Source organism: Pseudoxanthomonas kaohsiungensis (assembly GCF_010211765.1).
Classification (GTDB): Bacteria; Pseudomonadota; Gammaproteobacteria; order Xanthomonadales; family Xanthomonadaceae; genus Pseudoxanthomonas; species Pseudoxanthomonas kaohsiungensis.
The window spans coordinates 55,943-98,509 of sequence record NZ_PDWO01000016.1; the positions used below are offsets into that span (position 1 = coordinate 55,943).

Annotated in this window: 38 protein-coding genes (1 of these 38 running past the window's edge); 17 read left to right on the forward strand and 21 right to left on the reverse strand. The window is 72.7% G+C overall.

Annotated features, from left to right (window positions below; genetic code table 11):
* On the forward strand, positions 1–1,120 hold the 3' portion of the coding sequence (locus CSC66_RS14755) for an NAD(P)/FAD-dependent oxidoreductase (RefSeq protein ID WP_162378172.1). It extends 170 nt beyond the left edge of the window; 1,120 of the gene's 1,290 nt are visible here — the last part of the coding sequence; its start codon lies beyond the left edge, outside the window; the stop codon is at positions 1,118–1,120.
* 123 nt (positions 1,121–1,243) lie between these two features.
* Entirely contained in the window at positions 1,244–1,870 is a 627-nt protein-coding gene (locus CSC66_RS14760; RefSeq protein WP_162378208.1) for a trimeric intracellular cation channel family protein, read from the forward strand.
* A 167-nt stretch (positions 1,871–2,037) separates the two neighbouring features.
* Here CSC66_RS14760 and rpoH read toward each other — a convergent pair whose 3' ends face one another.
* From rpoH to rhlB, 8 genes are all read right to left on the reverse strand, one after another.
* Positions 2,038–2,916: an RNA polymerase sigma factor RpoH gene (gene rpoH, locus CSC66_RS14765; RefSeq protein ID WP_162378173.1), complete on the reverse strand. Its 879-nt coding sequence runs from the start codon at positions 2,914–2,916 to the stop codon at positions 2,038–2,040.
* Positions 2,917–3,158: 242 nt separating this feature from the next.
* A complete protein-coding gene (locus CSC66_RS14770; RefSeq protein ID WP_162378174.1) occupies positions 3,159–3,872 on the reverse strand; it encodes a pirin family protein in 714 nt (237 codons plus the stop codon).
* The gene (locus CSC66_RS14775; protein WP_162378175.1) at positions 3,869–4,285 is read right to left on the reverse strand and encodes a DoxX family protein; all 417 of its coding nucleotides are present in this window, start codon (positions 4,283–4,285) and stop codon (positions 3,869–3,871) included. The genes CSC66_RS14770 and CSC66_RS14775 overlap by 4 nt, the downstream gene beginning before the upstream one ends.
* A 246-nt stretch (positions 4,286–4,531) precedes the next feature.
* Positions 4,532–5,254: a uracil-DNA glycosylase gene (gene ung / locus CSC66_RS14780; RefSeq protein WP_162378176.1), complete on the reverse strand. Its 723-nt coding sequence runs from the start codon at positions 5,252–5,254 to the stop codon at positions 4,532–4,534.
* A gap of 2 nt (positions 5,255–5,256) precedes the next feature.
* Complete coding sequence (locus CSC66_RS14785; RefSeq protein ID WP_162378177.1) at positions 5,257–6,096, reverse strand: response regulator; 840 nt, start codon at positions 6,094–6,096, stop codon at positions 5,257–5,259.
* Complete coding sequence (gene ftsX / locus CSC66_RS14790) at positions 6,096–7,046, reverse strand: permease-like cell division protein FtsX (RefSeq protein WP_162378178.1); 951 nt, start codon at positions 7,044–7,046, stop codon at positions 6,096–6,098. The genes CSC66_RS14785 and ftsX overlap by 1 nt, the downstream gene beginning before the upstream one ends.
* The gene (gene ftsE / locus CSC66_RS14795) at positions 7,043–7,729 is read right to left on the reverse strand and encodes a cell division ATP-binding protein FtsE (RefSeq protein WP_162378179.1); all 687 of its coding nucleotides are present in this window, start codon (positions 7,727–7,729) and stop codon (positions 7,043–7,045) included. The genes ftsX and ftsE overlap by 4 nt, the downstream gene beginning before the upstream one ends.
* A gap of 196 nt (positions 7,730–7,925) precedes the next feature.
* Complete coding sequence (gene rhlB / locus CSC66_RS14800) at positions 7,926–9,629, reverse strand: ATP-dependent RNA helicase RhlB (RefSeq protein WP_162378180.1); 1,704 nt, start codon at positions 9,627–9,629, stop codon at positions 7,926–7,928.
* A 208-nt stretch (positions 9,630–9,837) separates the two neighbouring features.
* On the opposite strand from rhlB, the gene trxA reads away from it, so the two are divergent.
* The 3 genes from trxA (at position 9,838) to CSC66_RS14815 (ending at position 12,392) form a co-directional block, all read left to right on the forward strand.
* Positions 9,838–10,164, forward strand: coding sequence for a thioredoxin TrxA (trxA, locus tag CSC66_RS14805; protein ID WP_162378181.1), 327 nt, complete (start codon positions 9,838–9,840; stop codon positions 10,162–10,164).
* Between the two features lie 212 nt (positions 10,165–10,376).
* On the forward strand, positions 10,377–12,068 hold the full coding sequence (gene rho, locus CSC66_RS14810; protein ID WP_162378182.1) for a transcription termination factor Rho: 1,692 nt from the start codon (positions 10,377–10,379) through the stop codon (positions 12,066–12,068).
* A gap of 189 nt (positions 12,069–12,257) precedes the next feature.
* Positions 12,258–12,392, forward strand: coding sequence for an entericidin A/B family lipoprotein (locus CSC66_RS14815; RefSeq protein WP_162378183.1), 135 nt, complete (start codon positions 12,258–12,260; stop codon positions 12,390–12,392).
* Between the two features lie 139 nt (positions 12,393–12,531).
* On the opposite strand, the gene CSC66_RS14820 is transcribed toward CSC66_RS14815, so the two are convergent.
* On the reverse strand, positions 12,532–14,532 hold the full coding sequence (locus CSC66_RS14820; protein ID WP_162378184.1) for a winged helix-turn-helix domain-containing protein: 2,001 nt from the start codon (positions 14,530–14,532) through the stop codon (positions 12,532–12,534).
* 176 nt (positions 14,533–14,708) lie between these two features.
* Between CSC66_RS14820 and CSC66_RS14825 the strand changes: the two genes are divergently transcribed.
* A complete protein-coding gene (locus tag CSC66_RS14825) occupies positions 14,709–15,500 on the forward strand; it encodes an NAD-binding protein (RefSeq protein WP_379655924.1) in 792 nt (263 codons plus the stop codon).
* Positions 15,501–15,506: 6 nt separating this feature from the next.
* On the opposite strand, the gene CSC66_RS14830 is transcribed toward CSC66_RS14825, so the two are convergent.
* Positions 15,507–18,797, reverse strand: a complete 3,291-nt coding sequence (locus tag CSC66_RS14830) for an ankyrin repeat domain-containing protein (protein WP_162378185.1) — start codon at positions 18,795–18,797, stop codon at positions 15,507–15,509.
* Entirely contained in the window at positions 18,790–19,062 is a 273-nt protein-coding gene (locus CSC66_RS14835) for a YcgL domain-containing protein (RefSeq protein ID WP_162378186.1), read from the reverse strand. The genes CSC66_RS14830 and CSC66_RS14835 overlap by 8 nt, the downstream gene beginning before the upstream one ends.
* Positions 19,063–19,249: 187 nt before the next feature.
* On the opposite strand from CSC66_RS14835, the gene CSC66_RS14840 reads away from it, so the two are divergent.
* The 4 genes from CSC66_RS14840 (at position 19,250) to CSC66_RS14855 (ending at position 23,325) form a co-directional block, all read left to right on the forward strand.
* Positions 19,250–20,455 carry a beta-ketoacyl-[acyl-carrier-protein] synthase family protein gene (locus tag CSC66_RS14840; RefSeq protein WP_379655925.1) on the forward strand — a complete coding sequence of 402 codons (1,206 nt, stop codon included), beginning with the start codon at positions 19,250–19,252 and terminating at the stop codon, positions 20,453–20,455.
* The gene (locus tag CSC66_RS14845) at positions 20,452–21,216 is read left to right on the forward strand and encodes a beta-ketoacyl synthase chain length factor (RefSeq protein ID WP_162378188.1); all 765 of its coding nucleotides are present in this window, start codon (positions 20,452–20,454) and stop codon (positions 21,214–21,216) included. Before CSC66_RS14840 ends, CSC66_RS14845 begins: the two co-directional genes overlap by 4 nt.
* A complete protein-coding gene (locus CSC66_RS14850; RefSeq protein WP_162378189.1) occupies positions 21,209–21,982 on the forward strand; it encodes a glycosyltransferase family 2 protein in 774 nt (257 codons plus the stop codon). Before CSC66_RS14845 ends, CSC66_RS14850 begins: the two co-directional genes overlap by 8 nt.
* A gap of 92 nt (positions 21,983–22,074) precedes the next feature.
* Positions 22,075–23,325 carry a cation:proton antiporter gene (locus CSC66_RS14855; protein ID WP_162378190.1) on the forward strand — a complete coding sequence of 417 codons (1,251 nt, stop codon included), beginning with the start codon at positions 22,075–22,077 and terminating at the stop codon, positions 23,323–23,325.
* 5 nt (positions 23,326–23,330) lie between these two features.
* Here CSC66_RS14855 and fabG read toward each other — a convergent pair whose 3' ends face one another.
* Genes fabG through CSC66_RS14895 form a run of 8 tightly spaced genes read right to left on the reverse strand, consistent with a single transcriptional unit; the run spans position 23,331 to position 29,816 of the window.
* Complete coding sequence (gene fabG, locus CSC66_RS14860; RefSeq protein WP_162378191.1) at positions 23,331–24,071, reverse strand: 3-oxoacyl-ACP reductase FabG; 741 nt, start codon at positions 24,069–24,071, stop codon at positions 23,331–23,333.
* 34 nt (positions 24,072–24,105) lie between these two features.
* Positions 24,106–24,486, reverse strand: a complete 381-nt coding sequence (locus CSC66_RS14865; protein WP_202935668.1) for an ApeP family dehydratase — start codon at positions 24,484–24,486, stop codon at positions 24,106–24,108.
* Between the two features lie 56 nt (positions 24,487–24,542).
* Entirely contained in the window at positions 24,543–26,894 is a 2,352-nt protein-coding gene (locus CSC66_RS14870) for an MMPL family transporter (protein ID WP_162378193.1), read from the reverse strand.
* On the reverse strand, positions 26,891–27,544 hold the full coding sequence (locus tag CSC66_RS14875) for a LolA-related protein (RefSeq protein ID WP_238394413.1): 654 nt from the start codon (positions 27,542–27,544) through the stop codon (positions 26,891–26,893). Before CSC66_RS14875 ends, CSC66_RS14870 begins: the two co-directional genes overlap by 4 nt.
* Positions 27,541–28,473, reverse strand: a complete 933-nt coding sequence (locus tag CSC66_RS14880) for a lysophospholipid acyltransferase family protein (RefSeq protein ID WP_238394414.1) — start codon at positions 28,471–28,473, stop codon at positions 27,541–27,543. The genes CSC66_RS14875 and CSC66_RS14880 overlap by 4 nt, the downstream gene beginning before the upstream one ends.
* Positions 28,466–28,759, reverse strand: coding sequence for an ApeI family dehydratase (locus tag CSC66_RS14885; RefSeq protein ID WP_162378194.1), 294 nt, complete (start codon positions 28,757–28,759; stop codon positions 28,466–28,468). Before CSC66_RS14885 ends, CSC66_RS14880 begins: the two co-directional genes overlap by 8 nt.
* Positions 28,760–28,815: 56 nt before the next feature.
* Positions 28,816–29,496 (reverse strand): COG4648 family protein, encoded by a 681-nt coding sequence (locus CSC66_RS14890; protein WP_162378211.1) that lies wholly within the window; start codon positions 29,494–29,496, stop codon positions 28,816–28,818.
* 50 nt (positions 29,497–29,546) lie between these two features.
* On the reverse strand, positions 29,547–29,816 hold the full coding sequence (locus CSC66_RS14895; protein WP_162378195.1) for a phosphopantetheine-binding protein: 270 nt from the start codon (positions 29,814–29,816) through the stop codon (positions 29,547–29,549).
* Between the two features lie 142 nt (positions 29,817–29,958).
* Between CSC66_RS14895 and CSC66_RS14900 the strand changes: the two genes are divergently transcribed.
* The 3 genes from CSC66_RS14900 (at position 29,959) to CSC66_RS14910 (ending at position 33,852) form a co-directional block, all read left to right on the forward strand.
* Positions 29,959–31,362, forward strand: coding sequence for an NAD(P)/FAD-dependent oxidoreductase (locus tag CSC66_RS14900; protein ID WP_162378196.1), 1,404 nt, complete (start codon positions 29,959–29,961; stop codon positions 31,360–31,362).
* Positions 31,359–32,390, forward strand: coding sequence for a chorismate transformation FkbO/Hyg5 family protein (locus tag CSC66_RS14905; RefSeq protein ID WP_379655926.1), 1,032 nt, complete (start codon positions 31,359–31,361; stop codon positions 32,388–32,390). Before CSC66_RS14900 ends, CSC66_RS14905 begins: the two co-directional genes overlap by 4 nt.
* 157 nt (positions 32,391–32,547) lie before the next feature.
* Positions 32,548–33,852, forward strand: coding sequence for a serine hydrolase domain-containing protein (locus CSC66_RS14910; protein WP_162378197.1), 1,305 nt, complete (start codon positions 32,548–32,550; stop codon positions 33,850–33,852).
* Between the two features lie 184 nt (positions 33,853–34,036).
* Here the strand turns inward: CSC66_RS14910 and CSC66_RS14915 are convergent, their stop codons facing one another.
* Positions 34,037–35,077 carry a patatin-like phospholipase family protein gene (locus CSC66_RS14915; protein ID WP_162378213.1) on the reverse strand — a complete coding sequence of 347 codons (1,041 nt, stop codon included), beginning with the start codon at positions 35,075–35,077 and terminating at the stop codon, positions 34,037–34,039.
* 95 nt (positions 35,078–35,172) lie between these two features.
* On the reverse strand, positions 35,173–36,558 hold the full coding sequence (locus tag CSC66_RS14920) for an AMP-binding protein (RefSeq protein WP_162378198.1): 1,386 nt from the start codon (positions 36,556–36,558) through the stop codon (positions 35,173–35,175).
* Between the two features lie 200 nt (positions 36,559–36,758).
* Here CSC66_RS14920 and CSC66_RS14925 point away from each other — a divergent pair, with 200 nt between their 5' ends.
* The 4 genes from CSC66_RS14925 (at position 36,759) to hemF (ending at position 41,395) form a co-directional block, all read left to right on the forward strand.
* On the forward strand, positions 36,759–39,179 hold the full coding sequence (locus CSC66_RS14925; protein WP_162378199.1) for a S9 family peptidase: 2,421 nt from the start codon (positions 36,759–36,761) through the stop codon (positions 39,177–39,179).
* A complete protein-coding gene (locus tag CSC66_RS14930) occupies positions 39,176–39,601 on the forward strand; it encodes an NUDIX hydrolase (RefSeq protein ID WP_162378200.1) in 426 nt (141 codons plus the stop codon). The genes CSC66_RS14925 and CSC66_RS14930 overlap by 4 nt, the downstream gene beginning before the upstream one ends.
* A 242-nt stretch (positions 39,602–39,843) precedes the next feature.
* Positions 39,844–40,410 carry a hypothetical protein gene (locus tag CSC66_RS14935; RefSeq protein ID WP_162378201.1) on the forward strand — a complete coding sequence of 189 codons (567 nt, stop codon included), beginning with the start codon at positions 39,844–39,846 and terminating at the stop codon, positions 40,408–40,410.
* A gap of 67 nt (positions 40,411–40,477) precedes the next feature.
* Positions 40,478–41,395, forward strand: a complete 918-nt coding sequence (hemF, locus tag CSC66_RS14940) for an oxygen-dependent coproporphyrinogen oxidase (RefSeq protein ID WP_162378202.1) — start codon at positions 40,478–40,480, stop codon at positions 41,393–41,395.
* Positions 41,396–42,567 lie beyond the last annotated feature (1,172 nt).

Consider the following 42,567-nt stretch of genomic DNA (forward strand, 5'->3'; position numbering starts at 1 on the left):
GGCACCGGACATCGCCGCGCCGCTGCGCCACATCCTGCGCCGGCAGCGCAATGTCGAAGTGCGGCTGGGCGAAGCGACGTCGATCGATCCGGCGCGCAGGCAGGTCGTGCTGGCGGACGGCACCGCGCTGGATTTCGACTACCTGTTGCTGGCCAGCGGCGCGACCCACGCGTACTTCGGCAACGACCACTGGGCCGGGCATGCGCCGGGGCTGAAGTCACTGGATGACGCGCTGCACCTGCGCCGGCGGCTGCTGCTGGCCTTCGAGCGCGCCGAAGCCTGCACCGATCCTGGCGAGCGTGCGGCATGGCTGAGCTTCGCCATCGTCGGTGGCGGCCCGACCGGGGTCGAGCTGGCCGGCACCCTGGCCGAGATCGCCCGGCACACGCTGAAGGACGAGTTCCGCCACATCGATCCGGCGAGCGCGCGCGTACGCCTGGTCGAAGCCGGGCCTCGGGTACTGGCGTCGTTTCCCGAGGAACTCTCGCACCGCGCACGCCGGCAGCTGGAGAAGCTCGGCGTGGAGGTGTCCACCGGCGTACCGGTGACGGCCATCGACGGCGCCGGCTATCGCCTGGGCGATGTGTTCGTGCCCGCGCGAACCGTGGTCTGGGCCGCCGGCGTGGCCGCTTCGCCGCTGGCGCGATCGCTGGGCGTTCCGCTGGACCGCGCCGGCCGCGTGCCGGTCGAACCTGACCTCAGCGTGCCCGGGCAACCGCACGTGTTCGTCGCCGGCGACCTGGCCGCGGTGAAGCAGGCCAACGGCGCTGCGGTCCCGGGCGTGGCGCCGGCGGCCAAGCAGATGGGCCGGCACGTGGCCGTGGCGATCCGCGCGCGCCTGCAGGGCGCGAACGCGCGACCGTTCCGCTACCGGGACTTCGGCAACCTGGCCACGATCGGCCGCATGGCCGCGGTGGTCGACCTGCACGGGTTCAAGCTGTCCGGGCTGCTGGCCTGGTGGTTCTGGCTGGCGGCGCACGTGTTCTTCCTGATCGGCTTCCGCAACCGGCTGGTGGTGCTGCTCAACTGGGCCTGGGCCTACTGGAGCTACCAGCGTGCGGCGCGGATCATCCTCGGCAAGGGTGGGGACGGGGAACGGCCGCCGGCGAAGCCGGAGTAGGCACCGCCGGGCGGACGCGGGGCCACGGAGTACGGCAGCGAGCTGGTGCATCCGCGCCGGACGGGCATGACAATCGCGCGTGCCGCTGCGATCCTTGCCCTCGCCTCCCTGCATGCGGCCGCCGTGTCCACCCTCCTGCTGCTGTTCGACCTGATCGGCACCTTCGTGTTCGCGCTCAGCGGCGGCACGCTCGCCGTGCGCCAGCGGCTGGACCTGTTCGGCGTGCTGGTGCTGTCGTGCGCGGCGGCCGTATCCGGTGGCCTGGCCCGCGACGTGCTGATCGGCGACCAGCCACCGTCCGCGCTTGCCGACTGGCGCTACCTGGCCACCGCGATGCTGGCGGGCGTCGTCACCTTCTACCGGCACGAGTCGATCGAGCGCCTGCGCAATCCGGTGCAGTTGTTCGACGCGGCGGGCCTGGCGCTGTTCGCCGTGCTCGGTACAAGCAAGGCATTGGCCTTCGGGCTCTCTCCCTTCGCCGCGACCCTGCTCGGCATGATGAGCGGCATCGGTGGCGGCATCGCCCGCGACCTGCTGGTCGCACGCACCCCGGTCGTCCTGCAGGCGGAGCTGTATGCGGTGGCCGCGCTCCTGGGCAGTGGCGTGGTCGCGCTGGCGCACGTCACCGGGCTTCCGCCGTACCCGGCGATGGCAGCCGGTGCGCTGGCCTGCTTCGGCCTGCGCTACATGGCGATCCGCCACGGCTGGCACCTGCCGGTGGCTCGGGTGCCGGAAGACCCGCCGGGCTGAATGACCGCGGCGCCATGGGCCGACCCGCCTCCGCCTGGGTGCGTGCGGGGCAGCGTTCCCGTATGCCCACCTTGCCACGGACAACCCGACCATCGTTGGGAAGTGACCGGAAAGCAAACGGCCCGGACTTGTGCCCGGGCCGTTGCGGTAGCACTGGACGTCCTTGGTCAGGCCGCCAGCAGCGCCCGCATCTTCTTCATCGCGTTCGCCTCGATCTGGCGGATGCGTTCGGCCGACACGCCGTACTCGTCGGCCAGTTCCTGCAGCGTGACCTTGCTGTCGGCGTCCAGCCAGCGGCGGGCGATGATGTCGCGCGAGCGCGCGTCCAGGCCGGCCAGGCCCTCGCGCAACATTTCGAGCTGGTGGTCCTCGCTGTCGGCGCGCTCATACGCCTGCGAAGGATCCTCGTCCTGCGCCATCAGGTAGGCGGCCGGCGACGGCGGGGCGTGTTCGTCGTCCTCGTCGGCCGGGGCGTCGAAGCCGATATCGCGACCGGACAGGCGCGACTCCATCTCCAGCACTTCGCGTTCGGAAACGTTGAGGTCCCTGGCCACCGCGGTGACTTCGGCCGCGTTCATCCAGCCCAGGCGGGTCTTGGCCTTGCGCAGGTTGAAGAACAGCTTGCGCTGGGCCTTGGTGGTGGCGACCTTGACGATGCGCCAGTTCTTGAGGATGAACTCGTGCATCTCGGCACGGATCCAGTGCACCGCGAAGCTGACCAGGCGCACGCCCATGTCCGGGTCGAAGCGCTTGACCGCCTTCATCAGGCCGATGTTGCCTTCCTGGATCAGGTCGCCCAGCTGCAGGCCGTAGCCGCTGTAGCCACGGGCGACGTGCACGACGAAGCGCAGGTGCGAGTGGACCAGTTCGCGGGCGGCGTCCAGGTCTTCCTCGTCGCGGAAGCGACGGGCCAGGTCCTGCTCCTCATCGACGGTCAGCACCGGGATCTGGTGCACCGCGCCGATATAGGCCTCGAGCGACCCCAGCGGGCTGGGAATCGGCAGGTTGCTGGTGACGAGACTGGTCGAGCGGAGGGTCTGGGTCATGGCGGCCATATTAGCAATCGGGTGATTGGACTGCTAACGCCGGAGATGGTTCCCAGCATTGCATCCATGCAACAGCACGGCGGATTCTATCCAGCAAAATCAATGACTTGCTGGCACGCAACTGAACGCCAGCCAAGGGCGGGCGAGGCATCGCGCACCACGCCCTCCCAATCGGTGTGAGGGCCCGGCGGCGCCTTTCAAGGGGGCCATGACCTTTGGGCCATGGCCCCCGATCCAGGGGCTCAGTGGCGGGCCAGCTCGGGCAGGTCGAACACCAGCACCTCGGCGCCTTGCCCGCGCTCGATCCGGACGTCCGGCTCGTCGCGGTACAGCAGGGCGTCGCCGGCGCCCAGGTCGCGGCCGTTGACCGTGGCCGTGCCCCGGACCAGGTGGACGTACGCCAGCCGACCGGGCGCGATCGCCAGCTCCGCCGACCCGTCGCCGTCGAACAGGCCGGCGTACATGCGCGCGTCCTGGTGGATCGTCACCGAGCCGTCGGCGCCGTCGGGGCTGACCACCAGCCGCAGGCGACCGCGCTTCTCGCTGTCGTCGAACCGCTTCTGCTCGTAGCCCGGCTCGATGCCGGTGCGCTCGGGCAGGATCCAGATCTGCAGGAAGTGGGTGGTGCCTGCGCTGTCGTAGTTGAACTCCGAGTGGGTCACGCCGGTGCCGGCGCTCATCCGCTGGACCTCGCCCGGGGTGATCGTCTCGATATTGCCTATCGAGTCCTTGTGCCCGAGCGCGCCCTCCAGCACGTAGCTGATGATCTCCATGTCGCGGTGGCCATGGGTGCCGAAGCCCTGCCCGGCGGCCACGCGGTCCTCGTTGATCACCCGCAGCGGACCCCAGTGCACATGGTCCGGGTCGAAGTATTCGGCGAAGGAGAAGCTGTGCCAGGAGTCCAGCCAGCCGTGGTTGGCGTGGCCGCGTTCGCCGGCCGGTCGCAGGGTGATCACAGGGCACCTCCGGTGCTGAGGACGGGGGAGAGCTTGCGGTCGCGGCGCCAGGCATCGACGCTGAAGGCGCCGGCGCCGTTGGCGGCCAGCATCAGGAAGCCGCCGCCCAGGGCGACATTCTTCATCAGGTGGATGAACTGGTTCTGGTCCGCCAGGTCGGCATGGAACAGGAAGCCGGCGGCCAGCGAGAACACCGCCAACGACAGCGCCGCGCTGCGCGTGAACACGCCAGCCAGCACGGCCAGGCCACCACCGATTTCCAGGGCGATCACCAGCGGCAGCAACGCGCCGGGCACGCCCATCGCCTCCATGTACTGCTGGCTGGCGAGGTAGCCGGCGAGCTTGCTCCAGCCGGAAGCGATGAAGATCAGGGACAGGCCGATGCGGCCCAGGAGCGCATACAGGTGGTTCATGGAAACCTCGGACAGGAACGCGGGGCGGATTCGCGGGATGCGGATCGGGGTGGCCCTGCGACTGGCCGGCAGAATGGACCTCTTCACCAATGGAATAAACATGTAGATATTCCACTGATTGTTCTATTTGCGTCGTTACGTGCGAATCGAGGGGGCGGCCGAGATGAATCCGGCCAGCCAGGCTTCGCTCGGGGGGGACGGCGTCGCGGGCGGCTTTCCACGGACGGGTGTCCGGTCTCCCGGCGCCTACGTGGCGCGCAGCAGCGCCTCGACCTCGGCCCGTGGCGGCAGCGACCAGTCCACTGGTCCCAGCCCGCGCCGGGCCAGGTACTCGTTGGCCGAGGCGAAGTGCCCGCAACCCAGGAACCCCCGGTGCGCCGACAGCGGCGAGGGATGCGGCGCCTTCAGTACCCGGTGGCGGCGCGGGTCGATGACCTTGCCCTTGGCCTGGGCATAACTGCCCCACAGCAGGAACACCAGGCCTTCGCGTTCTTCGGCCAGGGCCTGGATGGCGTGGTCGGTGAATCCCTCCCAGCCTTTGCCCTGGTGGGCGCCGGCGCGTCCCTCTTCCACGGTCAGTACCGCGTTGAGCAGCAGCACGCCGCGCCGGGCCCAGGGCAGCAGGCAGCCGTGCTCCGGGCGCGGCAACCCCAGGCTGGTTTCCAGTTCCTTGAAGATGTTGAGCAGCGACGGTGGCACCGGCACGCCCGGCAACACCGAGAAGCACAGGCCATGCGCCTGGCCGGGGCCGTGGTACGGATCCTGGCCGAGCACCACGACCTTGACCTGCTCGAACGGGGTGGCGTCGAAGGCGGCGAAGATCTGCGGGCCCGGCGGGTAGATGCGCGCGCCGGCCGCCTTGCGCTGGCGCAGGAACTCCGACAGTGCCTGCATCTCCGGGCGCAGCAGCCAGTCGCCGATGCGCGCCTTCCAGGACGGTTCCAGCCGGATCCGGTCTTCGCCGCCCACGGTCAGTTGGCGCGGCCGCCGTCCAGGCGCGCCACGCGCAGCTGGAACAGCACCTTGGTCACCAGCAGGCGTTCCTCGATGGGCTTCTGCACCAGGTCGTTGGCGCCGGCCTTGAGCAGTTCGGACTGGTTGTGGCGGTTGCCGTCGCCGGTCATCACCAGCACCGGCAGGCGGCGCTTGCCGTAGGCGAAGTCGATCCGGATGCGCTCGACCACGTCGCGCCCGCTCAGCTCGCCCTTCAGGGTCACGTCGGTGAGCACCAGGTCGATCCGGTCGGCGATGCGGCCCAGCGACTCGGCCGTCAGCAGGGCGAAGGCCTCCTCGGCAGTCAGCACATGGATGACCTTCAGCTGCTGGCGCTCGAGCATGCGCTTGGTGGCCTCGGCCACCACCCGGCTGTCCTCCACGTACAGCACGGTCGCGCCGACGATGGGTTGCGGCTGCACGTAGCCGCGGATGAACTCCGCCAGCGCGTCGTGGCCCTGCGACTTGTCGAAGTAGTCGGTGACGAACTCGGTGAAGCGGCGTTCGACCAGGTGCTGCTGGGCGTCGCCGGACACCACGATCACCGGCACGTAGGCCTGGCCGGCGGCTTCGCGCACGCTGCGCGCCAGCTCCAGGCCGTCCCCGTCGGGCAGCGACAGCGCGGTGGTGACCAGGTCGACCGCGCCGGCGTCGAGCGCGGTCCGCGCCTCGGCGATGCTGGCGCAGCCGACGACCTGCACGCCCGGCAGCTCGCGCGCGAGCACGTCGGCGATCAGCTTGCGCACCAGCTTGGAACCATCGGCGACCATCACCCGCGGCGCGTCGCTGATCAGATGCTTGAGCTCTTGTGCGGCCATCAGGTCTCCGTGGGCCGGGTCTGGCGCAGGAAATGTCCGGTGACCACCCGGGCCCCCAGCCAGCCGAGCAGGACAGTCCCCAGCAATACCATCCCGGAGTGCAGCGCATCCAGACCCTTGAGTGCGAACTGGCTCCCATAGCTGGCACTGAGTGCCGCCAGCGGCTCGCGCAGGGCCCAGCCCGCCGCCGCGATCAGGCCCAGCGCGAGCAGGCCCGCGCCCAACCCGTACCAGACGCCCAGGTAGAGGAACGGGCGCCGGATGAAGCCGTCGCTGGCGCCCAGCAACTGCAGCACGCCGATCTCCTCGCGCCGCGACTGGATGTCCAGCCGCACCGTGTTGCCGACCACCAGCACCGCGCCCAGCCCCAGCAGCAGCGACAGCACCTGGACCACGCGCTCGCCGAAACGCAGCCAGCTGTCCAGGCGCTTGCGCCAGATCGCGTCGTGGTGGACCTGGTCGGCCTGCGGCAGCGCCTCCAGCGCGGCGACCAGGCCGGCGTCGTCGTCCCCGCGCGGCACCACGATCAGCAGGCTCGGCAGCGGGTTGTCGCCCAGCGCATCCAGCGCCTCGCCCAGGCCGCTGCTCTCGCGGAAGCCGGCCAGCGCCTGCTCCGGCGTGCGCAGTTCCACCGAGGCGACGTCGCCGCGCCCGCGCAGGGTGCCGGCAATCCTTTCCGCAGCGGCCGCGTCCACGTCGGCCTTCAGGAACAGGTTGATCTCGCGCGACTGCTGCACGCTGCCGGCGAAGTGGCGCAGGTTGTCCATCACGATCGACAGCCCCAGCGGCAGCGCCAGGGCGAGCCCCATCACCGCGATGGTGAGCAGCGTGGCCCACGGCTTGCGCAGCGCGCGGCCCAGGCTGAAGGCCAGGCCGTGCAGATGCTGGTCGAACCAGACCCGCAGGCGCGATGGGGCCGCGGCGGGCCGGGCGGTCGTGTCGGCGCTCATTCGGCGAGGTCCTGCGGCGAGATGTCGTCGACCAGCCGCCCATGGTCGAGCACCAGCACCCGCCGGCGCATGCGTCGCAGCAGCGGCAGGTCATGGCTGACCACCAGCACGCTGGTGCCGCGGTCGGGCAGGCCGGCGAACAGCTCCATGATCTCCGCCGACAGGGTCGGGTCGAGGTTGCCGGTCGGCTCGTCGGCCACCAGCAGGCGCGGCTCGGCGATGATCGCCCGCGCGATCCCCACGCGCTGCTGTTCGCCCGCCGACAGCTGGGTCGGCAATGCCTTCTCGCGGTGGCCCAGGCCCATGCGCTCGAGCACCGAGCGCACCCGCTTGCCGATGTCCGCGCGGCGGGTGCCGCGCAGGATCAGGGGCAGCGCCACGTTCTCGCCGACGCTGCGGTCGGTGAGCAGCCGGTGGTCCTGGTAGACCACGCCGACATCGCGGCGGTGCAGCGCGACCTTGCCGCCACGCACGCGCTGCAGGTTGCGCTCGCCGAACACGACCGCACCCTTGCTCGGCCGTTCGGACAGGTGGATCAGCCGCAGCAGCGTGCTCTTGCCCGCGCCGGAGTGGCCGGTGACGAACAGCATCTCGCCTTCGTCCACGCCGAAACTCACGTCCACCAGCGCCTGGTGGCCGCCGGGATAGTGCTTGCTGACGTTCTCGAATCGCAGGACGCTCATGCCGCGATTATGTCGGAGCGCCCTGCCGCGCGCGACAGGGGCGGCAACCGGCGCCGCTGAGGTCGCCTCCTGCTTCGTCGCGTAGGCCATTCGTGGGCGCCACGACGGTACCGCGGGGGCGTCGCCGGTGCCGACGGCGACGCGTCGCGGGCAGGCTCGGCCCGTGCGGGCTGGGCTGCCTGCAAGTAGCGGCGGATCAGCCGCCCGGGACCAGCGAACGCAGCTTGCGGCCGATGCGGCTGAGCAGCGAATCCTTCTTGCCGGACTCGACCGGTGCCTGGCGCAGCGCCGGGACCTGCGACGGCGCGGTGGTCTGCGGATCGGCGGCCGGAGCCGCGCCGTCCACCGGCTTGCCATGGCGGCGGCGGCGACGCTTGCGCGGCCCGCGTTCGCCTTCGGCTCGCGCTTCGCCCTGGCCGTTGCCGGCCTGCGCCCGCGGCGGACGCGCAGCGCCCGGTGCGGCCTGCTCCCCGCCGGCCGCGGTGGCAGCCACCGCGGCGCCCGCGACCGCCACGCCGGCGGCCGCCTTCGGCTTGCTGCGCGGACGGCGCTCGCCCTCGCGGCGCTCGCCGCCGGGCCTGCCGCCACGCGAACGGCCGCCACCACGCCGCTCCTCGTCGGCGGCGCGCTGCTCGCGCGCCTCGCGGAAGATCTGGCCGATGCTCTCCTCGTCCTCGCCTTCGCCCTCGCCGGCCTCCGGCTTCGGGCGTTCCGGGCGCGGCAGCGGGGTCAGCAGCTCGGCGGTGACCGGCTCGGACGGGATCTTCTGCTCGATGTAGGCCTCGATGTCCGGCAGGCCCATGGCGTAGCGCTCGCAGGCGAAGCTGATCGCGTCGCCCTCGGCGCCCAGGCGCGCGGTGCGGCCGATGCGGTGCACGTAGTCTTCCGCGTCGAACGGCAGGTCGTAGTTGTAGACGTGCGAGACGCCGTCGATGTGCAGGCCGCGCGCGGCCACGTCGGTGGCGACCAGGATTTCGAGCTGGCCCTTCTGGAAGCGGTTGAGCAGGCTCTCGCGCTTCTTCTGCGGCACGTCGCCGGAGAGCACGCCGACGCGGTAGCCGGCCCGCTCCAGCGCCCGGGCGACGCGTTCGACGAACGCCTTGGTGTTGACGAAGACCATGGTCCGCGCGCCCTCGCTGCGCGACAGCAGGCCGATCAGCAGCGGCAGCTTCTCCTCGTCGGAGGGGTAGTACAGCTTCTGGCGCACGCGCGCGGCGGTGATCGACTCGGTCTCGACGACCAGCTTCTCCGGCTCGTTCATGTGCTCGTAGGCCAGCTCGAGCACGCGGTGGCTCAGGGTGGCCGAGAACAGCAGGGTCTGGCGCTCGGTGCGCACCGGCATGCGCCGCAGCAGGAAGCGGATGTCCTTGATGAAGCCCAGGTCGAACATGCGGTCGGCTTCGTCCAGCACGCAGATCTCGCAGGCGTGCAGCGACACCACCTTGTGCTGCTTGACGTAGTCGATCAGCCGGCCCGGGGTGGCGATGATCACGTCCACGCCCTTCTGCAGCAGCTCGCGCTGCTTGTCGTAGTCGACTCCGCCGTACACCAGGGCGAAGCGCAGGCCGAGCTGGCTGCCGAACTTGACCGCGTCCTTGTGGATCTGGATCGCCAGTTCGCGGGTGGGCGCCAGGATCAGCGCGCGCGGGTCCTCGGGCTTGCGCTCGGCCAGCGCCGGGCGGGTCAGCAGCCGGTTCATCACCGCCACCAGGAACGCCAGGGTCTTGCCGGTGCCGGTCTGCGCCTGGCCGGCGACGTCGCGCCCGGGCAACGCGACCGGCAGGGTCAGCGCCTGGATCGGCGTGCAGCGGGAGAAGCCCGCCTCTTCCAGTCCCGCAAGCAGCGACGGGTGCAGGTCGAACGAGGAAAAAGTCACATCGGTCAGCGGTTTGTCGCTCATCATCCAGTCTTCATATGGCCCGGCGCAGCGTGGTGCGGCAGGCGGCCTTGCATAGGGTTCCGGCGCGCCGCACACTGCGGGCCGTCGTCGGATCGCGCGGCCGTCGGGGGGACGGTAGCCCCTTGACTTCTCCGCGAAACGCCCCAGTTTACCCCAAAGGCAACGCCAGGCTCGGCCGGGCGGTGCCGGCAATCCACGGAGACAACAAGTGAACGACAAGGTGATGCACATCGGCGATGCCGATTTCGACAGCGCCGTGCTGCAGTCCCAGGAACCGGTCCTGGTCGATTTCTGGGCCGAATGGTGTGGTCCCTGCAAGATGATCTCGCCGATCGTCGACGAGCTGGCCGAGACTTACGACGGCCGCATGAAGGTGGCCAAGGTCAACATCGACCAGAACCGCGCCACCGCGATCAAGTACCACGTGCGCTCGATCCCGATGCTGCTGCTGTTCAAGGACGGCCAGATCCAGGCCACCCAGGTCGGTGCGGTCGGCAAGGGCCAGCTGACCCAGATGATCGACAAGACCCTCTGAAGCCCCCGCGGGACGGCCGGCGAGGCCGTCCTGCCTGTGCCTGAACCGCCGTGGCGGCGCCCTTGCCGCCCCCCGGGGCCCGGTGTTAGTGTCGCCTAGACCGACCGCAGATCCGCGGCCGCGTCCCGTCCGGGCCGACCCGGACCACCCATCCCACCAGGATCCAAACGCCCGTACAGGGCGCTCGCACCTACCAGCGAGGAATCGCACTCTTGTCCGAGAACACCCTGCCTGAAGCGCCCGGGAGCGACGACGCACCCGCCGAGAAGCGTGCGCGCAAGCGCGTAGCCAAGCCGGCCGATGCCGCCAGCGAGGCGGCCAGCCCGCCGCCGGCCGCTGCTGCGGCGCCGCCTCCGCCGCCCCCCCAGGCCCCGCCCCCGCCGTCCGGCGGCGACACCCCTTCCGCATCCGCTTCGGCCGACAACGCCGGTGGCCCCGGTCAATCGCAGGGCGGCGATGGTGGCCAGGGCGACCAGCGCGAAGGCGGCGGCCGCAACAACCGCCGCGAACGCTTCCGCAACCGCCGCGACCGCGAGCGCAACCGCGGCTTCCGCGACGACGGCGGCATGCAGGACGACAACGGCAGCAACCAGATGCAGCACCCGCCGCGCCCGCACCCGAGCGTGCCGGAGGGCTTCCCGCAGTACTCGCTGGGCGACCTGAAGCGGATGCCGGCGCACAAGCTGCTGGAGATCGCCGAGCAGCTGCAGATCCACGAGGGCGTGGCCCGCGCCCGCAAGCAGGACGTGATCTTCGCCCTGCTCAAGGTCCTCACCCGCCACGGCGAGGGCGTGGCCGCCGACGGCGTGCTGGAGATCCTGCCCGACGGCTTCGGCTTCCTGCGCGCGGCCGAGGCCAGCTACCTGGCCGGCCCGGACGACACCTACATCTCGCCCAGCCAGATCCGCCGCTTCAACCTGCGCACCGGCGACCACCTGTCCGGCCGCATCCGCTGGCCGAAGGACGGCGAGCGCTACTTCGCCCTGGCCGTGGTCGACACGATCAACGGCGAGCCGCTGGAAGCGTCGAAGAACAAGGTCCTGTTCGAGAACCTCACCCCGCTGTTCCCGCGCCGGCGCTTCCGCCTGGAACGCGGCGACGGCTCGACCGAGGACATCACCGGCCGCATCCTCGACCTGATGGCGCCGCAGGGCAAGGGCCAGCGCGCGCTGATCGTCTCCCAGCCCAAGGCGGGCAAGACGATGATGATGCAGCAGGTCGCCACCGCGATCACGACCAACCACCCGGACGTGCACCTGATCGTGCTGCTGATCGACGAGCGCCCGGAAGAAGTGACCGAAATGCAGCGCACCGTGCGCGGCGAAGTCATCTCCTCGACCTTCGACGAACCGGCCGCGCGCCATGTGCAGGTCGCCGAGATGGTGATCGAGCGGGCCAAGCGCCTGGTCGAGCACAAGAAGGACGTGGTGATCCTGCTGGACTCGATCACCCGCCTGGCGCGCGCCTACAACAACGTGGTGCCGTCCTCGGGCAAGGTCCTGACCGGCGGCGTGGACGCCAACGCCCTGCACCGCCCGAAGCGGTTCTTCGGCGCGGCGCGCAACGTCGAGGAAGGCGGCTCGCTGACCATCATTGCCACCGCCCTGATCGACACCGGCAGCAAGATGGACGAGGTGATCTACGAGGAGTTCAAGGGCACCGGCAACTCCGAAGTGCACCTGTCGCGCCGCATCGCCGAGAAGCGCGTGTTCCCAGCCATCGACATCAACCGCTCGGGCACCCGCCGCGAGGACCTGCTGATCGAGCCGGAACTGCTGCAGAAGATCTGGATCCTGCGCAAGCTGCTGCACCCGATGGACGAGATCGGCGCGATGGAGTTCATGCTCGACAAGATGAAGAACACCAAGTCCAACGACGAGTTCTTCAGCTCGATGAAGCGCTGATCTCCAGCGCCGCATCGGTGACGAAAAGCCCCGCATCGCGGGGCTTTTCGTTGTTCGACCGGCCGGTCATCCCCGCCGTCCGGATTTTGCGGCTCGCGTCACGCACCGCCGGCCTTCCCCGATCTCGCGGGCGGACGGCCCGGCATGCGATCCTCGCACCCTGACCGACCTCGTCTCCAGGAGAGACACATGAAGCGTTCCGTTGCCCTGTTGCTGCTCGCCACGTTCTCGCTCGCCACGCTCTGCGCGTGCAACACCATGGAAGGACTGGGCAAGGACGTGCAGAAGCTCGGCGAGAAGGTCGAGCAGAAGGCCAGCAACTGAAGGCCGGTTCCGCCCGGTCGCGTGCAGCGAAGGCCGGTCCTGCCGGCCTTCGCCTTCTCCCGGCCCGCCGCATGCGCCGCGCTGGCTCCTGCGACCGGCGCTGGGCGGCGTGGCCAGGCGCGACCCGCCCGCCTGCCGCTCACCGGCACTGGAAATCGTCTTCGCCCACCGGCGCGCAGCCGTCGCCCCACTTTCCGGTCTGGCGCCAGTAGTCGACCACCCCGGTTTCCACCAGCAGCCGCTTGAACTCCGGGTGCGCGCGCACCTTCGAGTACGGCGCGTTCCAGAGCGCGACGTACGGCGGCGGGGCCATCGCCCCGCGGTCGAACCCCTCCCAGCCCGACAGGTCCCTGCGCATCGCGGCCACGGCCAGGTCGGCATCGCCCAGCGCATCGGCCAGGTTGGTCCACACGTAGGCCGCGCCAGTACCACCGCCATAGGCATCGTCCACCAGCGCCCGGCGCACCAGGGCGAGCATCGCCCCGCGATCGTCCAGCACTGTGCCCAGCTCGTGGAAGAACGGGGTGTCGAATTCCCGGCCCTGCCGCAGCAGCCGGGCATGCAGTTCGCGCAGTTCCTCCGGCGCGGCGGCGCGCCTGCCCGCCAGCTGGCGGAAGAACGCCAGGTAGTCCGGCGACAGCTGGCTCCCGTCCAGCACGCGGGCGCGCCGGTACTCGGCCTCGGCATCGTCGAAGCGACGCGCCGCGGTGTAGTCGTACTGCAGGTCGCGCGAGAGGTACAACGCCATGGGCTCGAACGCGCGCACCCGTTCCACCAGGGCGGTGGCCTCCTCGAGGTGGCCCATCGCGTAGATCATGAAGGCGTAGTCCCAGACCCGCTCCTTGGTCGGCGGCCCGGAATCCACCACCTGTCGCGCCAGGTCGATCGCCCCGGCCCGGTCGCCCCCGCGCCACATCATGTCGGCGCGGATCAGCCTGCCGACCCAGCTGTCCGGCGCGACCCGCGCGATCTCCGCGCGCACCTGCCGCGCCTCGGCGCGCAATGGCCCGCCAGCCACCGCGCCCAGCTCCCGCGCCACCGAGTCCAGCGAGCGCGCGAGCAGGTCGCGGCAGAGCACGCATTGCGGGTCCAGCGCCACCATCTCGCGCGCCAGCTGCAGGCGCTCGCGGTCGTGCTCGAGATCCAGCTGTCCACGCATGACGATGCTGCGCCAGCGCAACAGCCGGTCGTATGCATCGACGCTGGTGGTGCCGCCCTGTTCGCGGTTGAACCGGGCCACGTCCAGCTTCACGCTCAAGGCCTGCGCCACGTCGCGCGCGATCTCTTCCTGCACGGCGAAGACGTCGCGCAGTTCGCGCGCGTAGGTCTTCGACCACAGGTGGGTGCCGTCGTCGGCACGGACCAGCTGGGCGGTGACCCGGAGCTGGTCGCGGTCGCGGCGCACGCTGCCTGCCAGCAGGTGGTCGACGCCGAGCTGGCGGCCGATCGAGCGCAGGTCCTCGTTCCGGCCCCTGAACGAGAAGCTCGACGTGCGCCCCACCACGCGCAGCGACTGCGACTGGGCGAGCTGGTTGAGGATGTCCTCGGCCAGGCCGTCGGCGAGGTATTCCTGGTCGCGGGCCCGGGACAGGTCGGCGAACGGCAGCACCGCCAGCGACGGCGCAGCGGCCCCCGCCGCCGCGCCGGCCGGCGGCGGCGGACCGGGCCGCGCGCCCTCCACCAGCAGCCATGCGCCGCCGGCCACCGCCAGCAGCCCGGCGATCGCGGCGGCGACCGGCCAGGCCTTTCGTCGCCGTGGCGGTGGCAGGTCCGCGGCGGTCGCGGCGGTCACGTCGGGCACCGCCGTTCCAGCCACCGGCGCGGGCGCCGGCAGGTCGAAGCGGTAGCCTACGCCGTACACCGTATGCAGCACGCGCGCGTGCTGCGCGTCCTCGCCCAGCGCCTGTCGCAACAGGCTCATGATCCGGTTCAGCACGCTCTGGGTGACATGCCGGTGGCCCCAGACCGCGTCGAGGATCTCGTCGCGGGTGAAGACCCGGCCGGGCGAGGCGGCCAGCAATGCGAGCACGGCGAACGCCTTCGGCTCCAACGCCTGCTCGCAGCCTCCACGCGAGAGCCGCCGGCCGTCGAAGTCGATGACCACGTCGTCGAAGACAAGGGGGCCTTGGGCTGGCGGCATACGGTTCCCGGCGGGCGAACCCCGCCCGGCCAAGTATAGGCAGCGGTCGTTTCCGGCCTGCCCTGCGGCTTCCTGCGCTTCCCGACGCGCATCCTGCGACGGCCCAAACACTGCCCTAAGGACTGCGGCGCATCGCGGCAGGAAGGTGGCCCTCCCGGGCGCTGCGGGTGGACCTGGTGTCGACGGACAACCACGACCGGCTGGTGGCGATCGTCGGCCTGTCGATGGCGCTGATGCCGCTGCTGTTGCTGGCGCTGGACGCGCGCGTGCGCCGCCACGAAGCGCAACATGCACCAGCACCCGCGCACGCGCACGACATCCCGCCCGGCGCGCAGCTGCAGCCGCAGGTGCTGGTGGCCGGGGTCGGCCGCTTCGGCCAGATCGTGGTACGGCTGCTGGCCGCCCAGCGCATTCCCTACGTGGCCCTGGAAAGCAGCCCGGAGCAGGTCGAGGACGTGCGCCGCAGCGGGGGCCGGATCTTCTATGGCGACCCCACGCGCTCCGACCTGCTGCGCGCGGCCGGCGCCGAGCACGTGCGCGTGTTCGTGGTCTGCACCGACGATCCGGACAGCAACCTGCGCGCGGTACGCCTGATCCGCCGCCTCTATCCGCAGGCGAAGATCCTGGCGCGCGCGCGCAACCGGCAACATGCCTGGCGGCTGATGGACCTGGGCGTGGAGCCGTACCGCGAACTGCTCGGCAGCAGCCTGGAAGTGGGCGAGCGGGTGCTGCGCGAGCTGGGCATGCCGGCCGATATCGCCGCCGAGCACGTGGGCTGGTTCCGCGAACACGACGAGGCGCTGCTGCGCGAGCAGTACCTGGTCTACGACGACGATGCGGCCGTCACCCAGAGCGCGCGCCAGGCACGCACCGACCTGCTGCGGCTGTTCGACGCCGACGAGGATCGCAGCGCCGCCGCGCAGCCGCCGGCGGCGCCGGAGCCGCCACCGCCGGGCGGCGCCGGCTGACCGGGCTCAGCCGTGCGGTTCGCGCAGGAAGCGGGCCATCGACACGCCGGTCTGGGCGGGGGCGAACTCGGCGGCGACGTCGACGAAGCCGCGCATCACCGCGATCTCGCGGGGGCTGCGGTTGAGCGTGTCGCGCAGGTCCGGGTCGGCGCCGGCACGCAGCAGGCGCTGGACCACCGCGCCCAGGCCATGCAGCGCAGCCAGGTGCAGCGGGCCGAAGCCGCGTGGATCCTGCACTTCCAGCGACACGCCCTCCTCGAGCAGCCGCTCCAGGCCGGCCAGGACCACCGGCTCGTCGCAGGCGCTGCCCGGCTCGGCGCGCGCGCCGAGCAGCAGCAGCAGCGGCGTCACGCCACCGGCGGCAGGCATGTCGGCCTCGGCGCCGGCCAGCAGCAGGGTGTCGAACAGGGCCAGCAGGCGGGTGCGGTCGCGGCCGGTGAAGCCATAGAGCGCAGCGCAGTGCAGCGGCGCCAGTCCCTGGCTGTCGCCGGCATCGATGTCGGCGCCGGCGGTCAGCAGCCGCGCGGCGATGTCGGGCATGCCCAGCGCGCAGGCCAGCATCAGCACGGTGACGCCACCGGGCAGGCGGTGCTCGAGATCGGCGCCGGCGTCGAGCAGCGCGTTGACGATCGCGGTCTGGCGCATGCTCACCGCGGCCGACAGCGGGGTCGCGCCGCTGTGCGCGGCGTGCTGCGGATCGGCACCGCGCGCCAGCAGCAGGTCGACCGCGGCAGCATGGCCGCCGCCGGCCGCACGCAGCAGGCCGGTGCAGCCCTGCGCATCGACCGCATCGACCGGGAATCCCAGCTCGAGCAGGCGGCGTACCGCGTCGGCATCGCCGGCCATGGCCGCCGAAACGACATCGCCCGGTCGCAGCGGTCGGCGCGGCAGCGGCCACACGCGCCAGTCCAGCCAGTCGGCGAGGTCGCGGCGGCCACTGGCCAGGGCCACGCCCAGCGGCGTCTGACCGTCGGCGGCGCGCGCATCCGGCGAGGCGCCCTGCGCGACCAGCCGGCGCAGCGCCGACTCGCGACCCAGCGCGGCGGCCAAGTGCAGGGCGGTCATGCCGTGGCCGTCCCGGGTCTCGCGGTCGACGCCCGCGTCCAGCAGCGCATCCAGCAGGCGCAGCCAGCCCAGGCGTACCGCCAGAGACAGCGCCGGGTCGCCGGCGGGAGACGGCGCGAACGGATCGGCGCCCTGCAGGAACAGGTCCAGTGCCAGCTGCTCGTTGCCGCGCCCGGCCTGGTCGCGCTGCACGCAGGCGGCGAGGAACCGGGCCAGGCCACCGCCGCCCGCCGGCGACGCGCCCTGGCCGAGCAGGACGTGGATCGCCGCGGCGGCGTCGCCGCCATGGTCGAGCAAGGCGGTCAGCGCGGTTTCGCCCGCGGCCATCGCTTCCGGGTCGGCGCCATGGGCCAGCAGCCAGGCCACGGCCGGCGCATGCGCGCGCAACGCGGGATCGTGCAGCAGGCTGCCCAGTTCGGACGGCGCGCACAGCCGTGCCAGCGAAGCCAGGCCTTCCAGCCGTCCGGCCTGCAGGCCATCGCGCAGCAGCGCCAGCGGCGGGCGCTCCTCGACCGGCTGGTCGGCGGCCGCGTCGGCCACCGCCGCCGGCAGCGGGTATGCCGGATCGAGCGCGGCGACGATCGACCAGCGCCCGGCCTCGGCAGCGACGTCGACCGCGCGGCGGCCGGTGCTGTCGGCCTGCGCCGGATCCACGCCCAGCTCGAGCAGGCGACGCACCAGCGCCAGCGAGGCCTGTTCGGCGCCGGCCGCCAGCACCAGCGCGTTGCGGCCTTCGCCGTCGATGGCGCCGACGTCGATGCGCTGCGCGGCCAGGTGCTCGATCACGCCACCGCGCAGGGCGCGGGCGGCCTCCAGCCAGGGGGTGCGGCCGCCGGCGTCGCGCGCCTGCGGGTCGGCGCCCGCGGCCAGCAGCGCGGCGACGATGTCGGCATGGCCGGCCAGAGCCGCCTCGTGCAGGGCGGTACGCGCGCCGCGGCCGGGGGTGCCCACCCGCGCCTTGAACTTCAGCAGCAGCTGCACGCCGGCCGGATCGTCCTCCTCGCTGGCCGCGGCGGCCAGCAGCGCCGGCTGGCCGTCCGCCGGCTCGGGGCGCGCGCCGCGTTCGAGCAGGAACTTGGCCAGCCGCCAGTTGCCGCTCGCGCAGGCCACGCCCAGCGGCGAGAAGCCGTCGTGGTTCAGCGCATCGACGTCGGCGGCGGCGTCGCGCAGCAGCGCGGCCACCCCCGGGTCGGTGCTGCGCGCGGCGTGGTGCAGGGGAGTGTTGCCGTCGGCATCGGTGGCGCGCGGGTCGGCACCGTTGGCGAGCAGGGTCATCACCGCTTCCGGCCGGCCGTGCCAGCTGTCACGGGTCGCCGCCAGCAGCGGGGACGTGCCGCCCCCGCCATTGAGGTCGACGCCGCGCGCGATCAGCGCGCGCAGCAGGCGCAGGTCCGGCAGCACCGCGGCCAGGGCGGCCAGGCAACGCTGGTCGCGGTCGCCCGGCGGTGGCGGCGCATGCGCGTCGGCGCCGGCATCCAGCAACTGCAGGGCACGGTCGACGCGGCCGCCTCGCGCGGCCGCGTACAGCGCGCCGGCCAGGTCGCCGGCGTCGGGCACCGGTTCGGCCGGGGATTCCGCCGATCCGGGCGAGGCGGCGGCGAGGAATTCCAGCGGACCGGCGACCGCCTGCGGTCGCGGCGCCCGCTGCACCCACAGGTGCAGCAACGGTTGCGCCAGCGCAAGCGCCGCCGCCAGGCCCCAGCGTGCCGGCGAAGGGACCAGGCCGGGCCAGCCCAGCAGCAGCAGCCCGGCCAGGATCGCGGCCACGGCGGCGGCCACGCCCAGCCCCGACCAGCTGCCGCTGTCCTGCTGCGGCAAGCGGCGCCATGCGGCGGCCAGCAGGCCGTCTTCGCGTTCCAGCGCCTGCCACACCGGCCAGGTCCGCCACAGCGCGAGCAGCACCGCCGCGGCCATGCCGCTGGCACCCAGCGCCGCGCCGATCCCGCCGCCCTGCCGCAGCGCCTGCAGCGGCCAGGCCAGCAGGGCGAACGCCAGCAGCAAACCCAGCCCCCACAGCAGCAGCAGGCCGGACAGCGCCGGCCGCAGCGCGCGCAGGTCCCGCGGCAACGGCCGCGTGCCCTCCCACCACGACACCGCCAGCGCCAGCGTGAGCTGGGCAAGCAGGCCCGGCAACAGGCTCGCCGGCCCCTGGATACCGGCGAGCAGGGCGAGCACGACCCCGGCCACGCCCGCGCCCAGCGCGATCCGGCGCTGGCGGACGAAGCTAGTCAAGGTCCCATTCCCCCGGCAGGTTCGCGGCGACCACCGCGGTGGGCGGGAACTGCACGTGGAAGCCGCGCGTGGCCAGGTTCGCCCGCACGAGCTGCGGGTCCGACTGGGCCAGGCGGCGGTCGGGGGTCAGCGCCAGTTCCAGCACGAACGCCAGCTCGCCCAGCTGCGCACGCAGGACCTCCGGCAGCCTCGCGAAGTCGTCGCGGGCGGCGAGGAACACGAAGGTGTCGGCTTTGCGTCGGCTCTTGTAGACGTAGGCTTGCATGCGCGCGCGCCGCGCCCTGCTTCAGGAGTGGGGAATCCCGGGGATTGTGTCGGAAATGCGCCATGCGCGGAAGCGAGCGCGTCCGCCGCCGCCGGCGCGTGGCGGTTCATGTTCCCCAACACGGGGGCGACGCAGGCCTGTGGCTATACTCGCCAGCCACCTACACGCCAGCCGGCCAGCCGCTCCGTTGCAGTCGATCCCTCCTCCGCCGCGGAGCATCCCGCTCGCCATCAATGCGCACACCGCGACCACCGCGCTGGGCGCCGGCCTGCATGCGCATCGCCAGGCGATCCGCGACCGTCGCAGCGGGCTGCGCCGCAACGACTTCGGCGACGTGCCGCGGCTGGACTGCTGGATCGGCCGGGTCGAAGGGCTCGAGCAGGCGCCCCTGCCGCCGGAACTGGCCGAATGGGAATCGCGCAACCACCGCCTGGCCTGGCACGCATTGCACCAGGACGGCTTCCTGGACGAGGTGCGCGGCGCGGTCGCGCGCCATGGCGCCACCCGCGTCGCGGTGCTGGTCGGCACCTCGACTTCGAGCATCGGCGAAACCGAAGCGGCCTATGCGCAGCAGCGCGACGGACGCATCCCCGACGCCCTGGCGCGGGTGCTCGTGCACACCCCGCACGCACTGGGCGACTTCGTCGCCGAGGTGAGCGGCGCGCGCGGCCCGTGCCTGACCGTGGCCACCGCCTGCTCGTCCAGCGCCAAGGTGTTCGCGCTGGCTTCGCGGATGCTGCAGGCCGGCCTGGCCGACGCGGCCATCGTCGGCGGCGTGGACACGCTGTGCGGCAGCGTCCTGTACGGTTTCAACGCGCTGCAGCTGGTCTCGCCCGAGCCGTGCCGTCCGTTCGACGCAAACCGGCGTGGCCTGTCGCTGGGCGAAGGCGGCGGCTTCGCCCTGCTCGAGCGCGAACCGCGCGATGCGCGCGGCTGGCTGGCCGGTTACGGCGAATCCAGCGACGCCCACCACATGTCCGCTCCGCACCCGCAGGGCCTGGGCGCGCAGCGGGCGATGGCCGGCGCGCTGGCCCGCGCCGGTCTCGCTGCGGACGCGATCGGCTATCTCAGCCTGCACGGCACCGCCACGCCGGCCAACGACAGCGTCGAGGCGCGGGCAGTGGCCGCCATGTTCCCCGCGACCCTGCACGCCAGCTCCACCAAGGGCTGGACCGGGCACACCCTGGGCGCGGCCGGCATCGTCGAATCGGTGCTGGCGCTGCTCGCGCTGGAGGACGGGCGGCTGCCGGGCACGCTCCACAGCAGCGACCCCGATCCGGCCTGCGGCCCGCAGATCCGCTTCGCCAACGAGGAACGCAGGATCGAGCACGCGATGAACAACGCGTTCGGCTTCGGCGGCAACAACTGTTCGCTGGTGTTTTCGCGCGCATGACCGCCATCCCGCTTACCGCCGGCATCGAAGGCCTCGGCCTGTGGACCGCGCAGGCACCCTCGTGGGCGGCCTTCCGCGGGCTGCTCGCCGGCGCGGCCGTCGAGGAAGGCACCCGCCCGGCCCCGGCGCTGCTGCCGCCCAACGAACGCCGGCGCGCGCCGGACACGGTGCTGGTGGCGCTGGAGGCGGCGCAGGCCGCCTGCCTCGACGCCGGGCGCGATCCTTCGACGCTGCCGTCGGTGTTCGTTTCCACCTACGGCGACCTGGCGATCACCGAACACCTGTGCCAGACCCTGGCCACCGCGCCGCTGGAACTGTCCCCGACCCGCTTCCACAACTCCGTGCACAACGCCGCCGCCGGCTACTGGACGATCGCCGCCGGGGCGATGGAGCCGGCGACCGCGATCAGCGCGGACTTCGCGATGGGCCTGCTGGAGGCGCTGGCACAGCGGGCCACCGGCGCCGGGGCGGTGCTGCTGGTCGGCTACGACGGCCAAGCGCCGGGGCTGCTGCGCCAGGTCGCGCAGACCGAGGGCCTGCTCGGCGGCGCGCTCGTGCTGGGCCCGGCCACGGCCGGACGGCCGCGCCTGAGGCTGGTGCTGGTCGACGGCGAGGCCCCCGCGGTCGCCGCGCCGGTGGCCGCCGGCAACGCGATGGCGCCGCTGCTGGTCCTGTTCGCCGCGATCGCGCGCGGCGACGGCGTCGCGCTGCTGCCCGCCGGCCCGGGCCGCGTGCTGCGGGTGGAGCTGGACCATGGCTGAGGCGGTCGCCCGCACGGGCGAGGTCGCGCTGGTGGTCCCCGCGCTCAACGAAGCGCTACGGATCCGCGAGGTGGTCGAACAGGCGCTGCGGCATTGTCCCTGGGTGATCGTGGTCGACGACGGTTCCGACGATGGCACCGGCGACCGCCTGCACGGGCTGCCGGTGACGTTGCTGCGGCATCCGCGGCGGCTCGGCAAGGGCGCGGCGCTGCGCACCGGCTTCGCCGAGGCGCTTGCCCGCGGCGCGCGCGGGGTGCTGACCATCGACGGCGACGGCCAGCACGACCCGGCCGACCTGCCGCGCCTGCTCGACGCCGCCGCCCGGCACCCGCGCTGCATCATCATCGGCGCGCGCCTGCGCCACCGCGAAGCGGCGCCGCCGCACCGGCGCATGGCCAACGCCTTCGGCGACTGGGGCGTGGCCTGGGCGGCCGGCCACCGGATCGCCGATACCCAGAGCGGGCAGCGCTACTACCCGGCCTGCGTGATCGCGCTGGAGGACGTGCCGGGCGAGGATTTCGTGTTCGAGGCGCAGCTGTTGATCTCGGCCGCGCGCCGTCTCGGCGTGCACTGCGTGTCGGTGCCGGTGGAGACGCGCTATCGCGGCGATGACGGCGGCCCGCTGCGGCACAGCCACTTCCGCCCGCTGCGCGACCTGTACCGGATCACCTCGCACGTGGTCCGCCAGGTGCTCCGGCACGGGGACGTGTGGAACGAGTACCGGCGCGTGCGCCTGCAGCCGCCGCGGGTCGATCCCGGCGGCTGATCGGCGGCGCGGCGCAAGCGGCGGCGGCGCGCTGTCGCCCGCTCCGCCGCCCTTGGTATAAGTCTGCGTTTGCCTGGGAGGGCGGAGCTTCGATGACCGGGTTGTTGCTGTTGCAGATCGCCGTGATCCTGGTCGTCGCACGCCTGTGCGGCCTGTTGCTGGCGCGCCTGGGCCAGCCGCCGGTGATCGGCGAGATGGCGGCGGGCCTGTTGCTGGGGCCGGTGGTGTTCGGCGCCGCCCTGCCCGACCTGCATGCGGCGCTGTTCCCCGCCGCCTCGCTGCCAGCACTGTCGGCCCTGGCGACCCTGGGCCTGGTGCTTTTCATGTTCGTGATCGGCGCCGAGTTGCGCGCTCCGGACGGCGCGCGCGCGCAGGTGGTCGCGGCCACGCGCGTGGCCGGGCTCTCGGCGCTGCTGCCGTTCGCCCTCGCCCTGGCGGTGGCGCCCCTGCTGCACGGCACCCTGGCGCCGGCCGGGATCGGGTTCTGGCCGTTCGCGTTGTTCCTCGGCGTGGCCCTGGCGGTGACCGCCTTCCCGGTGCTGGCGCGGATCCTCAAGGACCGGCGGCTGCAGCACACGCGGGTCGGCAGGCTCGCGTTGTCGGCCGCGGCCCTGCTCGACGTCGCCGCCTGGATCGTGCTGGCGCTGCTGGTCGCGCTGACCGATGGCGGCGACTGGACGACGCTGCTGCGCACGCTGGCGGGCCTGGCGCTGCTGTTGGCGGTCGTCTACGGCGGACTGCGGCCACTGTACGCGTGGCTGCTGCATCGCCACGCGCATGACGGCCGGCCTTCGGGCACGGTACTGGCCGCGTTGCTGGTCGGCCTGTTCGCCTGCGCCGCGGCGACCGAATGGCTGCACCTGCATGCGGTGTTCGGCGCGTTCCTGTTCGGCACCTGCCTGCCGCGTGACGACCGCCTGCTGCACAGCCTGGTCGAGCGCATCGAGCATCTCGCGCTGGTGCTGCTGATGCCGGTGTTCTTCGCCCTGGCCGGGCTCGGCACCAGCACCGGCGCCTTCACCGCCGCCGGCTTCGGTGCGCTGCTGCTGGTCCTGCTGGTGGCGGTCCTGGGCAAGGTCGCCGGCGGCGGCCTCGGCGCCCGGTGGTCGGGCCTGTCGACCCGCGACAGCCTGGCGGTCGGCTCGCTGATGAACGCGCGCGGCCTGATGGAGCTGATCGTGATGAAGGTCGGGCTGGACGCCGGCCTGATCGGGCCGGAGATGTTCACGCTGCTGCTGGTGCTGGCGATCGCCACCACCCTGATGACCGGGCCCTTGCTCGCGCTGTGCGGCTGGCGCGCCTCACCCGTGGAAGCGGACGCGGGCAGCGGCGCCGGCCGCTGAGCGGCTCAGGCCATGCCGCCGTTGACGCCGATGACCTGGCCATTGATGTAACCGGCCGCATCCGAACACAGGAACGCCACCAGCGCGGCCACCTCCTCCGGCCGCCCGGCGCGCGCGGCGGGCACCAGCTGCTTCACCGCCTCGGGCGGGAACTGCGCGCCGGCCATGGCGCCTTCGATCACCCCCGGCGCGACCACGTTGACCGTGATGCCGCGACTGGCCATCTCGCGCGCCAGCGACTTGCTGGCGCCGTGCAACGCGGCCTTGGCGGCGGCGTAGTTGGTCTGGCCCCGGTTGCCCAGCACCGCCGCGACCGAGGACACGCTGACGATGCGGCCCCAGCGCGCCCGCGCCATCGGCAGCAGCAGCGGCCGGGTGACGTGGAAGAAGCCGTGCAGCGATACGTCGATCACCCGCTGCCACTGGGCATCGGTCATGCCGGCCATCGGCGCGTCGTCGTGGATGCCTGCGTTGTTGACCAGCACGTCGATGCGGCCGCCGGCCAGTAGCGGCTCCAGCGCCGCGCCCACCGCCGCGCCGTCGGCGACGTCGAAGGCCAGCGCCTGCGCGCGCCCGCCGCGTTCGCGGATCGACGCGGCCACCGCCTCGGCGCGGGCGAGGTTGCCGTGCGCATGCACGATCACCTCCATGCCGATCGCGGCCAGGGCCTGGCAGATCGCGCCGCCGATGTCGCCGCTGCCGCCGGTGACCAGGGCGCGCCGGATGGGAGTCTGGTGGGCTGTCATGCCTGCATTGTAGGAGCAGGATCCGGAGCGGCACCTACGTCCGGAGCATCGCCGCGGCACGGCCGCTGGCGAGCACGCGGCCGCCGTGGAGCAGGCGGAATGCGTACTGCTGGCTCGCCGCACTGGCCGCGACCAGTTCGGCTTCGCCCTCCAGCAGTCCCGGCAGGTCGTCGATGCGGTCGACCGCCAGCACCACCTCGCGCAGCGCCACCAGCACGCCCGCCGCCGCCGACCCGCCCTGCGCCGAGGCCAGCAGGCCGCCATGCACGGCCATGGCCTGGGCGCCGTACTCGCACAACGCCAGTGCCGGCAGGCGTCCGCGCGCGCGCAGCGGATGCACCGGGTCGCGATGGTTGCCGGCGCGCAGGCGGATGCGCGTGGCGTCCCAGTCCAGGACCTCGTCCCACAGGCACATCGCGCCCTGGTGCGGCACCCGCGCGAGGATGCCGGTGCGGTCGAGCGCGACGCCGCTCACGCCGCAGCCTCCTTGCCTGGCGCACGCGCGACCAGCAGGGCGAGGGCGAAGTTGAAGGCCACGCCCAGCGCCACCGTGCCGCCGATCGCGCGCAGCACCGGGATCGAGGACAACGCCAGCAGGCTGAACACCAGCAGCGTGGTCAGGCTGCACACGATCACCGCATGCAGGGTCCGCAGCTGCTCGCCGCGATCGTCGCCGGCATGGTCGAAGAACAGCGCGTAGTCCAGGCCCAGGCCGGCGGCCAGGATCAGCGAGACCAGGTGGAACAGGTTCAGTTCCACGCCGAGCGCGCGCAGCACGGCCAGGATCAGCAGCGTGGCCAGCGCCATCGGCGCCAGCACCCGCAGCACGCGCGCGCGTTCGCGCAGCGCCAGCCAGACCGTGCCGGCCAGCAGCAGCGCCGCCACCGCCAGCGCGGCCAGCAGCCGCACCCGCCACTGCGCGACCAGCGATTCGGAGGCCTGCTTGAGGTCCAGCAGCTGCGCACCCAGCGGCGCGACCGCCGCGGCCAGCGCCTGCGGATCGTGCAGCCCGGTCAGCGAGACCAGCGCGGTGGCGTGGTCCGGCGCGCGTACCAGCAGCCCGGCCACCGGCAGTTCCAGCGGAGTGCCGGCCAGGTCGTCGGCGGTCAGCGGCGCGGCCGCGCGCGCAGCCGCGACGTCCGCGACGAACGGCTCGAAGGCATCGTCGCGGAACGGAAGCTCGGTCAACGCCGCGGCGAGCGCCTGCCGCAGCTGCGGCTCGGCCGGCAGCGCGGCCTGGCGGGCGCGCTGGGTCGCCACGCTCGGCAGGTAGCGCGCGGCCAGGTCGTAGCCGTCGAGCACGCCGCGGGCCTGCAACTGCTGCAGCAACGGCGCGGCGCGCTCGGACGCCTGCAGCACGTCTTCGACATCGGCGCCTTGCAGGGCGAGCAGGTAGCGCACGTCCGGCGCACCCAGTTCCGCGCGCAGCTGCGCATCGCGGTGCAGGTCGGCCGGCGGCACCGGGGTCAGGCGGGAGAGGTCGTTCTGCCAGAACGCACCGGGCGCGAAGACCACCACCGCCAACGCCATCGATGCCACCACCGCCAGCGCCACGCGTGGACGCGGCAGCCGCTCGACTTCGCGCCACAACCGCCCCAGCACGCGCGAGTCGGCCGGATCGCGCCGCGCCGGCGTCACCAGCCTTGGCAGCAGCCAGCGCGTGCTCGCCGCGGCCACGCCCAGGCCGGCGATGGTGAACACCGCCAGCTGCTTGAGTCCTTCGACCCCGGAGAACAGGAAGGTCGCGTAGGCAATGCAGGTCGAGGCCACCCCGGTGACCAGGGTCGGCCACAACGCGCGCACGCTGGCGTGCGGCGACTGGCCCGGGCGCAGGTGGCTGAAGAAGTGGATCGGATAGTCCTGCGCGACCCCGATCAGGGTGAAACCGAACGCGATGGTGATGCCGTGCACGCCGTCGAACAGCAAGGCCACCGCCCCCAGCCCGGCCAGGCCGCCGCTGGCCAGCGGCAGCGCGCCGAGCAGCGGCATGCTCCAGCGCCGGTAGGCCAGGCCCAGCAACAGCAACAGGCCGATCGTGTCGGCGGTGCCGATCCAGCGCATCTCCCGTTCGGTGCGTCCGCGGATGGCCACGGCGAATGCGCCGGGTCCGGAGACTTCCAGCCGGGTCGCGGCGGCTGCGGGCCGCGCATCCGCGGTGGCGGCGAAGGCCTCGTCGATGGCCGCCATCGCCGCCTGCTGGCCGGCGCTGTCGAAGCCGGCCGCGTGGGTCTGCACCAGCAGCAGGGCCTGCGCACCGGCGCGGTCGAACCAGACGCCGTGGCGGCGTTCGGGCGCGTTGGCCGGCTGCCATGCCTCGGCCAGGCGCAGCGTTTCCAGGGTCGGGTCGGACGGCAGCAAGGGTTCGACCAGGTCCGCGGCCGGCGAACCCAGGTCCTGTACGCGCTGTTGCAGTTCCTCCTGCAGGAAGGCCGCATCCAGCGCCTGGGTGTCCAGGGTCGGCGACAGCAGGTACCGGTACGGGTGCAGGTGCGCGGGGATCGCATCCAGGCCGCCGTGCTCGCCGTTGGCCGCCAGCGCGATCTCCGGTCGCGCCGCCAGCGCGGCGCGCAGCGCCTGCGAGCGCGCCGCCAGCGCCTCCGGCGGCGCGCCGGAAAGGGCGAGCAGCAGCACCCGCGAGCCGGGACCTTCGCCGAGTTCGTCGACCAGCAGCACCTGCGCCGGCGTGCGCGGGGTGGGCAGGAAGCGGCGCAGGTCCTCTTCCACGCGCAGGCCGCGGCCCAGTGCCCAGCCCACCGCCGCAAGCAACGCGATCCAGGCCAGCAGCAGGCCCAGCCGCGTGGCCGCGCCCGGGGTACCGGTCATCGCGACGCGCCGCCGTGGCACAGCGCCGCCAGCGCCGCCGGTTCGGCCACCCCGTCGGCGGCGGCGGCCGCGCCGGCCATCAGGGTGCGCTGGGGCGGCCCCTTGGCCGGATGGCTTTCCACGCAGCGCAGCTCGGCGCCGCGGCCGTACAGGTCGATCCGCGCCAGCGAGCGCGCCAGCCGCGGATCACGCGGCACCAGTCGCAGCGTCCACTGCTCGCGGGTGCCGCCGGCTTCCACCTCGTAGGTCGTTCGCAGCAGCTCGCGGTCGCCGGCCAGCAGCGCGCCGAACCCGGCCTGCACCGCCATCAGTTCGGGCACCTGCGACAGCGCGATCCGCCGCGGCGCGCGTCCCGCGCGTTCGACCACCGCCTCGCCGGCGGCGAGCGTGGTGGTCTCCGCGTAGGGCGCGTGCACCTGGCGCACCAGCCGGCCATCGGTCTCGCGCCGGTACTCGCCCTGCAGCCGCAGCGGCTGCTTGAGCATGGGCGATTCGCGCAGTTCGACGAACACGGTGCGGCTGGGCGCCGGACGGGCGACCGCCTGCAGGATCCAGTCGGCGCCGGGGCCGGTGGAGGCGGGTGCGCACGCCGGCGCAAGCAGGCCGGCCAGCAGCGCCAGGCGCAGGCACGGATGGGTTGCTGCAGTCATCGCTCGTGTCCGCTCCAGAAGTCGTAGAAGTTGAACCAGTTGAACGGCATCCGCCGCGCGTGGTGTTCCAGCCGCGCCGCGTAGGCGTGTACCTGCTGCTGCAGCCACTGCGCGCGCGCGGCGCGCGGCGGCGGCGCGGTGGCCAGGTCGGCGAACGGCTCGAAGTACAGGTCGTAGCGGTTGCCGCCGCGGTACAGGCCGAAGCACAGCAGCACAGGCGCGTGCAGCGCCGCGGCCAGCTTCCACGGCGTGAGCGGGAACGGCGCCGGCACGTCCAGGAACGGGGCCGGCGCGGTGTCCTCGTGCGGTTGCGCGCGGTCGACCAGCAGCGCGACCAGCTCGCCGGACTGCAGCGCGTGCTGGATCTCCAGCGCGATCGCCGCGCCCGGCTGGCTGCCGTCGATCACGCACTGCGCCAGCGCCGGATCCAGCGACTCGAAGATGCCGGTCAGCACCGGGTTCTGGGTGCGGTCGAGCACGATCCGGACCTTCAGCCCCGGCCGTCGCCGCGACAGGATCCGCAACGCGTCGAAGCTGCCCAGGTGCGAGCCGAACAGCAACGCCCCGCGCCCCTGGTCGACCAGGGCCACCAGCGGGTCCAGCCCGTGCACGCGGATGTCGAAGCGCCAGGTCTGCCCGCCGAGCAGGAACACCCGGTCGAGGATGGTCGAGGCGAAGGTGTGGATGTGGCGGGCGACGTCCCATGGGCCGGCGTCGCGCCCGCGCACCCGCGCCAGCCAGGCGCGCGAGGCGCGCCGCTCCGGGCCGCGCACCAGCAGGAAGTACAGCGTGATCGGATACAGGCACAGCCGGGCCAGGCCGCGCCCGCCGTGGCGGGCGATGCCGACGATCAGGGCCAGCGAACCGCGGGTGCCGCCTTCGGGCCGGTGCTTCCAGGACGGCGGCGCACGCACCTGCGATTCAGCCATCGACGCCGGCTCCCGCCACCAGTTCGCCGCGTACGAGCACGCCCTCCTCGCCCACCACCTCGAACCGCCAGCGCGGCGCGGCACCGTCGAGCACCACCCGCGCCGGCTGGCCCGGCAGCAGCGGCCTGAGGAACTTCACCTGCGGCAGGCGCAGCGGCCCGGCGATCGCGCCACCGGCCTCGATCGCGGCGAGCACGCGTTCCAGCAGGACCACGCCGGGGACCAGCGGTCGCCCCGGGAAGTGCCCGGCCAGGCAGGGATCGTCGTGCGGGATCTCGAAATGCATCCGCCAAGGATAACGGGCTTGCGCGCCGCGGCCGTCGCCGGCGGCGGTCGGCGCGTTCAGCGCAGCAGGTCGCGCCAGAACGCCGGGCCGAGCGCGGCCATGCGCCGCGCGAAGTCCAGGCCGTTGCGGTAGGGGCGCCTGGGGAACCGGCGCTTGCGGTACTGGTACTCGCCGAGCATGAAACCGCCCACCAAGCCGTAGTTGAGCAGGTTGGCGAACCACGACCAGGCCGAGTGCGGGACCGCGACCGGCGGCGCGATGCCGAAGGCATGCAGCACCCCGCCCGGCACCGCGCACAGTGCCAGCGCCAGGTTGGCCAGGGCCAGGAAGGCCAGCAGTCCGGCCCAGCCGGCGGTCAGCCGGCGCGCATAGGCAGGCAGGCCGTCGGGCATCTCCCAGCCGGCCTGCGCGTACAGCGCGGTGACGATACGGGTGACCAGCGGGGACCTCCCCGGCCGCAGGCTGCGCGCGAAGAACCAGGCCAGCCATGCGGTGAACAGCACCGGCGGGGCGAGCAGCAGCAGGTCCAGCCACACCGTCCCGCTGCCCCAGGCCAACGCCGCCAGCAGTGCGGCCAGCAGCGCCAGCGCCCACCAGCGACGACCGAGCAGTGGCGCGGCGAGCAGAAACAGGACCAGGTCGGCCAGGGCCAACGCCGCCCAGGCGCCGCCACGGGTGCCGGCGGCATGCGCCAGGAACGGGTACAGCACGCCGAGCACCAGCTGGACCGGCAGCACCAGCGACCGCGCCGGATCGCGGCCCTTGTCCGGCTCCGCCGGGGCGGCGGTCACGTCAACCGGCGCTGCGACTGGACATGCGCCGACAGCGCGCGCAGCGAGGCGAAGATGCGGCGGTTGTCCTCGCCTTCGGCGCGCAGCTGCACCCCGTAGCGCTTGCCCACCGCCAGCGACAGTTCCAGCGCGTCGATCGAATCCAGGCCCAGGCCGTCGTTGAACAGCGGCGCCTCCGGGTCGATCGCGTGCGGGTCCACGCCCTCCAGGTTCAAGCTCTCGACCAGGAGTTCGGCCAGTTCGCGTTCGGCTTCGGTCTGCGACATCGTTTCGGGTCCGGGACTGCGCAAGGCCGGCCACGATCCGGCATCGGCCGCCGACGCGCAAGTCCGGGCGCTTCGTGAAGCCGCGCGGGGCCTGCCGCGCTATCATCCCGGCCTCCCCACGCCCCCTTCCGGCCGCCTGCGCATGACCCCTTCCGAATCGCCGCCGCCCCCGACCGCGCCAGCCGCGCGGCAGCAATCGGCGGACGGGGCGGAGGCCGGCGGCAGCGAGGTGGCCGTCGACGTGCTGGTGATCGGCGGCGGCCCGGCCGGCACGACCGCGGCCACCTTCCTGGCCCGCCGCGGCTGGAAGGTCACGCTGCTCGAGAAGGACGTGCACCCGCGCTTCCACATCGGCGAGTCGCTGCTGCCGATGAACCTGCCGATCCTCGAACGCCTGGGGGTGCTCGAGCAGGTGAAGCGGATCGGCGTGCACAAGCCCGGCGCCGACTTCCCGATGCGCGGCGACCGCGACAGCATCAACGTGTTCCGCTTCGACCGCGCACTGGATCCCAAGTTCGGCTACGCCTACCAGGTCAAGCGCGCCGAGTTCGACGCGCTGCTGTTCGACAACGCGTTGGCCAACGGGGTCGATGCGCGGCAGCAGGTCAAGGTCGAGCAGGTGGAGTTCGGCGCCGACGGCCGCCCGGCCCGGGTGCATGCGCGCGACGCCGGTGGCAACGCGCTCGCCTTCCGTCCGCGCTACCTGGTCGATGCCAGCGGCCGCGACACCTTCCTCGGCAGCAAGCTCAAGCTGAAGAAGAAGAACCCGGCGCACCAGTCGGCGGCGATCTTCAGCCACTTCAGCGGCGTCACCCGCCGCGAGGGCGAGGAGGCCGGCAACATCACGGTCGAGCGCTTCGCCCACGGCTGGATGTGGCTGATCCCGCTGACCGGCGACGTGATGAGCGTCGGCGCGGTGTGCTTCCCCGAATACCTCAAGACCCGCAGCGGCGACAACGAGTCGTTCCTGATGCAGACCCTGCGCGACACCCCCTCGGTGTGGGCGCGGATGGGCAACGCGCAGCGGATCGCGCCGGTGCACGCCACCGGCAACTATTCCTATACCTGCACGCGCATGCACGGCCCGGGCTGGGTCATGGCCGGCGACGCGTTCGCCTTCATCGACCCGGTGTTCTCCTCCGGCGTCTACCTGGGCATGAACGGCGGCGAGCAGGCCGCGAAGACCGTCGACGCGATCCTGCGCGACCCCTCGCGCGAAGCGGCCGAGCAGCGCGCGATGGACAAGCGCCTGCGCCGCGGCCTGCGCTATTTCTCCTGGTTCATCTACCGCTTCACCACCCCGGTGATGGAGGCCCTGTTCGCGCAGCCGCGCAACACCCTGCAGCTGGAACAGGCGGTGATCTCGATGCTGGCCGGCGACGTGTTCGACAACAAGGCCGTGCGCTGGCGGCTGCGGGTGTTCCGCCTGGTCTATGCGCTGACCGCGCTGCAGCTGGCGCCGAAGGCGCTGCGCGGCTGGCTGCGCCGGCGCCGCCAGGTCGGCGAGCGCTTCAGCGGGGACACGCTGCAGGGCGGCAACCCGTGAGCCGGCCGCAGCCGTTCCCGGGCCACGCCGGAACCACGGCCGCGCCCGGGCTGGAGTTCCGCTACGCAGCCGCGGACACGCTGCCGCGGCAGCTGGCCGACGACCGCGTGCTGGCCGTGCTCGGCTTCGGCTCCTCCGCCCCCGCCAGCGACGATCCGCGCTGGCTGCGGGTGCCGCTGCAGCCGCTGGACGACGCGCCGCCGCTGATCGAGGTCTGGCACGCACGCGGCCCGGTGCAGCATGGCCGCGATGGCGAGGTGGCCTGGGCCAGCGATGGCGGCCTGCTGTTCGGCGCGATCGAGGTCGACGAAGGACATGACGGGATCGAGGACGCCGCCAGGCGGGCCTACGCGCGCATGGCCGCGTTCATGGCCGGCTGCGACACCCCGCACCTGCTCCGGATCTGGAACTACATGGATGCCATCACCCTCGGCGAGGGTGACGAGGAGCGCTACCGCCGCTTCTGCGTGGGCCGGGTCGCCGGCATGGGCGCGCTGGACGCCGCGCGCCTGCCGGCGGCGACCGCGATCGGCAGCTGCGACGGCCGCCGCCGCTTGCAGGTGTACTGGCTGGCCTCGCGCGAGCCCGGCACGCCGGTCGAGAACCCGCGCCAGGTCAGCGCCTACCGGTATCCGCGCCAGTACGGCCCGCAGTCGCCCAGCTTCGCGCGGGCGATGCTGCCCCCCGCCGGCAGCGCGATGCCGCTGCTGCTGTCCGGCACCGCCGCGATCGTCGGCCATGCCTCGCAGCATTCCGATTCGCTGCAGGCGCAACTCGACGAGACCCTGGCCAACCTCGACAGCCTGGTCGCGACCGCGCGCCGCCAGGCGCCGGAGCTGCCCGCCGCGCTGGGCGCGGGCAGCCTGCTCAAGGTCTACGTGCGCGATCGCGGGGCGGCACCCGGGGTCGCCGCGCAGCTGGCCGCGCGGCTCGATCCGGCGGTCCCGCGGCTGCTGCTGCACGCCCAGGTCTGCCGGCGCGAGCTGCAGGTGGAGATCGACGGAGTGCACGGCCTGGCCCAGGCCTGAGCCGACTGCGCGCCGCGCCGGTCGTCGCATCCGCTTTCCTTTCGCCGGCAACCGTTGCCGCCCGTGCGCCGCGCACTGCGATACTGCCGCGCCGGCGCGACGCGCCGATGCCGCCGTCGTACCGCCGCCACGCTCCGGGTCCCCGGGAGGAACTCCGATGCACCGAACGCAGCTGCTCGTCCTGATGTTCGCACTCGCCTGCCTGGCCGCCCCGCCAGCCGGTGCAGCGGAACCAGCGCCTGCCGCCGGGGGCGCGGCCGATGTCGCCCGCATCGATGGCGAACGCATCGACCGCGTGCTTTCCGGGTACGTCGCGTCCGGCAAGCTGCCGGGCGTGTCGGCGCTGGTCTACCAGGACGGACGCGAGGCTTACTTCGGGGCGTTCGGCCAGGCCGACCGCGAAGCCGGCCGACCGATGGCGCGCGACACCCTCGTGCAGATCTTCTCGATGACCAAGCCGGTCACCGGGGTGGCGCTGATGCAGCTGTGGGAGCAGGGCAGGTTCCAGCTCGACGACCCGGTGGCCACGCACCTGCCCGAGTTCGCCGCCGTCCGCGTGTACGCGGGCACCGACGTGCACGGCAAGCCGCTGCTGGAAACGCCGGCGCGCGCGCCCACCATCCGCGACCTGATGCGCCACACCGCGGGGCTGGTCGAAGGCAACGGCGCGGCCGGACCGCTCGGCGAGCTCTATCGCCAGGCCGACCCCGAGAACCTGGACCACACCCTGGCCGAGGAAGTGCGCCGGATCGCCCGCGTGCCGCTGCTCTACCACCCCGGCCGGCGCTGGGTGTACTCGCCGGCCGTGGACGTGCAGGCACGGCTGGTCGAAGTGCTGTCCGGCCAGCCGTTCGATGCGTACCTGCAGGAGCATGTGTTCGACCCGCTGCGCATGCACGACACGCGCTACACCCTGCGCGACGCCGACCGCGCGCGCCTGGCCGCGCTGTACATGCGCAGCGACGACGGCGTGATGAGCCGGGTCGCCGACGTCGAGGCGCTCAAGCTCAATGGCCGAAAGCGCGCACTTACTCCCGGCAGCTGGGGCCTGGTGTCCACGCTGGACGACTACATGCGCTTCAGCCGGATGCTGCTCGAGGGCGGCGAGCTGGACGGCGCGCGGATCCTGCAGCCGGCCACGATCCGGCTGATGGCCAGCGACGCCCTGCCCGCGTCGATCGGCCTCACCGAGCGCTCGTGGCTTCCGGGCAAGGGCCAGGTCGGCTTCGGCATCGACTTCGCGGTGCGCACCGCCTCGCCGCGGACGGCGAACGAGCCTTCCGGCGAGGTCGGCGAGTTCTTCTGGGACGGCGCCGCCAACACCCTGTTCTGGGTCGATCCGGTCAACCGGATCACCGCGGTGTTGTTCGCCCAGTGGCTGCCGCCAGGCACGATGCCCCTGCACAAGGCGTTCCGCGACGCGGTCTACCACGACGACACCTCGGCCGCCGCGCCCCGGTAGAGCGGGGCTCGCCCCGCTGCCACGGCCGCCCGTAGAGCGGGGCTTGCCCCGCTGCCGCAGCCTCCCGTAGAGCGGGGCTTGCCCCGCTGCCTTTAGCAAGGGGCACCGCAGTCAGCGGGGCAAGCCCCGCTCTACGCGGCCCCGAAGCCCGGCAACGGAGCACGGCAAACGTGAGCGGAGCGGCTCAGCGGCGTTCGCCGCAGGCCTCGTCCTTCTTCTTCAGCGGATTCCAGCGCCAGCCGTCGTCCTCGCAGGCCACCGTCGCCGGCGCCGCCAGCGCGGCCTTGGCCGCGTCGGCGCGCGCCTGCTTCTCGCGGGCCTGCGCCAGGCGCTGTGCCTGCAGCTTCCGTACCTGCTCGCGGATCTGCGGCAACGCCGCCAGCGCGGCCTTCTCGCCTTCCAGGATCGCCTGGTTGCGGCGGGTGAAGTCGGCCGAACCGTAGTCGAGCACGTTCGGCCGGATCACCACGTCGGCGCGGGTGAGTTCCTGCTCGCCCAGGCGCTGGCCCATGATCGCGATCGACTGGTTGACGATGCCGAGCATGCCGTCGGGCCGGCGCCCGCGCGCCTTGCTGGAAATGTCCACGGCGATGACGAAATCCGCGCCCAGTTCACGCGCCGCATCCACCGGCACCGGACTGACCACGCCGCCGTCCACGTACTGGTAGCTGCCGATGGTCACCGGCTCGAACACGCCCGGCACGCTGCTGGACGCACGCACCGCCTGGCCGGTGTTGCCGCGCACGAACACGGTGCGCTCGCCGGTCTCCAGGCGCGTGGCCACTGCGGCGAACGGCTTGCGCATGCGCTCGATCGGCCGCTTGCCGACCTGTTCATTGACGTAGTCCTGCAATGCCAGGCCTTGCACCAGGCCGCCGGAGAACAGGCGCACGTCGCGGATGCTGGCTTCGTCCAGCGACACCGCATGCTCCTGCAGCTGGAACGGGTCCATGCCGCTGGCGTAAAGCGCGCCGACCACGCTGCCGGCGCTGGTACCGGCGACCACCTCGGGCTTGAAGCCGTTGGCCTCCAGCATCTTGATCACGCCGATGTGGGCGAAGCCCTTGGCCGCGCCACCGCCCAGGGCCAGGCCGATCTTCACCGGGGGCACCACCGGATCGACGCGGGCGGGCGGCAGGGGCGCCACCGGTGCCTGCGGCGGCGCTTCCGGGCGCGTCCCGCCGCAGCCGGCCAGCAGCGCGGCCACGACCAGGGCGGCGGCCAGGAGCGGCGGCGCGGTGCGCGGGGTCGGGACGGTGGAGTGCCGGGGATTCAAGACGGTCGGGAAGCCGGTGCGCCGCGGCGTGCGGCGGCGTGATTCTAGGGTGCGTCGCCGCCGGCTTCCGGCACGGCGGATGAACGCGCGGGCCCGGCACCCTCCAGCAAGGCGAGCAGCTCCTCGCGGCACAGCTTGCCGGTCGCGTTACGCGGCAGGCTGGGCAGCAGCCGCAGCCGTCGTGGCAGGAAGACCGGGTCGACCGACCCGCGCAGCGCATCGATGATCGCCGGCGCGGCCAGCCCCGGCGCCACCGCGAGCGCGGCGATGCGGCCGATGCCGTCGCCGCGGCCTGCATACAGCTGCAGGACCACGCCGTCCTGCACGCCGGGGATGGCCAGCAGGCGCCGGGTCAGGTCGCCCAAGGAGGCGCGCTTGCCGGCGATCTCGAGCAGGTCGGCCTGGCGTCCACGCAGGTGGAAGCGGCCGTCCGCCTGCAATTCGACCAGGTCCGCCAGCAGCACCGGCTGCGGCAGGTGCGCGGCCTGCACCAGGGTTCCGTCCGGCTGCGGCGCCAGGCGCACGCCCGGCAGCAGCGTCCACGCCTCCTCGTGTGCCGTGCGACGGCGGGCGATCACGCAGGTTTCGGTCGAACCGAACACCTCGCGCAGCTCGGTGTGCCAGCGCGCCTCGGCTTCGGCCGCCAGTTCCCGCGGCAGCGGCGCGGTGGCCGAGACGATGCCGGCCAGCGGCGGCAGCGCCACGCCCGATTGCAGCAGCGCGCGCAGGTGCACCGGCGTGGTCACCAGCAGCCGCGGCGCGCGTGCCTGCTGCAGCGCGAGCGCCACGTCGGCCGGCAGCAGCGGACGGCCGGCATGTACCGCCGCGCCGCCCAGCAGCGGCAACAGCACCGACAGTTCCATGCCGTACATGTGCTGCGGCGGCACCGTCGCCACGATCTGCGGCTGCTCCCCGCCCCACAGGTCCGCCAGCGCCGCCAGGTTCTGCACCGTGCCGGTGGCGAAGGCCGCCCAGGTCTTGGCATGCGCCTGCGGCCGCCCGGTACTGCCGGAGGTGTAACCGACCGCGGCCAGTGCGGCCTCCTCAACGTTGGGCACCGTGGGCGGCGCCTGCGGGTGCTCACGCATCGACCGCGAGATGGCCTCGCCGTCCAGGGAGTAGGCGCCTCCGGTGGCGTGGGCCTGGAGGATCTCGGCGACCGTGCCCGGCGCTCCGGACGGCGGCAGCAGCGCGACCTGGCCCCGCATCGCCGCGGCGCAGAAGCCGAGCAGGAAGCGCTGGCGGTCCTCGGCGAGGTGGACCACGTGGCGCGCCTCGGGCAACGATCCGGCGAGGTGCCGCGCCTGGGCCAGGAAGCCGGCCAGCGTCACCGGGCCGGCGGCGCCGAACACCAGCACGCGTTGCGGATCGCCCGAGGCCAGGGCCAGTTGCCCCGAGCCGGGAATATGCGCGTGGATGACGGCGGACATCGGTGGCGTCGCGTTCCCTGTGCAGCAAGCCGGTGCCTGCCCTGCGATGCCGGCTAGCTTGGCCGGCGCCGGCCGGCCAGGCAAGACGCCCGGCCCGGCACCAGGCGCGGGCCAGGGGCGTGGCGGCATGACCTTCCACAGTGGCCGCCCCTGGCGGGACTGCTACCCTGCCCCGCTTCCGTTCCCTGCCTGCCATGCCCATGTCCCAACCGCCCCTGCGCGCGCTGTCTCCGGCCCTTCTTGCCATCTCCCTGCTCGTCCAGCCGCCGATCACGACGGCTGCCGCCGGGCCGGTCCCCACCCTCGCGCCGACCGAGGCCCTGACCATCGAACAGGCCATGGCCGACCCGGACTGGATCGGCGCGCCGGTCGAGCGGGCCTGGTGGAGCTGGGACAGCCGCGAAGCGCAACTGCTGCTGCGGCGCGAAGGCGGCCAGATCCGCGACACCTGGCGCCAGCCGGTGGCCGGCGGGGCGCTGCGGAAGGTGGCCGACAGCGAACGCGGCGGCCTGGACGCGGCCAACCCGGTCTATGACGCCCAGCGCCGGCGCATGGCCTTCGTCCGCAACGGCGACGTGTTCCTGCGCGACCTCTCCAGCGGCGCGCTGACCCAGCTCACCCGAAGCGCGGCATCCGAATCGCAGCCGCGTTTCGCCGCCGACGGAGGCGTGACCTGGCGCGCCGGCAACGACTGGTTCAAATGGAACGCCGGCGGCGGCGTGGCGCAGGTCGCCTCGCTGAAGGCGGAGAAGGATCCGGCCGCGGCGCCCAAGGCCGACGCACTGCGCGAGCAGCAGCTGCGCACGATCGACACCCTGCGCCGCGACAAGGAGCAGCGCGACGCCCAGCGCGCGCAGGAGGACGCCTGGCGCAAGGCCGACCCGACCCGCGCCCCGGCCCCGGCCTTCCTCGGCGACGAGGTGGAGATCGTCGACAGCAGCCTGTCGCCCGACGCGCGCCACCTGCTGGTGGTGACAAAGAAGAAGGACGCCGACGCCGGCCGCGAAGGCAGGATGCCGACCTACGTCACCGAGTCCGGCTACGAGGAATTCGAGGACGTACGCACCCGCGTCGGCCGCAACGATCCGCTGCCGCACCGGCTGTGGCTGGTGGATGCGCGCGACGGCAGCGTGCGCGAGCTCGGTTTCGACGTCCTGCCGGGCATCGCCACCGACCCGCTGGCCACGCTGCGCCGCGCCGCCGGCAAGGAGCCGCTCAAGGGCAACCGCGGCGTGCAGGTGACCACCGCCGGCGACAACGGCGATGGCCCGCGGATCCAGTGGAGCGGCGATGGCCGCAACGCCGCGGTGATGCTGCGTGCGATCGACAACAAGGACCGCTGGATCGCCAGCGTCGACCTCGAAGGCGCCCGCCTGCAGCCGCGCCACCGCCTCACCGACCCGGCGTGGATCAACTGGAACTTCAACGACTTCGGCTGGCTGGCGGACAACCGCACGCTGTGGCTGCTGTCGGAGGAATCGGGCTGGTCGCACCTGTACACCCAGGCCGGCAGCGAGCGGCCGCGCCAGCGCACCTCCGGCCAATGGGAGGCTTCCTCGCCGGTGCCGACCGCCGACGGCAGCGGCTTCCTGCTGCTGTGCAACCGCAAGTGGCCGGGCGATTACGAGGTCTGCGCGCTGGACCTGGCCAGCGGCCAGGTGAAGGAGATCACCGCGCTGGACGGCGTCGAGGACTTCAGCCTCTCGCCCGATGGCCGCCAGGTGCTGGTGCGGTATTCGGACAGCTACCTGCCGCCGCAGCTGGCCGTGGTGCCGTCCACCGGCGGCGACGCCCGCGTGCTGACCGACACCCGCGGCGCCGCATTCAAGGCGCGCGACTGGATCCGGCCGCAGTACGTGCAGGTGCCGTCGAAGCATGGCGCCGGCAGCATCTGGGGCAAGTTCTACGGCCCGAAGACCTACGAGCCGGGCCGCAAGTACCCGGTGGTGATGTTCGTGCACGGCGCCGGCTACCTGCAGAACGTCTCGGCGCGCTACCCGAACTACTTCCGCGAGCAGATGTTCCACCAGCTGCTGGTCGAGCGCGGCTACGTGGTCCTGGACCTGGACTACCGCGGCAGCGAGGGCTACGGCCGCGACTGGCGCACCGCGATCTACCGGCAGATGGGCCACCCGGAGCTGGAGGACTACCTGGACGGACTGGACTGGGTGGTGGCCCACCACCAGGGCGACCGCGACCGCGCCGGCATCTACGGCGGCAGCTACGGCGGCTTCATGACCTTCATGGCGCTGTTCCGTTCGCCGGGCACGTTCAAGGCCGGCGCCGCGCTGCGGCCGGTGGTGGACTGGACCCAGTACAACCACGAGTACACGTCCAACATCCTCAACACGCCCGAGCTCGACCCGGAGGCCTACCGCAAATCCTCGCCGATCGAGTACGCGCAGGGCCTGCAGGACGAGTTGCTGATCGCCCACGGCATGATCGACGACAACGTGTTCTTCCGCGATTCGGTGGTGCTGACCCAGCGCCTGATCGAGCTGCGCAAGGACGACTGGGAGATCGCGCCGTATCCGCTGGAGCGGCACGGCTTCACCCGCGCCGATTCCTGGCTGGACGAGTACAAGCGCATCCTCAAGCTGTTCGAGCGCACCCTGAAGTGAGCACGGCCGACGACACCGCTGCACCCGGTACGATCCGCACGGTCGCCGCGGTGATCGTCGATGGCCAGGGCCGGGTCCTGCTGGTGCGCAAGCACGGCTCGTCCACCTTCATCCAGCCCGGCGGCAAGCGCGAGCCGGGCGAGGACGCGCTGGCCACCCTGGCGCGCGAACTGGACGAGGAGCTGGGCGTGCGCCTGCTCGCCGCCGGCGCGCGGCGGCTGGGCGAGTTCGAGGACGCGGCGGTCAACGAGCCTGGGCGCCGGGTGCGCGCGGAGGTCTTCGTGGTGGACGTCCAGGGCCAGCCGCAGGCGCGCGCCGAGATCGCCGAGCTGGCCTGGATCGCGCCGCAGGCGCCGTTCCCGGTAACCGTGGCGCCGCTGAGCGCCGGCCACATCCTGCCCGCCCTGGTCGATCCCCGGTAGGAGCACGGCTTGCCGGCGGCCACGCCGTCGCAGATGCGCCGACGGAGGCCTGGCGGGCGTCATCCACGCCGGCGCCATCGCGATGCGCGAACCCCGCCCCCGCACCTGGAGGCCGACGGAGCGGCCGCCTGCCACCACCGGGTCGCCGACGGTCCGGGCCCACCCGGACCCGGCACCGTCCCCGTGTTCGTTCCACGGCCACGCGCCGGCACAATGGCGGAGGTCCGATACCCGGGAGTTCCATGAACACGCCGCCGCCCCTGCCCGCCGCCGCCAGCTTCGTCACCGTGCTGGCCCGCATCTCGCTGGTGCTGGCGGCTCTGGGCGTGGCGTGGGCACTGGCGCAGATGCTGTTCGCCCTGCTCCTGCCGGACGCGGTGGTGGCGGGGCTGGCCGCACAGCCGGAAGTGCCGCGCGGCGTGCTGTGGACGCTTGAGCACCGCCATGCGCTGTCGCTGGCGCTGCTGCTCGTGGCCGGACTGTTCCTGGCCGCCGCCTGGGGCCTGCTCCGGCGTCGCGAATGGGCCCGGATGGCCTTCATCCTGCTGCTGGTGGGCGGAGCGCTGGCCAACTTCGCCGCCCTGGCCCTGATCGGACCGTTCTTCGACGGGCTGCAGGACATGTTCCCGGCGGAGATGCTGGCCTCGCCGGAGGGCCAGCGGTTCGCCGCGCAGATGCAGTTCAACCGCACCGTCACCCTGGTCACCAGCCTGGCAGGCGCGCTGGTGTTCGCGGCCCTGCATGGCTGGATCGTGTGGAAGCTGTGCACCCCGGCGGTCCGCGACCAGTTCCGGTCCGCGCCGCGCTGACCTGGCCGCCCCCGGCGGGCTTGATCGCGATCAATGGGGGCCGGGACGCGGCGGCTAGAATGGGTCCATGGACCCTGATTTCGACGTCGTACGCGACTATCTCACCGGCCTGCAGGACCGGATCTGCGCAGCGATCGAGGCGGCCGACGGCCGCGCCCGCTTCGCCGAGGATGCCTGGACCCGCCAGCCGGAGGGCGGCACCGGCCACGCTGGCGGCGGCCGGACCCGGATCCTCCGCGACGGCGCGGTGTTCGAGCAGGCCGGCATCGGCTTCTCCGACGTGTCCGGCACGCGCCTGCCGCCGTCGGCCAGCGCCGCACGCCCGGAACTGGCCGGCGCCTCCTGGCGCGCCACCGGCGTTTCGCTGGTCTTCCATCCTCGGAATCCCTACCTGCCGACCACCCACGCCAACGTCCGCCACTTCCGCGCCGAGCGCGACGGCGAGACGGTGGCCTGGTGGTTCGGCGGCGGTTTCGACCTGACCCCGTTCTACCCGTTCGACGAAGACGTCGCGCACTGGCACCGCACCGCGGCCGGGCTGTGCGCCCCGTTCGGCCCGGAGCGCTACGCCGAGCACAAGCGCTGGTGCGACGAATACTTCTTCCTGCGCCACCGCAACGAGACCCGCGGCGTGGGCGGGCTGTTCTTCGACGACCTGCACGGCGACTTCGAGCGCGACTTCGCCTACCTGCGCGCGGTCGGCGACGGCTTCCTGGACGCCTACCTGCCGATCGTCGAGCGCCGCCACGACACCCCGTTCGGCGAGCGCGAGCGCGAGTTCCAGCTCTACCGGCGCGGCCGCTACGTCGAGTTCAACCTGGTCTACGACCGCGGCACCCTGTTCGGCCTGCAGAGCGGCGGGCGCACCGAATCGATCCTGATGAGCCTGCCGCCGCGGGTGCGCTGGGAGTACGGCTACCAGCCGGAACCCGGCAGCGCCGAAGCCCGGCTGCAGGACTACCTGGTCGCCCGGGACTGGCTGTAGCCGCGGGCCAGTCCGGCCCGCGGGAGGACCCCACCCCATCCGGGTGGGCCACGGCAGCCTCGGCCCTGCCCGGGTGGCGGCCATTCAGGCGCCGGAAAATAAAAGGGTATCCGGATTTTAGCGTGGGGTGCAGGGTCTACCTGCTTCTTGGTCCCGAGCCCCCGTTTGTAGGCTCCTCCGCTCTTGCCCACCCTCTTGGATCACCCTCCGTTGTGGGTTTTGGCTCCAGTGGGGCTGACCGCGAGGGCGTGACGCTGACCTCCGAGAGTCCCCGGATCGCCAGAGGCCCGAAGCGAACTGACTGCAGCAGGTGACCAGAAGCGAACGGTCGCTGATCGAGCGTCGCTGTCGGCCAGGCAGTTCACGAACCGGGCCGCCGCCCCATTTGGGTCGCATCCACGCCGGAGCCTTCAGGCCAGGGATATCCGGCGGGGCTGATCCGGTTGCGCCTGACGGGTGCGACCCGGGCTTGGAGTTTCCGGCGGGCCCCGGAGGGGGCGCCGTGCAGCAGACATCACGATTGCGGGCGTGATAGACCCCTGATATTGGGGCCTGCTCGCCGGCATAAGGCTTATCGGGGCCTCCATGCCGTCTATCCCCGTAGCCGCCCCCCTCCGAGACGCCGCCACCAACAAGTAAACCGGTGACGGCATTGGGATTTTCCCATTTGACCATGCCACGGGCTGGGCCGCAGACTCGCGCTACGCCCCCGCTGGGGGTCTACTGGTAGTTGGGCAGTGGAAAAGCGCGAGGTTGGGGGGCTTCGTATGGATCGGACAGTTCGCTGCGTTGCCAGGCGGTCACTTGCTGTTGGTCGGCGGGCATCGTTCTTCTTCGGTAGCGTCGATGGGCGCGCTCTAGGGTTCGCGGCGGTTCGTTCGTCGCGGCCGGCCAAGGTGGCAGCAGATGGCTCACTAGGCGCGCAGCGGGGTTCGTCGCTTCGGCCTTTCGGATACGCCGTCCTGCCCGACATTGCGCGATGCTCTCTTGCTGCCCAACAATGCGTTCAAGCCGAAGCCGCTTCGCGGCTCGGCTTAACTTAGGCGTTAGGCGGGTTGTGGCGTTCGTGTTTGGGGTGGGGCGTCGGACTTCGGTGGGGGGAGTCGCAATGGCAAGTTGGCGTGCGGCATCGCAGCGGGTCGGGCGCGGGGCAGGCGTTCGGTCGGACCGCG

What these genes read in the sequence shown, in the direction of transcription:
- CSC66_RS14880 (WP_238394414.1), bottom strand. Translation starts at nt 28,473, where the DNA reads ATGGCTGAATCGCAGGTGCGTGCGCCGCCGTCCTGGAAGCACCGGCCC.
- rhlB (WP_162378180.1), bottom strand. Translation starts at nt 9,629, where the DNA reads ATGAGCGACAAACCGCTGACCGATGTGACTTTTTCCTCGTTCGACCTG.
- CSC66_RS14815 (WP_162378183.1), top strand. Translation starts at nt 12,258, where the DNA reads ATGAAGCGTTCCGTTGCCCTGTTGCTGCTCGCCACGTTCTCGCTCGCC.
- CSC66_RS14925 (WP_162378199.1), top strand. Translation starts at nt 36,759, where the DNA reads ATGTCCCAACCGCCCCTGCGCGCGCTGTCTCCGGCCCTTCTTGCCATC.
- fabG (WP_162378191.1), bottom strand. Translation starts at nt 24,071, where the DNA reads ATGACAGCCCACCAGACTCCCATCCGGCGCGCCCTGGTCACCGGCGGC.
- rpoH (WP_162378173.1), bottom strand. Translation starts at nt 2,916, where the DNA reads ATGACCCAGACCCTCCGCTCGACCAGTCTCGTCACCAGCAACCTGCCG.
- hemF (WP_162378202.1), top strand. Translation starts at nt 40,478, where the DNA reads ATGGACCCTGATTTCGACGTCGTACGCGACTATCTCACCGGCCTGCAG.
- ftsE (WP_162378179.1), bottom strand. Translation starts at nt 7,729, where the DNA reads ATGAGCGTCCTGCGATTCGAGAACGTCAGCAAGCACTATCCCGGCGGC.
- CSC66_RS14775 (WP_162378175.1), bottom strand. Translation starts at nt 4,285, where the DNA reads ATGAACCACCTGTATGCGCTCCTGGGCCGCATCGGCCTGTCCCTGATC.
- CSC66_RS14895 (WP_162378195.1), bottom strand. Translation starts at nt 29,816, where the DNA reads ATGTCGCAGACCGAAGCCGAACGCGAACTGGCCGAACTCCTGGTCGAG.
- CSC66_RS14935 (WP_162378201.1), top strand. Translation starts at nt 39,844, where the DNA reads ATGAACACGCCGCCGCCCCTGCCCGCCGCCGCCAGCTTCGTCACCGTG.
- CSC66_RS14845 (WP_162378188.1), top strand. Translation starts at nt 20,452, where the DNA reads ATGACCGCCATCCCGCTTACCGCCGGCATCGAAGGCCTCGGCCTGTGG.
- CSC66_RS14875 (WP_238394413.1), bottom strand. Translation starts at nt 27,544, where the DNA reads ATGACTGCAGCAACCCATCCGTGCCTGCGCCTGGCGCTGCTGGCCGGC.
- CSC66_RS14855 (WP_162378190.1), top strand. Translation starts at nt 22,075, where the DNA reads ATGACCGGGTTGTTGCTGTTGCAGATCGCCGTGATCCTGGTCGTCGCA.
- CSC66_RS14865 (WP_202935668.1), bottom strand. Translation starts at nt 24,486, where the DNA reads ATGTGCCTGTGGGACGAGGTCCTGGACTGGGACGCCACGCGCATCCGC.
- CSC66_RS14870 (WP_162378193.1), bottom strand. Translation starts at nt 26,894, where the DNA reads ATGACCGGTACCCCGGGCGCGGCCACGCGGCTGGGCCTGCTGCTGGCC.
- CSC66_RS14785 (WP_162378177.1), bottom strand. Translation starts at nt 6,096, where the DNA reads ATGGCCGCACAAGAGCTCAAGCATCTGATCAGCGACGCGCCGCGGGTG.
- CSC66_RS14835 (WP_162378186.1), bottom strand. Translation starts at nt 19,062, where the DNA reads ATGCAAGCCTACGTCTACAAGAGCCGACGCAAAGCCGACACCTTCGTG.
- CSC66_RS14900 (WP_162378196.1), top strand. Translation starts at nt 29,959, where the DNA reads ATGACCCCTTCCGAATCGCCGCCGCCCCCGACCGCGCCAGCCGCGCGG.
- CSC66_RS14920 (WP_162378198.1), bottom strand. Translation starts at nt 36,558, where the DNA reads ATGTCCGCCGTCATCCACGCGCATATTCCCGGCTCGGGGCAACTGGCC.
- CSC66_RS14850 (WP_162378189.1), top strand. Translation starts at nt 21,209, where the DNA reads ATGGCTGAGGCGGTCGCCCGCACGGGCGAGGTCGCGCTGGTGGTCCCC.
- CSC66_RS14820 (WP_162378184.1), bottom strand. Translation starts at nt 14,532, where the DNA reads ATGCCGCCAGCCCAAGGCCCCCTTGTCTTCGACGACGTGGTCATCGAC.
- CSC66_RS14910 (WP_162378197.1), top strand. Translation starts at nt 32,548, where the DNA reads ATGCACCGAACGCAGCTGCTCGTCCTGATGTTCGCACTCGCCTGCCTG.
- CSC66_RS14885 (WP_162378194.1), bottom strand. Translation starts at nt 28,759, where the DNA reads ATGCATTTCGAGATCCCGCACGACGATCCCTGCCTGGCCGGGCACTTC.
- ftsX (WP_162378178.1), bottom strand. Translation starts at nt 7,046, where the DNA reads ATGAGCGCCGACACGACCGCCCGGCCCGCCGCGGCCCCATCGCGCCTG.